At 62.6% G+C, this 57,671-nt stretch carries 42 protein-coding genes (1 of these 42 running past the window's edge); 15 read left to right on the forward strand and 27 right to left on the reverse strand.

The genetic code is table 11. The features are described from left to right. Positions 1 to 347 precede the first annotated feature (347 nt). On the reverse strand, positions 348 to 797 hold the full coding sequence (locus BM017_RS09195; RefSeq protein WP_170856054.1) for a hypothetical protein: 450 nt from the start codon (positions 795 to 797) through the stop codon (positions 348 to 350). Positions 798 to 1,338: 541 nt separating this feature from the next. Here BM017_RS09195 and BM017_RS09200 point away from each other — a divergent pair. Both BM017_RS09200 and BM017_RS09205 read left to right on the forward strand, forming a co-directional pair. Next, entirely contained in the window at positions 1,339 to 2,274 is a 936-nt protein-coding gene (locus tag BM017_RS09200; RefSeq protein WP_092243082.1) for a chemotaxis protein CheV, read from the forward strand. A gap of 39 nt (positions 2,275 to 2,313) precedes the next feature. Beyond that, positions 2,314 to 3,120 carry an MOSC domain-containing protein gene (locus tag BM017_RS09205; protein ID WP_092243085.1) on the forward strand — a complete coding sequence of 269 codons (807 nt, stop codon included), beginning with the start codon at positions 2,314 to 2,316 and terminating at the stop codon, positions 3,118 to 3,120. A gap of 64 nt (positions 3,121 to 3,184) precedes the next feature. Here BM017_RS09205 and BM017_RS09210 read toward each other — a convergent pair whose 3' ends face one another. The 8 genes from BM017_RS09210 to BM017_RS09245 form a co-directional block, all read right to left on the reverse strand. After that, complete coding sequence (locus BM017_RS09210) at positions 3,185 to 3,469, reverse strand: pyrimidine/purine nucleoside phosphorylase (RefSeq protein ID WP_058424671.1); 285 nt, start codon at positions 3,467 to 3,469, stop codon at positions 3,185 to 3,187. A 63-nt stretch (positions 3,470 to 3,532) separates the two neighbouring features. Continuing rightward, complete coding sequence (locus tag BM017_RS09215; RefSeq protein WP_071492722.1) at positions 3,533 to 4,075, reverse strand: 3'-5' exonuclease; 543 nt, start codon at positions 4,073 to 4,075, stop codon at positions 3,533 to 3,535. 73 nt (positions 4,076 to 4,148) lie between these two features. After that, a complete protein-coding gene (locus tag BM017_RS09220; RefSeq protein WP_092243088.1) occupies positions 4,149 to 6,032 on the reverse strand; it encodes an acetyl-CoA carboxylase biotin carboxylase subunit in 1,884 nt (627 codons plus the stop codon). Positions 6,033 to 6,125: 93 nt separating this feature from the next. Beyond that, positions 6,126 to 6,887 carry an enoyl-CoA hydratase/isomerase family protein gene (locus BM017_RS09225; RefSeq protein WP_092243091.1) on the reverse strand — a complete coding sequence of 254 codons (762 nt, stop codon included), beginning with the start codon at positions 6,885 to 6,887 and terminating at the stop codon, positions 6,126 to 6,128. Next, positions 6,884 to 8,041: a citronellyl-CoA dehydrogenase gene (atuD, locus tag BM017_RS09230; protein WP_092243094.1), complete on the reverse strand. Its 1,158-nt coding sequence runs from the start codon at positions 8,039 to 8,041 to the stop codon at positions 6,884 to 6,886. Before atuD ends, BM017_RS09225 begins: the two co-directional genes overlap by 4 nt. A 17-nt stretch (positions 8,042 to 8,058) precedes the next feature. Beyond that, a complete protein-coding gene (gene atuC / locus BM017_RS09235; protein WP_092243097.1) occupies positions 8,059 to 9,675 on the reverse strand; it encodes a geranyl-CoA carboxylase subunit beta in 1,617 nt (538 codons plus the stop codon). Positions 9,676 to 9,678: 3 nt separating this feature from the next. Beyond that, positions 9,679 to 10,551, reverse strand: a complete 873-nt coding sequence (locus tag BM017_RS09240; protein ID WP_071489792.1) for an SDR family oxidoreductase — start codon at positions 10,549 to 10,551, stop codon at positions 9,679 to 9,681. 13 nt (positions 10,552 to 10,564) lie between these two features. Then, complete coding sequence (locus BM017_RS09245; RefSeq protein ID WP_092243100.1) at positions 10,565 to 12,343, reverse strand: acyclic terpene utilization AtuA family protein; 1,779 nt, start codon at positions 12,341 to 12,343, stop codon at positions 10,565 to 10,567. A 153-nt stretch (positions 12,344 to 12,496) separates the two neighbouring features. On the opposite strand from BM017_RS09245, the gene BM017_RS09250 reads away from it, so the two are divergent. Together BM017_RS09250 and BM017_RS09255 are read left to right on the forward strand one after the other, a co-directional pair. Next, a complete protein-coding gene (locus tag BM017_RS09250) occupies positions 12,497 to 13,120 on the forward strand; it encodes a TetR/AcrR family transcriptional regulator (RefSeq protein WP_071489790.1) in 624 nt (207 codons plus the stop codon). Between the two features lie 94 nt (positions 13,121 to 13,214). Next, complete coding sequence (locus BM017_RS09255; RefSeq protein WP_092243103.1) at positions 13,215 to 14,003, forward strand: substrate-binding periplasmic protein; 789 nt, start codon at positions 13,215 to 13,217, stop codon at positions 14,001 to 14,003. An 18-nt stretch (positions 14,004 to 14,021) separates the two neighbouring features. On the opposite strand, the gene BM017_RS09260 is transcribed toward BM017_RS09255, so the two are convergent. Then, the gene (locus BM017_RS09260; protein ID WP_005789991.1) at positions 14,022 to 14,573 is read right to left on the reverse strand and encodes an RNA polymerase factor sigma-70; all 552 of its coding nucleotides are present in this window, start codon (positions 14,571 to 14,573) and stop codon (positions 14,022 to 14,024) included. A 289-nt stretch (positions 14,574 to 14,862) separates the two neighbouring features. On the opposite strand from BM017_RS09260, the gene BM017_RS09265 reads away from it, so the two are divergent. Together BM017_RS09265 and BM017_RS09270 are read left to right on the forward strand one after the other, a co-directional pair. Further along, positions 14,863 to 15,615, forward strand: a complete 753-nt coding sequence (locus tag BM017_RS09265) for a thioesterase II family protein (protein ID WP_092243108.1) — start codon at positions 14,863 to 14,865, stop codon at positions 15,613 to 15,615. A 53-nt stretch (positions 15,616 to 15,668) separates the two neighbouring features. Further along, entirely contained in the window at positions 15,669 to 28,547 is a 12,879-nt protein-coding gene (locus BM017_RS09270) for a non-ribosomal peptide synthetase (protein WP_092243114.1), read from the forward strand. Between the two features lie 109 nt (positions 28,548 to 28,656). Here BM017_RS09270 and dsbG read toward each other — a convergent pair whose 3' ends face one another. The 3 genes from dsbG to dsbD are packed head-to-tail and all read right to left on the reverse strand — an operon-like array spanning position 28,657 to position 31,966. Further along, positions 28,657 to 29,418, reverse strand: coding sequence for a thiol:disulfide interchange protein DsbG (dsbG, locus tag BM017_RS09275; protein ID WP_092243122.1), 762 nt, complete (start codon positions 29,416 to 29,418; stop codon positions 28,657 to 28,659). After that, positions 29,394 to 30,239: a TlpA disulfide reductase family protein gene (locus tag BM017_RS09280; RefSeq protein ID WP_092243125.1), complete on the reverse strand. Its 846-nt coding sequence runs from the start codon at positions 30,237 to 30,239 to the stop codon at positions 29,394 to 29,396. The genes dsbG and BM017_RS09280 overlap by 25 nt, the downstream gene beginning before the upstream one ends. Continuing rightward, positions 30,239 to 31,966 carry a protein-disulfide reductase DsbD gene (dsbD, locus tag BM017_RS09285; RefSeq protein ID WP_092243127.1) on the reverse strand — a complete coding sequence of 576 codons (1,728 nt, stop codon included), beginning with the start codon at positions 31,964 to 31,966 and terminating at the stop codon, positions 30,239 to 30,241. The genes BM017_RS09280 and dsbD overlap by 1 nt, the downstream gene beginning before the upstream one ends. A gap of 161 nt (positions 31,967 to 32,127) precedes the next feature. Between dsbD and BM017_RS09290 the strand changes: the two genes are divergently transcribed. The 5 genes from BM017_RS09290 to BM017_RS09310 all read left to right on the forward strand — a co-directional run bounded on the left by BM017_RS09290 (position 32,128) and on the right by BM017_RS09310 (position 36,982). Next, a complete protein-coding gene (locus tag BM017_RS09290) occupies positions 32,128 to 32,808 on the forward strand; it encodes a response regulator (protein WP_028617287.1) in 681 nt (226 codons plus the stop codon). Next, positions 32,805 to 34,127: an ATP-binding protein gene (locus tag BM017_RS09295; RefSeq protein ID WP_092243130.1), complete on the forward strand. Its 1,323-nt coding sequence runs from the start codon at positions 32,805 to 32,807 to the stop codon at positions 34,125 to 34,127. Before BM017_RS09290 ends, BM017_RS09295 begins: the two co-directional genes overlap by 4 nt. A 124-nt stretch (positions 34,128 to 34,251) precedes the next feature. After that, positions 34,252 to 35,019: an N-acetylmuramoyl-L-alanine amidase gene (locus tag BM017_RS09300; RefSeq protein WP_092243135.1), complete on the forward strand. Its 768-nt coding sequence runs from the start codon at positions 34,252 to 34,254 to the stop codon at positions 35,017 to 35,019. Positions 35,020 to 35,283: 264 nt separating this feature from the next. Then, on the forward strand, positions 35,284 to 36,678 hold the full coding sequence (locus BM017_RS09305; RefSeq protein ID WP_092243138.1) for an aspartate aminotransferase family protein: 1,395 nt from the start codon (positions 35,284 to 35,286) through the stop codon (positions 36,676 to 36,678). Positions 36,679 to 36,760: 82 nt separating this feature from the next. After that, a complete protein-coding gene (locus BM017_RS09310; protein WP_058424653.1) occupies positions 36,761 to 36,982 on the forward strand; it encodes an MbtH family protein in 222 nt (73 codons plus the stop codon). A gap of 124 nt (positions 36,983 to 37,106) precedes the next feature. Here BM017_RS09310 and BM017_RS09315 read toward each other — a convergent pair whose 3' ends face one another. The 7 genes from BM017_RS09315 to minC all read right to left on the reverse strand — a co-directional run bounded on the left by BM017_RS09315 (position 37,107) and on the right by minC (position 43,789). Continuing rightward, positions 37,107 to 39,275 (reverse strand): mechanosensitive ion channel family protein, encoded by a 2,169-nt coding sequence (locus BM017_RS09315; RefSeq protein ID WP_092243141.1) that lies wholly within the window; start codon positions 39,273 to 39,275, stop codon positions 37,107 to 37,109. 52 nt (positions 39,276 to 39,327) lie between these two features. Beyond that, entirely contained in the window at positions 39,328 to 39,504 is a 177-nt protein-coding gene (locus BM017_RS29075) for a hypothetical protein (RefSeq protein WP_163034621.1), read from the reverse strand. 127 nt (positions 39,505 to 39,631) lie between these two features. After that, a complete protein-coding gene (locus BM017_RS09320; RefSeq protein WP_092243143.1) occupies positions 39,632 to 40,921 on the reverse strand; it encodes a M18 family aminopeptidase in 1,290 nt (429 codons plus the stop codon). A 161-nt stretch (positions 40,922 to 41,082) separates the two neighbouring features. Further along, entirely contained in the window at positions 41,083 to 41,718 is a 636-nt protein-coding gene (locus BM017_RS09325; RefSeq protein ID WP_092243145.1) for an RluA family pseudouridine synthase, read from the reverse strand. A gap of 96 nt (positions 41,719 to 41,814) precedes the next feature. Then, complete coding sequence (gene minE / locus BM017_RS09330) at positions 41,815 to 42,069, reverse strand: cell division topological specificity factor MinE (RefSeq protein ID WP_010208824.1); 255 nt, start codon at positions 42,067 to 42,069, stop codon at positions 41,815 to 41,817. 3 nt (positions 42,070 to 42,072) lie between these two features. After that, positions 42,073 to 42,885 (reverse strand): septum site-determining protein MinD, encoded by an 813-nt coding sequence (gene minD / locus BM017_RS09335; protein ID WP_071490790.1) that lies wholly within the window; start codon positions 42,883 to 42,885, stop codon positions 42,073 to 42,075. A 166-nt stretch (positions 42,886 to 43,051) separates the two neighbouring features. Next, positions 43,052 to 43,789 (reverse strand): septum site-determining protein MinC, encoded by a 738-nt coding sequence (minC, locus tag BM017_RS09340; protein WP_071490789.1) that lies wholly within the window; start codon positions 43,787 to 43,789, stop codon positions 43,052 to 43,054. Positions 43,790 to 43,908: 119 nt separating this feature from the next. On the opposite strand from minC, the gene BM017_RS09345 reads away from it, so the two are divergent. After that, the gene (locus BM017_RS09345) at positions 43,909 to 44,844 is read left to right on the forward strand and encodes a lipid A biosynthesis lauroyl acyltransferase (protein WP_071490788.1); all 936 of its coding nucleotides are present in this window, start codon (positions 43,909 to 43,911) and stop codon (positions 44,842 to 44,844) included. Positions 44,845 to 44,874: 30 nt separating this feature from the next. Beyond that, positions 44,875 to 45,999, forward strand: a complete 1,125-nt coding sequence (locus BM017_RS09350; RefSeq protein WP_092243148.1) for a patatin-like phospholipase family protein — start codon at positions 44,875 to 44,877, stop codon at positions 45,997 to 45,999. A gap of 3 nt (positions 46,000 to 46,002) precedes the next feature. On the opposite strand, the gene BM017_RS09355 is transcribed toward BM017_RS09350, so the two are convergent. The 7 genes from BM017_RS09355 to puuE all read right to left on the reverse strand — a co-directional run bounded on the left by BM017_RS09355 (position 46,003) and on the right by puuE (position 53,143). After that, on the reverse strand, positions 46,003 to 46,788 hold the full coding sequence (locus tag BM017_RS09355; RefSeq protein WP_028617274.1) for an outer membrane protein OmpK: 786 nt from the start codon (positions 46,786 to 46,788) through the stop codon (positions 46,003 to 46,005). Between the two features lie 437 nt (positions 46,789 to 47,225). Beyond that, entirely contained in the window at positions 47,226 to 48,572 is a 1,347-nt protein-coding gene (locus BM017_RS09360) for a nucleobase:cation symporter-2 family protein (protein ID WP_071490786.1), read from the reverse strand. A 132-nt stretch (positions 48,573 to 48,704) separates the two neighbouring features. Beyond that, on the reverse strand, positions 48,705 to 49,988 hold the full coding sequence (locus tag BM017_RS09365; RefSeq protein WP_092243151.1) for a urate hydroxylase PuuD: 1,284 nt from the start codon (positions 49,986 to 49,988) through the stop codon (positions 48,705 to 48,707). Between the two features lie 51 nt (positions 49,989 to 50,039). Then, on the reverse strand, positions 50,040 to 50,543 hold the full coding sequence (locus BM017_RS09370) for an ureidoglycolate lyase (protein ID WP_028617272.1): 504 nt from the start codon (positions 50,541 to 50,543) through the stop codon (positions 50,040 to 50,042). A 124-nt stretch (positions 50,544 to 50,667) separates the two neighbouring features. Next, positions 50,668 to 51,663 carry an allantoicase gene (gene alc / locus BM017_RS09375; protein WP_071490783.1) on the reverse strand — a complete coding sequence of 332 codons (996 nt, stop codon included), beginning with the start codon at positions 51,661 to 51,663 and terminating at the stop codon, positions 50,668 to 50,670. Positions 51,664 to 51,704: 41 nt separating this feature from the next. Next, entirely contained in the window at positions 51,705 to 52,220 is a 516-nt protein-coding gene (gene uraD / locus BM017_RS09380; RefSeq protein ID WP_092243154.1) for a 2-oxo-4-hydroxy-4-carboxy-5-ureidoimidazoline decarboxylase, read from the reverse strand. Beyond that, positions 52,217 to 53,143 carry an allantoinase PuuE gene (puuE, locus tag BM017_RS09385; protein ID WP_092243157.1) on the reverse strand — a complete coding sequence of 309 codons (927 nt, stop codon included), beginning with the start codon at positions 53,141 to 53,143 and terminating at the stop codon, positions 52,217 to 52,219. Before puuE ends, uraD begins: the two co-directional genes overlap by 4 nt. Positions 53,144 to 53,488: 345 nt before the next feature. Here puuE and uraH point away from each other — a divergent pair, with 345 nt between their 5' ends. Together uraH and BM017_RS09395 are read left to right on the forward strand one after the other, a co-directional pair. Continuing rightward, complete coding sequence (gene uraH, locus BM017_RS09390; protein ID WP_071490780.1) at positions 53,489 to 53,842, forward strand: hydroxyisourate hydrolase; 354 nt, start codon at positions 53,489 to 53,491, stop codon at positions 53,840 to 53,842. A gap of 165 nt (positions 53,843 to 54,007) precedes the next feature. Continuing rightward, positions 54,008 to 57,671: the 5' portion of a dermonecrotic toxin domain-containing protein gene (locus BM017_RS09395; RefSeq protein WP_139216847.1), read on the forward strand. It continues 1,544 nt past the right edge of the window; 3,664 of the gene's 5,208 nt are visible here — the first part of the coding sequence; the start codon lies at positions 54,008 to 54,010; its stop codon lies off the right edge, out of view.

The following is a 57,671-nucleotide window of genomic DNA, read 5'->3' on the forward strand; positions in this document are numbered from 1 at the left end:
TGCGCTGCGGGGAGCCCGGTCACTGGGACTGACGGGGCTCTGTTTGGGATGCGTTATCGAATCGTTTTTATGCATGATGAAGTTGAGTCACTTCGAGCGGGGCATAGTACCACCACTATTACCGTTGGTCGCCTGGTGCCGTGCCTTACCGGATTATTGACCGCGCAAATACTCCGGGCGGTATTCCCAGAGTTCATGAAGTGAGGAGTTATATTATTTCTGCTTGGTTGTATCGTTATTACCGTCAATGGCTAATTGATATCTTTGTGTGCGCGGTTCAGTTCCAGCCAATTAATAGCCGTGTCGTTTTTGGATAACTTCAGGTTCGAATACGACTTGGTATCCATTCAAGAGGCGTGGTGTACACGCTGCTGCGGTTTATAAGTGAAATCCTTCTGCGGAATCTGAAGCGTGACGGTTGCAATCAATGTCGCCTGCTCACTCTCGTCCATACTCAGTTCGCCGGTGCGCACATCGATCAGTTCCAGTTGCCAAGCGAGTAGCGTCAAGCACGCGTGCAGTGCATCCAACGCCTGGTCATGCAGTTGCATCGGGCTTGCCGCATTGGCGATCACGTACTGGATATGCCGGGAGAATTCGCTGATCACCTGCAGGGCCAGGCTGTCGGCCTTTTCGGCGAGTTTGGCCAGGCTGGCCTTCATGCAGTCGATGGCATCGCTGTCGTCACGAATCAGATGCAGATGGTTTAGGCACTCCTCCGACTTGGCCAGCAGCGTTTCTGCTTCAAGCAGGAACTCGGGAAGTGTGGTCTGCCATTCATTTGCGCTGTTCATCATACAAGTCTCCACAACATGAGGTCGGGTGATGAGATGTCGCACCGGGTGAATGGCTTAAAAATAGCGCCGAAATATGACTGGGACCTGTAGGTGGATTCTGAGTTTTTAGTAGGACGTTTATTAGAGTGACGGCAACGGCTGTGCGCTGCCCTCATGAGCGGGGTCAATTGCGTACCTTCGATTGCCGACATCTGTATGTCTGGAAGGCCCGTGGGCCGAGGGCTTGGGATGGCAAACAAAAGCCTGACTCCATTCATGCATTGAGAATGGCGTCACATTAATGGCTATTAGATATTGCGAATATCAGGTTGGGCCTGATTGCGTGTAGGGGAATCCCTTACATAGCGGAACCTTGCGTCGAATTGAATGTCGCGCAACGTCGCTTTATTGCCATACGGAGAGGCCAGCGCAGTAAAGCATGATGTCAGTGTGACATCAATGAATTTACGTGGCATTTTACAGGGGTCAAGGTCTGGCACTCGCCGCCGATAACCCACGTTATGTGAACCGCACAAATTCCTTAGCGCATCAGGAGCTTTTAATGGCCGGCATTCTCGACACGGTAGATCAACGCACGCAACTGGTGGGTGAGAATCGCCTGGAGATCCTCATGTTTCGCCTGGCGGGGCGCCAACTGTTCGCGATCAACGTGTTCAAGGTGCAGGAAGTGCTGCAACTGCCCAAGTTGACCCTGATGCCCCAGCGCCACCCGTTTGTATGCGGCGTGGTCAACCTGCGTGGCCAGACCCTGCCGGTGATCGACCTGTCCCAGGCCATCGGCATGCGCCCGCTGGTGCCGGGCCCCAACAGCACCATCATCGTCACTGAGTACAACCGCTCGGTGCAGGCCTTTCTGGTGGGCGGTGTGGACCGCATCGTCAATATGAACTGGGAAGCCATCCTGCCGCCACCGACCAGTGCCGGGCGCCAGCATTACCTCACCGCCATCAGCAAGGTCGACGACCAGTTGGTGGAAATCATCGATGTGGAAAAAGTCCTGGCCGAGATCGTGCCGTACAACGCCAAGGTTTCCCGCGAGAAACTCGAAGACCCGGTGCTGGAGCGTGCCCGTGGCCGCGAAGTGCTGCTGGTGGATGACTCCAACGTAGCCCTGTCTCAACTGCGCGACACCCTCGGCCAGCTGGGCGTGAAGATGCACATCGCCAGTGACGGCCTCAAGGCCTTGAACATGCTCAAGGCCTGGGCCGACGCCGGCCATGTGATGACCGACAAGTTGCTGATGATCTTTACCGACGCCGAAATGCCCGAGATGGACGGTTATCGTCTCACCACCGAGATCCGCAATGACCCGCGTCTGCGCAGTCTTTACGTGGTATTGCACACCTCGCTGTCGGGCAGCTTCAACGAGTCGATGGTGAAGAAGGTCGGCTGCGACAATTTCCTGTCCAAGTTCCAGCCCGACAAGCTGGTGGACGTGGTCCGTCAGCGTCTGATGCTGGACGAAGTGCCTGCTTGACCTTAGGGTTATGGCTTTGCCCCTCAGGAATGCAGGCCCATGCTTCGTCTCAGCGCGTTGTACCGTTACCCTTTGAAGTCCGGCAAGGCCGAGATATTGCAGCAGGTCGGCCTGGATAAGCTTGGGGTGGACGGGGATCGACGCTGGATGCTGGTGGATGAAGCCAGTGGGCGCTTCCTCACGCAACGCGCCGTGGCCAGGATGAGCCAATTGTCGGCATTGTGGAACAGCAAAGGCGGGCTCACCTTGAGTTCGCCCGGTTACCCGCCGCTGGATGTCGCACTGCCGGGCGGTAATGCCGAGTTGCGCGGTGTGACCATCTGGCGCGACACCCTGCGGGTGCCGGACGCGGGCGACGCGGCAGCGGCCTGGGTCAGTGACTTTATCGGCAAGCCGACGCGGCTGGTGCAGATCCCCCTCGAACGCGCCCGCACCACCGAAGCCGGTTATGGCAGGGACGATGACCAGGTCGCATTTGCCGATGGCTACCCGCTGCTGGTGATCGGCCAGGCTTCGCTGGACGACCTTTCGCAACGCATCGGCCGGCCTATGGAGATGCTGCGGTTTCGCCCCAATCTGGTGATCGAAGGCAGTGCCGCCTTCGCCGAGGATGGCTGGAAGCGCCTGCGCATCGGCGATGTGGAGTTCCGCGCGGTCAAGCCCTGCTCGCGCTGCATCCTCACCACTATCGACCCGCAGACCGGCGAGCGCAGTGCCGACCGTGAACCCTTCGCGACGCTGGAGACCTATCGCAAGACTGAAAATGGCGCGATTTTCGGCCAGAACCTGGTCAACGATGGCATTGGCCGCCTGGAAGTCGGGATGCCGGTGACCATTCTCGAATAGTATTCGACGCGAATGAAAATGCCCGTCTCTCAGGAAACGGGCATTTTTTGTTTCCGGGAAACCCTTAGCCGCGGTATTCGCACAGGTAAGCGGTGTCCACGGCGACCTTGAGTTGGAACTTGCTGTTGGCCGGCACGTTGAACTGGCTGCCAGCGGCGAAGGTTTCCCAGTCGCTGGCGTCAGGCAGCTTGACGGTCAGGGCGCCGGACACCACGTGCATGATTTCACGCTGGGCGGTGCCGAATTCGTATTCGCCCGGGGCCATGACGCCGATGGTCGCCGGACCTTCTGCGGTGCCGAAGGCGATCGACTTGACGGTGCCGTCGAAGTACTCGTTGACTTTGAACATGGGCGATTCCTCGGAAAAGGGTCTGGAAAGGTCGGCCAGTATGCCCAAGGGCAGGGAAGCTGCCTAGACCGGCAGAATCAGTGGCAGCAGGCGCGCGGTGTTGCGTGCATCTTCCAGCGCCCGATGCTGCTGGCCATGGAACTGCATCCCCGCCAATTGCAGGGCACCGTTGAGCCCCAGGGGCTTGTCCAGGCGCCGTGCCTTGGCGAAGCGCTGCTTGAGGTTCACATGGGGCGTGGTGGCGAGTGCGCTGGCCAGGCCATGGCGCTGCCATTCCAGCTCCAGCTGCCTGCGATCGTAATCGCCCCAACTGGCCCAGCCTTCCAGGCGCGCCTGGTGTTGGCCCAGCCAGCGCTCGAACAGCGGCCACACCTCGGTGATCGGCACCGCGCCGTCGATGTTGGCCTGGGTGATGTGGGTCAACTGACGGCAAAAAGGCGTCAGCAAGGGACGGCGCAGCGGCCGCACAAAACGCTGGAAGTGATCCAGCTCGCGGCCCTGGCGGTTGACCAGGCTTGCGCCGATCTCGATGACTTCCATCTCCGTCACGGGCCAGCCGCCTTCATCCGTTGTGGCTTCAAGGTCAATAATCAGCCAATGGGGCATCGCGCAGGTTCCCGTACTCTTCCCTTTCTGTTGGGGATAGAGCGTAGCCCGGCCCTGTAGTTCCGCCTAGGGGCTAGACGATCTCGAGTAACACCTGACGATTGTGCACCTGGTCACCGGCGCTCACCTGCACGCCTTTGATCACACCGTCGATGCCGGCGGTCAGCGGATGCTCCATTTTCATGGCTTCGAGCACCAGCAGCAGTTGGCCCTTGGTGACGCTGTCACCGGTGCTGACCCGCACATCGACGATGGCACCGTCCATCGGCGCCTTCACCGTGCCGCTGCTGGCATCGGCCTGGCGGCTGGCCACTTGCTGCGTGCGGTTGGTCACGCACAGGCCGGGCATCCATAGTTGGTCGCCGTCGAGGTGATAGGCCATGCGCCGGCGGATGCCGTTGAGCACCAGGGTGGCGTGGCGGCCGTCGGCGCTGAGCAGCAGGGGGGCGGTGCTGACGGTGTGGATTTCGCCATTGACCTCAAGCCGATAGGTGCAAGGGCTACTCGCGGTGTTGCGCCAGCCCGACAAACCGTGGGGATGTTGCTCGGCACCGTGGGTGTAGAACAGCGCAGCGGCCAGGGCTAGCTGTTCGCTCGATACAGGCTGGCGTGGGATCTTGCTGAAGTGCTCGGCGATAAACCCTGTGCTGAAATCGCCGTTGATAAACGCCGGATGCTTGAGCAAATCAGCCAACAGTTGCTGATTGGTGGCGACGCCCAGCAACAGCGTGTCTTCCACCGCCCGCAACAGTTTGCGCCGCGCCTCTTCGCGGGTGGCGCCGTGGGCGATGAGCTTGCCCAGCATTGGGTCGTAGAACGGGCTGATACGTTGACCTTGTATCACGCCATGGTCGATGCGCACGCCGGTCGCCGGTTCCCAGCGCAGCACCTCGCCGGTTTGCGGCAGGAAACCCTGGGCCGGGTCTTCGGCGTACAGGCGCACTTCCATGGCATGGCCGCTCAGGGTCACGTCCGCCTGGGTCAGCGGCAGCGCTTGCCCGGCGGCGATCTGCAGCTGCCAATCCACCAGGTCGAGGCCGGTGATCAGCTCGGTGACCGGGTGTTCCACCTGCAGGCGGGTGTTCATTTCCAGGAAGTAGAACCGGCCATTGCGGTCGAGCAGGAACTCCACGGTACCGGCGCCCACGTAATTCACCGCACGCCCGGCCTTCAATGCGGCTTCGCCCATGGCCTGGCGCAACTCGGGCGTCATGATGGGGCAGGGGGCTTCCTCGATGACTTTCTGGTGGCGGCGCTGGACCGAGCAGTCGCGTTCGCCGAGGTAGATCAAGTGGCCGTGGCTGTCGCCGAACAACTGGATCTCGACGTGGCGCGGCTCGATCAGCGCTTGCTCAAGAATCAGTTCATCGCTGCCAAAGGCATTTTTGGCTTCCGAGCGGGCGGTGTGCAGGTTGTCCAGCAGGGCTTCGGGTTGGTGCACCAGGCGCATGCCGCGACCGCCGCCGCCGGCGCTGGCCTTGATCATCAATGGGTAGCCGATGCGTTCAGCTTCCTGTTGCAGCGTGTTGTCGTCCTGGGCACTGCCCTGATAGCCGGCAATGCACGGCACGCCGGCGTCGAGCATGGCGAGTTTGGACAGGCGTTTGCTGCCCATCAGTTCGATGGCCTCGACGCTGGGCCCGATGAAGGTCAGGCCGGCGTGTTGGCAGGCGCGGGCGAAGTCGGGGTTTTCCGAGAGGAAGCCGTAGCCGGGGTGAATCGCATCGGTGCCGGTGAGTCTGGCGGCGGCGAGGATCGCCTCGATATTGAGGTACGACTGTTGTACCGGGGCGGGGCCGATATTGACGGCTTCGTCGGCCATCTGCACATGCAGGGCCTGGGCGTCGGCATCGCTGTAGACGGCGACGGTGCGGTAGCCCAGGGCTTGGGCGGTGCGCTGGATGCGGCAGGCGATTTCGCCGCGGTTGGCGATCAGGATTTTGTTGAAGGCGGGCATGGGTTTATCCCTTGGCTGATGGGGTGTTTGATCGGGCCTCATCGGGGGCAAGCCCCCTCCCACACTGTGGGAGAGGGCACGCCCCCGATGGCGTTATTTGCACCACCGAGGCTTTCTTTTCTGCACAAACGCCTGCGTTCCTTCAATCCCTTCCTCACTGCGCACCGCTTCGGCAAACCACTGCGCGCCCCGATCCAGCACCGCCTCCAGCGGCTCATCCACACTGGCCAGCAACAGCGCTTTAGTCCGTCCATTCGCCATCGGCGCGCACGTGAGCACCTGCCCCAGCACCTCATCCAACCGCTGCGCCAACGCCTGCGGGTCGCGCTCGGTAAAGTGCACCACCCCCAGCCGCTCAGCCTCAAGCCCGTCAAACCGTGCCGCTGTCAGCGCCAGCCGCCGCGCCTGGGTCAGCCCGATGCGCTTGACCACGAACGGCGCAATCTGCGCGGGCAGCAAGCCCAGGCTGGTCTCCGGCAAGCCGAATTGCGCCCGGTGATCGGCGATGGCGATATCGCTCACGCACGCCAACCCAAATCCACCGCCCAGCACCGCGCCTTGCAGCACCACGATCACCACTTGCGACAGCGCTTGCACTTCCTGCAGCAAGGTGCCAAACGCGCGGTTCAGCGCCTGCAGTTGATGGCCTGCGGTGACCAGGTCCTTCACATCCGCCCCGGCGCAGAAATGTCCGCCCGCGCCGCTGATCACTACCGCGCGCGTCTGGATGTCCAACTGCGATAGCACCGTGCGCAATTCATTGACCATCTCCAGGCTCATCGCATTGCGGCAGTCGGGCCGGTTGAGGGTGATGTGCAGCACACCGTTGTGGGGTTCGAGCAACAAGGTGTTCATGGTTTTTTCCCCGGTAAGGTGCCCATCAACTTGCAGATGATGCCCAGCATGATTTCGTCGGCGCCGCCGCCGATCGACACCAGCCGCACATCGCGATAGGCGCGGGCCACGGGGTTGTCCCACATGAAGCCCATGCCGCCCCAGTATTGCAGGCAACTGTCGCTGACTTCGCGGCCCAGGCGCCCGGCCTTGAGCTTGGCCATGGACGCCAGGCGGGTCACGTCCTGGCCTTTGATGTATTGCTCGGTGGCCTGGTAGACCAGCGCGCGCAGGCATTCGATTTCGGTGGAGAGCTCAGCGAGACGAAAGTGGATGACCTGGTTGTCGATCAGCGCCTTACCGAAGGTCTGGCGCTGCTTGCAGTACTCGATGGTGCTGTCGATGCAATGCTCCAGGCCCTTGATCATATTGGCCGCGCCAAACAGGCGTTCTTCCTGGAATTGCAGCATCTGCATCATGAACCCCGCACCTTCGTGGCCGATGCGGTTGCGTTGCGGCACGCGCACGCCGTCGAAGAACACCTGGGCGGTCTCGGAGCTGTGCATGCCGAGCTTTTCCAGGGGCGGGCTGACGCTGATGCCGGGAGTATTCATCGGCACCATGATCAGCGACTTGTTGATGTGCGGCTTGTCGTCGGAGGTGTTGGCCAGCAGGCAGATGAAGTCGGCGCTGGGTGAGTTGGTGATCCACATCTTGCTGCCGTTGATCACATAGTCGTCGCCGTCCTTGCGCGCATGGGTCTTCAACCCGGCCACATCGGAGCCGGCGCCGGTTTCCGAGACGCCGATGCAGCCGACCTGCTCGCCGCTGATGGCCGGGCGCAGGAATTCGTCGCGCAGTTCATCGCTGCCGAAGCGGGCAAGGGCGGGGGTGCACATATCGGTCTGCACGCCGATAGACATGGGGATACCGCCGCAACGGATGGTGCCGAACTCCTCGGCGGCGACAATGGAATAGCTATAGTCCAGGCCCATGCCGCCGAATTTCTCCGGCTTGGAAATGCCCAGCAGGCCGAGGTCGCCGGCCTTGCGGAAAATGTCGTGGATGGGAAAGCGCCCGGCCTTTTCCCATTCGTCCACATGGGGGTTGATCTCGCGGTCGACGAAGGCGCGGACGGTGCGGCGCAGTTCCTGGTGTTCCTGGGTGAAGATCATTTTTATTGTTCTCCTGATTAGAAACGCGCCACACCAAAGGTGTTGGGCTGCAATGGCCGCACCTCAGCCTCATGACAGATATCCAGCAGAAAACCGAGCAAGGTCCGTGTATCCCGAGGGTCAATCAGCCCGTCATCCCACAGGTTCGCGCTGCCGTAGAGCGCGGTGGACTGGCTGTCGAGCTTCTGTGCGGTGACCTGTTCCAGCATGTCCAGCACCTTGGGATCCGGCACCAGGCCATCCTTCAATTGCTTGGCCTCAGTGACAATCCGCAGGACTTTGCCCGCCTGGGCACCGCCCATCACTGCCGTGCGGCTGTTGGGCCAGGCGAAGATAAAGCGCGGGTCCAGGCCACGGCCGCACATCGCGTAGTTGCCCGCGCCGTAGGAGCCGCCGACCACAATGGTCAGTTTAGGCACCCGCGCGTTGGCCACGGCCTGGATCATCTTCGCGCCGTGCTTGATCACGCCTTGTTGTTCCGACTCGGTGCCCACCATGAAACCGGTGGTGTTGTGCAGGAACAGCAGCGGTGTGCGGCTCTGGTCGCACAGTTGGATAAATTGCGCGGCCTTGCTCGCGCCCTTCGGTGTAATAGGACCGTTGTTGCCGATCACGCCCACGGCGCGGCCCTGGATGTGCACGTGGCCGCAGACGGTGTGGGCGTCGAATTCGCCCTTGAAGTCGAGAAAGCGCGAGCCGTCGGCCAGTCGCGCGAGGATTTCACGGACGTCGTAGGGCTTTTTCGGGTCGTCCGGGATCAGGCCCAGCAGCTCTTCGATGGGGTACAGCGGTTCTGCGTAGGCACGTTTCGGCGCCTGTGGAAGGCGATCATTCCACGGCAACAGGCTGACGATTTCGCGGGCGATGCGCACGCCGTCCGCATCGTTTTCCGCCAGGTATTCGGCGGTGCCGGCGGTTTGTGCGTGCATCTGGGCACCGCCCAGTTCTTCATCGGTCGCCACTTCGCCGGTCGCGGCTTTAAGCAGCGGCGGGCCGGCGAGGAACAGTTTGGCCCGACCGCGCACCACCACCACGTAATCCGACAGCCCCGGCTGATAGGCGCCGCCGGCCGTGGCCGAGCCATGCACCACGGTGATCTGCGGCAGGCCCATGGCCGACATGCGCGCCTGGTTGGCGAAGCTGCGCGCACCTTCGACGAAAATCTCGGCGGCATAGTTGAGGTTGGCGCCGCCACTTTCGGCGAGGGTCACCACCGGCAGTTTGTTCTCCAGGGCGATCTGTTGCAGGCGCAGGGATTTCTTCAGGCCGGTGGGGGAAATGGTGCCGCCCTTGATCGCGCTGTTATTGGCCACCACCAGCACGCGCACGCCGCTGACGTAGCCGATGCCGGCGATCAACCCGCCTCCGGCGGCGCTGCCGTCCTTGTCGTCGTGCAGCTTGTAGCCGGCCAGGCTGGCCAGTTCCAGGAACGGCGCGCCGGGGTCCAGCAACAGGTTGAGGCGCTCGCGGGGCAGCAGTTGGCCGCGCTTGTCGAACTTGGGCTTGGCGTCCTGTGCCTTGCTCAACAGGGTGTCTTCCAACTGCCGCAGCTGGGCGATGGCGGCCAACATGGCCTCGCGGTTTTGCGCGAATGGGGCGCTGTGGGCGTCGATCAGGGATTCAATCACCGGCATGGTCTATTGCCCCGCCTTGAGCACATCGGGCAGGTAGGCGCGGTGGAAGCCATTGAAGGGTTCGCTCGGCGCCTGCGCCTTGTGCAACGGCCACGCGCGACTGCCCAGGCTGGCGGCACCGTCGATACGCAGTGTGCTGCCGCTGATAAAGGCAGCGGCCGGGCTGAGCAGGAACACGATGGCCGCGCTGACTTCCGATTCGGTGCCGATACGCTTGAGCGGCACATGTTCGCGCAGCGTGGGAATCACCGCCTTGAACGCGCCTTCGTAGGTGTCCATGCCGCTGGAGGCGATCCAGCCCGGCGCCACGGCGTTGACCCGTACGCCGGCATAGCCCCACTCGAAGGCGGCAGTCTTGGTGAAGTTGTCCATGCCCGAACGTGCTGCCCCCGAGTGACCCATGCCGGGCATGCCGCCCCACATGTCGGCGAGCATGTTGACGATGGCGCCGCCGTGCTTGCTCATGGATTGGTTGAACACTTCCCGCGCCATCAGGAAACCGCCGACCAGGTTGGTGCGCAGTACGGTTTCGAAACCTTTCTGGTTGATTGCGGCCAGTGGCGAGGGGTACTGGCCGCCTGCATTGTTGACCAGGCCATGGATAGCACCGTGGTCATTCAGGACCTGGCCGACCAGTGCCTTCACCGCCTCTTCATCGCGAATATCGCAGGCCTGCCAATGGGCGAGGCCACCGTCTTCAGCGATTTCCGCCGCGACGTTCTGCAGCTTGTCCGGCTTGCGTCCCACCAGGATCACCTGGGCACCCAGCGCCGCCAATTCATGGGCGGTGCAGCGGCCAATGCCACTGCCGCCGCCGGTGACCATCACGGTTTGCCCCTGGAACAGGTCGGCTTTGAAGATCGAGTCGAAGGCCACGGCAATGCTCCTGTTAGGCGAGTTGATCAGCAATGTGTTGCGGCACGGCAATCGGGATCTCCAGCAGTTGCTGGGCGAAGGCTTTGCCCTGCGGGTCGATGCGCAGGCTGGCGATGCCACCGCCGCCCAGGGCGTTTTCCAGCAGGAAGTTGAGGCTGTGGCTGCCGGGCAGATACCAGCGCTCGACACGGCCGTGCACGGGGTCGAGCAGATGGCCCATCCAGTCGACGATCACCTGCGGGGTGAGTGCTTCGGCAATCCATGGCAGGTAATCGGGGTGGCGGGCGATCACGCCAATATTGCTGTGGTTGCCCTTGTCGCCGGAGCGCGCCACGGCCAGTTTCACCAACGGCACGCTGGCGTCGGCGCGGCCTTGGGGCTTGGGCGGATCGATGGACGCATCGGGCAGGCGCGGGGCGTCGGCAGGTGGCAGTGCGCAGGGGTGGCGTGCGCCCTGGAAGTTGATCACCCCGTCACAGGCCGTTTTATCGATCAGGAACGAAAACAGTCGGATCAACGGGTACACCATCGGCCGTCCGCCGACGATGCCGGTCAGGCCCGGTGCCATGCCGGTCGCGGCCTGGGCAATCTCGCGGGCGAACAGCACCAGTGCTTGTTTGTTGGGGTGGCGCACCGCCAGTTTCACCACCACTTCGCGACAGTCCTGGCGCCTGGCGTGGGCGCCGTAGGTGGCTTCGCTGCCGAGCAGTTCGATATTCACTTCGGTGTAAGGCGCCCAGCCGCGCTGGCTGAACAGCTCCGAGGTCTTGTTGATGATCGCCTGGCTGACCCGCTCGGCCTTGGCGACCGCATCGATGCCGGCGATCAGGCAACTGGCGGTGCAGCGAAAACCGTCCGGGTAAGTGGCGCTGACCTTGTATTGATCGGTGGGCGGCAAGCCCTTGGCGCCGTGCAGGCGTACCTGGTGTTTGTCTTGCTGCTGCAATTTGACCTGGCTGAAGTCGCAGATCACATCGGGCAACAGGTAGGCATGCGGGTCGCCGATTTCATACAGCAGTTGCTCGGCGACGCTGAGTTCGCTGATCAGCCCGCCTGTACCGTCGACCTTGTTGACGGTGAATTGGCCGTCGGCGCTGACGTCGACGATGGGAAAGCCGATGTGCTCGTAGTCCGGCACGTCGCGCCAATCGGTGAAGTTACCGCCGGTGCACTGCGCGCCGCATTCGATGATATGCCCGGCCAGTGCGGCCTGGGCGAGGCGGTCGTAATCCTGCCAGGACCAGTCGAATTCATGCACCAGCGCCGCGCTGACTACTGCGCTGTCCACCACGCGGCCGGTGATGACGATATCCGCGCCCAGCTTCAGCGCCTGGGTGATGCCCGGCGCGCCCAGGTAGGCGTTGGCGGACACGCACAGCGGCGGCAACGGCGCACCGTTGAACATGTCGGTGATGCCGTGCAGGTGTTTGAGCTGGGGTTGCAGGTCGTCGCCCAGCAGCACGGCGATTTTAAGGGAGATACCGGCCTTGTCGCAGGCGGCTTGCAGGGCGGCGGCGCAGGCCTGGGGGTTGATGCCACCGGCGTTGCTGATCACGCGAATGCCCTGGTGCTGGATATCCGCCAGCAGCGGCGTGAGCACGTCGACGAAATCCGTGGCGTAGCCGGCCTGGGGATCTTTCATCCGCGCACCGGCCAGGATCGACATCGTGACTTCCGCCAGGTAGTCGAACACCAGGTAATCCAGCTTGCCGCCTTGCACCAGTTGGGCGGCGGCGGTGCAGGTGTCGCCCCAGAAGGCGCTGGCACAGCCGATACGAACCGTCTTGCTCATGAGAAATCCTTCCTCGAATGGCTGGGGTCGAGACTACCAAGCAAGCGCTTGGTTTGTAAACTGCGGATACAAGATTCAGCCAAGCGCTTGCTTGGGTGGCCGCCACGGCCTAAATTGCGGGCCAAGACGTCCGTGGAAGTAGAGGAGAGAGGCATGGATGAGCACAAAGCCCTGCGGGTCATGCGCACCATGGTCGATGGCGGCCAATTGACCGACCCCGACAGCGCCCGGGGCAAGCTGCTGCAAACCGCGGCCCATCTGTTTCGCAACAAGGGCTTCGAACGTACCACCGTGCGCGACCTGGCCAGCGCCGTGGGCATCCAGTCCGGCAGCATCTTTCATCACTTCAAGAGCAAGGACGAGATCCTGCGGGCAGTGATGGAAGAAACCATCCACTACAACACGGCGATGATGCGCGCTTCGCTGGAAGAGGCGAGCAACGTGCGCGAACGCGTGCTGGCGCTGATCCGCTGCGAATTGCAGTCGATCATGGGCGGCAGCGGCGAGGCCATGGCGGTGCTGGTGTACGAGTGGCGGTCGTTGTCAGCCGAAGGCCAGGCCCAGGTGCTGGCCCTGCGCGACGTGTACGAGGCGCTCTGGCTGCAAGTGCTGGGGGAGGCCAAGGACGCGGGCTACATTCGTGGTGATGTATTCATCACCCGGCGTTTCCTCACCGGCGCGCTGTCCTGGACCACCACCTGGTTTCGCGCCGAGGGCAGCCTGACACTTGAGCAGTTGGCCGAAGAGGCCCTACTGATGGTTTTGAAGGCCGATTGAGGCGCAAGCTATTAATTTACCGCTGGAAAGTTGTCTCTCCAGACAAAAACGCCTAGCTTATCGCCATGAGCGTTTTTGAACGGTGTGTGCCTTGATGTTTTCGCCATGGCGGCTGGCTGCAGGACTTACCTTTTGGGCACTGGGCACCGCGTGGTGGATGCCAGCTTCGGCTGCGCAGTTGGTACGCATCGGCGCGGCGCATTTCCCACCCTACACCGTACGGCCGGAGCAGGGCGCCGACACCGGTTTGCTGCCGCAACTGGTCGAAGCCCTGAACGCCGCGCAAACCGATTACCAGTTTGTGTTGGTGCCCACCTCCATCCCCCGACGCTTTCGTGATTTCGAGCAGGGCCGTGTGGATATGGCGATCTTCGAAAATCCCGATTGGGGCTGGCAGAACATTCCCCACACCAGCGTCGACATGGGCCTGGAAGATGCGGAAATCTTCGTCGCCCAGCGTGAGCCCGGTCGTGACCAAAGTTATTTCTCCGACCTCAACGGCAAACGCCTGGCCGTGTTCAGCGGTTATCACTACGCCTTCGCCAACTTCAACCCCGACCCCAAGTACATGGCCGAGCACTTCAACGCCACGTTGACTTACTCCCATGACAGCAACCTGCTGATGGTCGCGCGCGGGCGTGCCGATATTGCCTTGGTGACGCGCTCGTACCTGAGTGATTTCATGGTGCGCAATGCGCAAATGGCGGGGCAGTTCCTGGTCTCGGAGCGCATTGACCAGGTCTATCACCACTTCGCATTGCTGCGCCCGAAGGCGCCGATCACGGGGGACGCGTTTGCCGCGTTGCTCAAGCGCTTGCGCGACGATGGCGAGATGCTGAAGATTTTCGAGCCGTATCGCATTGATGTGATGGCGGTGCCCTGAGGCACCACCGGTGCGGCATCACACCCTGCGCGCAAACGTATCGCTATGGCTGCCCGACACCTTGCGGCAGTGCACCAGCGCATCACGGATCATGAAGTTCACCAGGGTCGGCGACACGCCCAGCTCCTTGGCGATGTCCTTTTGCGGCACGCCGTGCAGGCGGTACATCTCGAACGCATAGCGGGTGCGCTGGGGCAACTCGGTCAGGGCGTCGGCGATGTTTTCCAGGGTGTTGAAGTTGATGTGCGAGGTTTCCGGTGAAGCGCCGTGAATAACCACATTCAAGCCTTCCTCTTCCGTCCCGGAGTATTTGAGCTCCAGGGCCTGCTTGCGGTAGTGATCGATCGCCAGGTTGCGCACGATCTGGAACAGATAACTCAATTGCGCCTTGAACGAAGACGTGATTGTCGGCGCCGATTGCAGCCGGAAGTAGGCGTCCTGCACCACGTCCTCGGCGCGGGAGCGGCAGCCGGTAATGCGTGCCGCGATCTTCACCAGAATCAGCCGATTATCGACGAATGCCTGGAGAAGCGGTGAGTCGCACCTGCCTGTGGATACTTGTTCCGTCATGGAAATCACCTTACTGCCAATAGGTTAGGGGAGGGCGTCCGTGCCGGGGCCTCCTACACATCGGGCAACAAATTATGCTGAATGATAATGATTGTCAAATGAGAAGGCGAACTAATCTTATGCTTTCTCGTTTGGTGTGAACCACGTCTCGCGCGTCCCTGGCGACTAATTATTTGCCGGTGCCGTCCGTTCTTCTGGGTGACAGGTCCGTTAGTAAAACGACCAAGGAGGAGGACGACATGGGTTTCTATCGTGCAAGCGGCGTGTATCGGTCTGGAGTCGTCGCCTGATGAGTACGCCGACTCGACTGCGCCTGTTCTGCCTGCCCTATTCGGGCGCCAGTGCCATGGTTTATGCGCGTTGGCGCCGGGCCCTGCCAGAGTGGTTGCAGGTCTGCCCGCTGGAATTGCCCGGCCGTGGCATGCGCATGGACGAGCCGTTGCAACGCGATATCAAGGCCTTGGCTGCGCAGCTCGCCGATGAAATCAGCCGCGACTTGAATGGCCCCTATGCCCTGTTCGGCCACAGCCTTGGCGGTCTGCTCGCCTTTGAGCTGGCGCACGCCTTGAACGCTCGCGGTGTGCCCGCGCCGCTCGCCTTGTTCGCCTCCGGCACGGCCGGGCCAGCCCGTCGTGATGTCAGCGAGTACGCCATCGAAAAGACCGACGAACAACTGATCGCCCGCCTGCGCGAACTGCAAGGCACCACCGAAGAAGCTCTGGCCAACCCCGAATTGATGCAGTTGATGCTGCCGATCCTGCGCGCCGATTTCCTGCTGTGCGGCAGTTTCACCTACGGCGAACGTGCACCGCTGGGCATGCCGATCCATGTGTTCGGCGGCAAGCAGGACAGTGTGCGCGCCGACCAGTTGCTCGACTGGCAACTCGACGCCGCCAGCGGCTTTTCCCTGGACATGTTCGACGGTCACCACTTCTTCCTCGTGCAACACGAAAGCGCGGTGCTGCGTTGCGTGCGGCGCTACGCCGACGAACACCTGGCCCGCTGGCGCAATGGCGCGGCGCGGCCACTCGCCGTCGGCTGAACAAACCCCCGAATTCTTGAATTTCCCGTAAGCCGATTTCAGGCAGGAACCCCATGATGGACGCCTTCGAACTTCCCCGCACCCTGGTCCAGTCCCTTCAACGTCGCGCCGCGCAGACCCCGGACCAGGTCGCCTTGCGCTTCCTCGCCGAATCCGCCGAGCACAGCGTTGTGCTCAGTTATCGCGACCTCGACCAGCGCGCCCGCACCATCGCCGCTGCCTTGCAGGCCAATGCCGAGCTGGGCGATCGTGCGGTGCTGTTGTTCCCCAGCGGCCCGGATTACGTCGCGGCGTTCTTTGGTTGCCTGTACGCGGGGGTGATCGCGGTGCCGGCTTATCCGCCGGAGTCCACCCGGCGCCATCATCAAGAGCGCCTGCTGTCGATCATCAGCGATGCCGAGCCGCGCCTGTTGCTGACCATCGCCAGTCTCGCCGATGGCCTGGCGCAGATCGAAAATGCACCGCCGGTATTAAGCGTCGATAGCCTGGAAGGTGTCGGCAATTGGGTCGGCCCTGACCTGCACCCGGACGATATCGCCTTCCTGCAATACACCTCCGGCTCCACTGCGCTGCCCAAGGGCGTGCAAGTCAGCCACGGCAACCTGGTGGCCAACGAAGTGCTGATCCGGCGCGGTTTCGGCATCGACCTCAACCCCGACGACGTGATCGTCAGCTGGCTGCCGCTGTACCACGACATGGGCCTGATCGGCGGCCTGTTGCAACCGATCTTCAGTGGCGTACCGTGCGTGCTGATGTCGCCGGCCTACTTTCTCGGCCGGCCGTTACGCTGGCTGGAAGCGATCAGCGAATACGGCGGAACCATCAGTGGCGGGCCGGATTTCGCCTATCGCCTGTGCAGTGAGCGGGTCAGTGAATCGGCCCTGGACCGCCTGGACCTGAGCAAATGGCGCGTGGCCTATTCCGGGTCCGAACCGATCCGCCTCGACACGCTGGAACGCTTCGCCGAAAAGTTCGCCACCTGTGGTTTCACCCCGAACAATTTCTTCGCCTCCTACGGCCTTGCCGAGGCGACCCTGTTCGTCGCCGGCGGTAGCCGTGGCCATGGCATTCCCGCGCTGCGCGTCGACGAACAGGCCCTGGCCGCCAACCGTGCCGAGCCAGGGCAGGGCAGTGCGATCATGAGTTGCGGCACCAGCCAACCCGAACACGCGGTGCTGATCGCCGATCCGCACAGCCTCACCGAACTGCCCGATAACCACGTCGGCGAACTCTGGGCCAGCGGGCCGAGTATCGCCCACGGCTACTGGCGCAACCCCGAGGCCACCGCCAAGACCTTCGTGCAACATGCCGGCCGTACCTGGCTGCGCACCGGCGACCTGGGTTTTATCCGTGACGGCGAGGTGTACATCACCGGCCGCCTCAAGGACCTGCTGATCGTGCGCGGCCACAACCTGTACCCGCAGGACATCGAGCAGACCGTCGAGCGCGAAGTGGAAGTGGTACGCAAAGGCCGGGTCGCCGCGTTCGCGGTGAATGATCAGGGCCTGGAAGGCATCGGCATTGCCGCCGAAATCAGCCGCAGCGTGCAGAAGATCCTGCCGCCCGATGCGCTGATCAAGGCGATCCGCCAGGCCGTCGCCGAGGCCTATCAAGAGGCGCCGAGCGTGGTGGTGTTGCTCAATCCCGGTGCCTTGCCGAAGACTTCCAGCGGCAAGGTGCAACGTGCGGCGTGTGCGCTTCGTCACAGGGACGGCAGCCTCGACAGCTATGCGCAGTTCCCCGATCTGCAAGCGCAGGTGAGCACCGGAGCGCTGGAGTCCGACCTGCAAAACCAGATCGCCGCGATCTGGTGCGAACAGTTGCAGGTCGCGACCGTTGCGGCCGATGACCACTTCTTCCTGCTCGGCGGCAACTCCATCACTGCCACCCAAGTGGTCGCGCGCCTGCGTGAAACCCTCGGCCTGGAGTTGAGCCTGCGCCTGCTGTTCGAAGCGCCGACCCTGCAAGGCTTTGCCGCGACTGTCGCGCAATTGCAGCAGGATGGCGGCGTCGCCCAAGGTGTAATCCACAAGCTGTCCCGTCAGGAGGAACTGCCCCAATCCCTGGCACAGAACCGCCTGTGGATCACTTGGCAACTGGACCCGCACAGCAGCGCCTACACCATCCCCGGAGCCCTGCGCCTGCGCGGCGAGTTGGACGAAGACGCGGTGCGCGCCAGCTTCCAGCAATTGATCCAGCGCCACGAAGCCCTGCGTACGCGCTTCTATGAGCGCGACGGCCAGGCTTTCCAGCGTGTCGACGCCAAAGCGGATTTCGAACTGCAAGTCATCGACCTCAGCGACCTGCCCGTTGCCGAGCGCGAAGCCCGTGCGCAACAGATCCGCGAAGACGAAGCGCGCACCCAGTTCGACCTGGAAAAAGGCCCGCTGCTGTGGGTGACCCTGGTGCGCCTCGACGATGAAGATCACCAACTGCTGGTGACGCTGCACCACATCATCGCCGACGGCTGGTCGCTCAACATTTTGATCGACGAATTCTCGCGCCTCTACGCCGCCGCAGCCCAAGGCCAGACCCTGGAACTGCCGCCCCTGGTCCTGCAATACGCCGACTACGGCAGTTGGCAGCGCCAATGGCTGGCCGAAGGTGAAGGCCAGCGCCAACTGGCGTACTGGAAAGCGCAGTTGGGTGAAGAGCATCCCACCCTCAGCCTGGCGACCGACCACCCGCGCTCGGTACACCACTGTCACAGTGCCTCACGCCACACCGTGCGGCTTGGCGCCAGCCTCAGCAAAGCGATTCGCCACGCCGCCCAGGCCAACGAGTCCACCCCATTCATGCTGCTGTTGGCGGCATTCCAAAGCCTGCTGCATCGCTACAGCGGCCAGCGCGATATCCGCATCGGCGTGCCCAACGCCAACCGCCCGCGCCAGGAAACCCAAGGCCTGGTCGGCTTCTTCATCAACACCCTCGTGTTGCGTGCCGAGCTAGATGGGCGCCTGCCGTTCAACGAGCTATTGGCCGCGACACGCCAAACGGCATTGGGCGCCCAAGCCCATCAGGACCTGCCCTTCGAGCAACTGTTGGAAGCTTTCCCGCAAGCCCGCGAACAGGGCCTGTTCCAGGTCATGTTCAACCACCAGCAACGCGACCTCAGCGCCTTGCGTCGCCTGCCGGGCATGCTCGCCGACGAGCTGCCGTGGCATAGCCGCGAAGTCAAGTTCGACCTGCAATTGCACACCGAAGAAGACCGCAACGGGCGCCTGAGCCTGTCGTTCGACTACGCCGATGAACTGTTCGAAAACGCGACCATCCAGCGCCTGGCCGAGCACTACATCAACCTGCTGCATGCCGTCTGCGAACAGCCTCGACAAGCCATCGGCGACCTCATGCTGATGCAGCACGACGAACAGGCGCCATACAGCGAAGCCCCTTGCGCGCCCGCCCAACAGTGGCTGCCCGATCTGCTCAACCAGCAGACCTCGGACAGCACCGCGCTGGTCTGGGACGGCGGCAGCCTGACCTTCGCCCAATTGCACACCCAGGCCAACCGCCTGGCCCACTACCTGCGCGATAAAGGCGTGGGTCCGGACGTGTGCGTGGCCATCGCCGCCGAGCGTTCGCCGCAACTGCTGATCGGCCTGCTGGCGATCATCAAGGCCGGTGGCGCCTACGTCCCCCTGGACCCGGATTACCCCGCCGAACGCCTGGCCTACATGCTCAAGGACAGCGGCGTCCACCTGCTGCTGACCCAGACTGCATTGCTGGAGCGGGTGCCGAGCGCTGACGGCGTGTGCGTGATTGCGATGGACAGCCTGCACCTCGACAGCTGGCCCACCCAGCCGCCCGGCCTGCACCTGCACGGCGATAACCTCGCCTACGTGATCTACACCTCCGGTTCCACCGGTCAGCCCAAGGGTGTGGGCAATACCCATGCGGCGCTCGCCGAGCGCTTGCAGTGGATGCAGGCCACTTATCAACTCGACGCCACCGATGTACTGATGCAAAAGGCGCCGATCAGTTTCGACGTGTCAGTGTGGGAATGTTTCTGGCCGCTGATCAGCGGTTGCCGCCTGGTGCTGGCCGGCCCCGGTGAGCATCGCGATCCGCATCGCATCGCGCAGTTGGTGCAGGAGCATGGCGTGACCACGCTGCACTTTGTGCCGCCGCTGTTGCAGCTGTTTATCGATGAGCCGCAGGTGGCCGAATGCACCAGCCTGCGCCGCCTGTTCTCGGGTGGTGAAGCCTTGCCCGCCGAGCTGCGCAACCGCGTGCTGGCACAGTTGCCAGCGGTGCAATTGCACAACCGTTATGGCCCCACCGAAACCGCGATCAACGTGACCCACTGGCACTGCCACGCCGAAGACGGCGAGCGCTCGCCGATTGGCCGTCCGCTGGGCAATGTGATCTGCCGCGTGCTGGACGAGCAGCTCAACCCGGTGCCACTGGGCGTGCCGGGTGAGCTGTGCATCGGCGGGATTGGCCTGGCGCGGGGTTACCTCGGTCGCCCTGGGTTGACCGCTGAACGCTTTGTTGCCGACCACCAAGGCACACGCCTGTATCGCACCGGCGACCGTGCCCGGTGGAACGCCGACGGTGTGCTCGAGTACTTTGGCCGTCTCGATCAGCAGGTCAAGCTGCGCGGCTTCCGCGTGGAACCGGAGGAAATCGAAGCGCGCCTGCTCGCCCTGGACGGCATCGCCCAGGCCGTGGTGCTGGTGCGTGACGCCCAGTTGCTCGGTTACTACACCGCCCATGCCGAACTGGACGAACAGCAGGTCAGGACCGCCCTGGCCGCCGAACTGCCGGAGTACATGGTGCCCGCGCTGTTGATGCGCCTGGACGCCATGCCGTTGAGCCCCAGTGGCAAGTTGGACCGCCGCGCATTGCCGGAGCCGGTGTGGCAAACCCGTGAGCACGTCGAACCCGAAACGCCGTTGCAACAGCAGATCGCTGCAATCTGGCGCGAGGTCCTCGGGCTGCCGACAATCGGCCTGCATGATGACTTCTTCGCCCTGGGCGGTCACTCCCTGCTGGCTACGCAAATCATCTCCCGCACCCGCCAGGCCTGTGATGTCGAGCTGCCGTTGCGCACCTTGTTCGAAGCCAGCGAGTTGGGCGCTTTCGCCGAACAGATCGGGCTGATCCAGGCCTCGGGCCAACGCAACCAACAAACCGCCATCGCCAAGGTCGACCGTAGCCGGCCGGTGCCGTTGTCCTATTCCCAGCAGCGCATGTGGTTCCTCTGGCAGATGGAACCGGACAGCCCGGCCTACAACGTCGGTGGCATGGCGCGCCTGCGTGGCGTGCTGGATGTGGGGCGTTTCGAGGCGGCGTTGCAAGCGCTGATCATGCGTCATGAAACCCTGCGCACCACCTTCCCGAGCGTCGACGGTGTGGCCTGTCAGAAGGTCTCGGCACAGACCGGCTTGCGCATGGACTGGCAGGACTTCTCCGCGCTGGCCGAACCCGAACGCCAGCAACGCTTGCAGCAACTGGCCGATCACGAGGCGCATACGCCGTTCAACCTGGAAACCGGGCCGTTGCTGCGCGCCTGCCTGGTCAAGGCCGCCGAGCGTGAGCATTACCTGGTGCTGACCTTGCACCATATCGTCACCGAAGGCTGGGCCATGGACATCTTTGCCCGTGAACTCAGCGCGTTGTACGAAGCCTTTATCGACGAACGCCTGTCGCCGCTGGCGCCGTTGCCGGTGCAATACCTGGACTACAGCGTGTGGCAGCGCCAGTGGATGGAAGCGGGTGAACGTCAGCGCCAGTTGGATTACTGGACTCGGCAACTGGGCACCGAACATCCGCTGCTCGAACTGCCTGGCGACCGCCCACGCCCACCGGTGCAAAGCCATCGGGGCGAGTTGTACCGCTTCGATTTGAGCGATGACCTCGCCGCCCGCGTGCGTGCCTTCAACGCCGAACACGGCCTGACCCTGTTCATGACCATGACCGCCACCCTGGCCGTGTTGCTCTACCGCTACAGCGGCCAGACCGACCTGCGCATCGGTGCGCCCGTGGCCAACCGTATTCGCCCGGAAAGCGAAGGGCTGATCGGCGCGTTCCTCAATACCCAGGTGCTGCGTTGCCAGCTCAACGGGCAGATGAACGTGGCTGAGCTGTTCGACCAGGTGCGCCACACCGTGATCGAAGGCCAGTCCCATCAGGACTTGCCCTTCGACCACTTGGTGGAAGCCCTGCAACCGCCGCGCAGCGCGGCCTACAACCCGCTGTTCCAGGTGATGTGCAACGTGCAGCGCTGGGAATTCCAGCAGAGCCGCCAACTGGCTGGCATGACCGTCGAGTACCTGGCCAACGATGCCCGCGCGACCAAGTTCGACCTCAACCTGGAAGTCACCGACCTCGACCATCGCCTGGGTTGCTGCCTGACCTACAGCACCGATTTGTTTGATGAGCCACGCATCGCCCGCATGGCCGAGCATTGGCGCAACCTGTTGGAAGCGTTGATCGCCAATCCCGAGCAGCGTCTGAGCGAATTGCCGTTGCTCAGTGCTACGGAACAGCGCGCGCTACAGGACAGCCTGGGCGTCGAAGCCGGTGAACATCGCCTTGATCAGTGCATTCACACGCTGTTCAGCCAGCAGGCGAAAGCCCGTGGCGATGCGCCCGCGCTGACCTTCGCCGGCGTTACCCTCAGCTACCGCGAACTGGACGCCCGCGCCAATCGCCTGGCCTGGATGCTGCGCGAGCGTGGCGTCGGCCCGCAGGTGCGGGTCGGCCTGGCGTTGCCGCGTTCGCTGGAAATGGTCATCGGCCTGCTGGCGATCCTCAAGGCCGGCGGCGCCTACGTGCCGCTGGACCCGGAATACCCGCTGGACCGCCTGCACTACATGATCGAAGACAGCGGCATCGGCCTGCTGCTCAGCGATGCGGCGATGTTCGAAGCCCTTGGCGAATTGCCGGCGAGCGTGGCGTGCTGGTGCCTGGAAGATGATTTGCCGGTACTCGCCAACTACCCAGCCGATGAGCTGCCGTTTATCAGCCTGCCGCAACACCAGGCGTACTTGATCTACACCTCCGGCTCCACCGGCAAGCCCAAGGGCGTGGTGGTGGCCCACGGTGAAATTGCCATGCATTGCGCGGCGGTGATCGAGCGGTTTGGCATGCGCCCGGACGATTGCGAGCTGCACTTCTATTCGATCAACTTTGACGCCGCCACTGAGCGCCTGCTGGTGCCGTTGCTCAGCGGTGCGCAGGTGGTGTTGCGTGCCCAGGGCCAGTGGGATGCCGAGGCAATCTGCGGATTGATCCGCACCCATGGCATCAATATCCTGGGCTTCACCCCGAGCTACGGCAGCCAGTTGGCGCAGTGGTTGGCGACTCAGCAGCAGACCTTGCCGGTGCGCATGTGCATCACCGGCGGCGAAGCCCTGACCGGCGAACACTTGCAGCGCATTCGCGCGGCGTTCCAGCCGCAGGTGTTCTTCAACGCCTATGGCCCGACTGAAACCGTGGTGATGCCGCTGGCCAGCCTTGCACCGAAGCAGTTGGAGGAGGGCGCCGCCAGCGTGCCGATCGGCAGCATCATCGGCGACCGTGTGGCGTACATTCTCGATGCCGACCTGGCCCTGGTGCCGCAAGGGGCGACCGGCGAGTTGTATGTCGGTGGTGCGGGCCTGGCGCAGGGTTATCACGAGCGTCCGGGCATGACCGCCGAACGGTTCGTGGCCGATCCCTTTGCGCGTAACGGCGGGCGCCTTTACCGCACCGGCGACCTGGTGCGCCAACGCGCCGATGGCCTGGTGGAGTACCTGGGACGGATCGACCATCAGGTGAAGGTTCGCGGTTTCCGTATTGAATTGGGCGAAATCGAAACCCGCCTGCTGGAGCACGAGTCCGTGCGTGAAGCAGTGGTGCTGGCGCTGGATTCGCCGAGTGGCAAACAGCTGGTGGCTTACCTGGTCAGCGATGTCGAGCACCACGCATTGCGCGATGCGCTCAAGGCGCACCTCAAGGCGCAACTGCCGGACTACATGGTGCCCGCGCACCTGATCGTGCTTGACAGCATGCCGTTGACCGCCAACGGCAAACTCGACCGTCGTGCGTTACCGCAGCCGGATCCCGAGGCGAATCGCCAGACCTATGTTGCGCCACGCAACGAGCTTGAACAGACGTTGGCAGCGATCTGGTGCGCCGTGCTGAATGTGCAGCAAGTCGGCCTGGACGATAACTTCTTTGAACTGGGCGGTGATTCGATCCTGTCGATCCAGGTGGTCAGCCGTGCGCGGCAGGCCGGGATTCATTTCAGCCCTCGCGACCTGTTCCAGCACCAGACCGTGCAAACCCTGGCCGCCGTGGCCACGCGCTCCGAGCTCATCTGCGCCGAGCAAGGCGTGCTCACCGGCCGCTCGGGCCTTACCCCGATCCAGCACTGGTTCTTCGACACCGAGATCCCGAACCGTCAACACTGGAACCAGGCGCTGGTCCTCAAACCCTTGCAACTGCTGGACCCTCATCGCCTGGAGCAAGCGCTGCTGGCGGTGCTGGAACACCACGATGCGCTGCGCCTGAGCTTTTCCCAGCGCGATGCACAGTGGCACGCCGAGCATCTGGCCGTGCCGGAAGGTGGCGTGCTGATGCAGGCGCAAGTGCGTGATATGGCGCAGTGCACCGCGCTGTTCACCGACACCCAGCGCAGCCTCGACCTGCAACACGGCCCGCTGCTGCGCGCCTTGCTGGTGGACGGCCCCCAAGGGCAACAACGCCTGCTGATCGCGATCCATCACCTGGTGGTGGATGGCGTGTCCTGGCGCATCCTGCTCGAAGACCTGCAAACGGTCTACCGCCAACTGAGCGACGGCCGCTCCGTCAGCCTGCCGGCCAAGACCAGCGCGCTGCGTGACTGGTCTGCGCGTTTGCAGGCGTATGCCGGCAACGAATCCCTGCGCGAAGAATTGAGCCTCTGGCAGGCCCGATTGGCCGGACCGGAAGTGGGGTTGCCGGTGTCTCGCCCGCACGGTTCACGGCGCAATCGCGATGCCGACACCGTCAGCGTGCGCCTGGATGCCGAACACACCCGTCAGTTGCTGCAACAGGCGCCAAGTGCCTACCGCACCCAGGTCAACGACCTGTTGCTGACCGCCCTGGCCCGTGTGCTGTGTCGTTGGACTGGTCATGCTTCGGCACTGATCCAACTGGAAGGCCACGGCCGTGAAACCCTGTTCGATGATATCGACCTGACCCGCAGCGTCGGCTGGTTCACCAGTGCCTACCCGCTGCGCCTGACCCCGCACGCCGGGCAGGGCGATTCGATCAAGGCGATCAAGGAACAACTGCGCGGCGTGCCGCATAAGGGCCTGGGTTATGGCGTGTTGCGCTACCTGGCCGATGATCTGTGCAAACACAGCGTGGCTGCCTTGCACGGCGCGCAGATCACCTTCAACTACCTGGGGCAGTTCGACCAGAGCTTCGGCGCCGATGCGCTGTTCCACCCGCTGGACGAGTCCGCCGGCCTGGCCCATGACCCGGACGCGCCGCTGCCCAACGAGTTGAGCGTCGACAGCCAGGTGTACGGCGGTGAACTGGTGCTGCGCTGGACCTTCAGCCGCCAACGCCATGATCGACAGAGCATCCGTGAACTGGCAGATGCCTATCTCGCTGAGCTGCAAAGCCTGGTCGCGCATTGCCTGCAGGACGACGCCGGTGGCCTCACGCCGTCCGACTTCCCGCTGGCGCACCTGACCCAGGCGCAACTCGACAGCTTGCCGGTGCCGGCCAGCGTCATCGAAGACGTCTACCCGCTGACGCCGATGCAGGAAGGCCTGTTGCTGCATACCCTGCTGGAGCCGGGCACCGGCCTCTACTACATGCAGGACCGCTACCGCATCAACAGCGCCCTCGACCCCGAGCGTTTCGCCCAGGCCTGGCAGGCGGTGATCGCTCGCCACGAAGCCCTGCGTGCGTCGTTCTGCTGGAACATCGGCGAAGACATGCTGCAAGTGATCCACACACCGGGCAGCACGCCGATTGAGTACCTGGACTGGAGCAACGACCCGGAAAGCGAACAGGAACCGCGCCTGCAAGCACTGCTCAAGCAGGAGCGCGAGGCCGGTTTCGATCTGCTCAACCAGGCGCCCTTCCACCTGCGGCTGATCCGCGTCGGCGCCGAGCGCTACTGGTTCATGATGAGCAACCACCACATCCTCATCGATGCGTGGTGCCGTTCGTTGCTGATGAATGATTTCTTCGAAATCTACATGGCCCTGGGCGAAGGCCGCGCCCCGCAACTGGCCACGCCGCCGCGTTATCGCGATTACATCGCCTGGCTGCAACGCCAGAACCTGAGCGAAGCACGCCAGTGGTGGCAGCGGAACCTGCAAGGCTTCGAGCGCACCACACCAATCCCGAGTGACCGGCCGTTCCTGCGTGACCACGCCGGCCACGGTGGCATGGTGGTGGGCGACTGTTACACCCGCCTCGACGCTCGCGACGGTGCGCAGTTGCGCGAACTGGCCCAGGCTCATCAACTGACCGTCAACACCTTCGCCCAGGCGGCATGGGCGCTGGTGCTGCGCCGGCTGAGCGGTGATCGTGATGTGTTGTTCGGCGTCACCGTGGCTGGACGCCCGGTGGAAATGCCCGAGATGCAACGCACCGTTGGCCTGTTCATCAACAGCATCGCGCTGCGGGTGAAGCTGCCCGAGGACGACCAGCGTTGCAGCGTGCGCCAGTGGCTGAGCGGTTTGCTCGACAGCAATATGCAACTGCGCGAGTACGAATACCTGCCGCTGGTGACGATCCAGGAACTCAGCGAACTGCCCAAGGGCCAGCCGCTGTTCGACAGCCTGTTCGTGTTCGAAAACGCCCCGGTGGAAGTCTCGGTGCTGGACCGTGCGCAAAGCCTGAATGCCACCTCGGACTCCGGCCGCACCCACACCAACTTCCCGCTGACGGCCGTGTGCTATCCGGGCGATGACCTGGGGCTGCACCTGTCCTATGACCAGCGCTATTTCGACGAAACCACCGTGCAAGGCATGCTCGGTGAGTTCAAGCGCCTGCTGCTGGCGCTGGTGCAGGGCTTCCATGGCGACATGGCCGACCTGCCGCTGATTGGCGAGCAGGAGCGTGAGTTCCTGGTGGAGGGTTGTAACCAGAGCGAGCATGCCTACCCGCTTGAGCGCAGCTATATCGAGTTATTCGAAGAACAGGTGGCCGCGCATCCGCAGCGCATCGCCGCCAGTTGCCTCGACCTGCAATGGACTTATGAAGAGCTGAACCGGCGCAGTAACGGACTGGGTCATGCGCTGATTGAAGCCGGCGTGGGCCTCGATCAACCGGTGGCGTTGCTGGCCGAACGCAACCTCAACCTGCTGGGCATGATCATCGGCAGCTTCAAGGCCGGTGCCGGTTACCTGCCGCTGGACCCCGGCCTGCCGAGCCAGCGTCTGCGCAGCATCATCGACCTGAGCCGCACGCCGCTGCTGGTGTGCACCGAGGTGTGCCGCGAGCAGGCCATCGAGTTGCTGGACGGCTTCGACTGCCAACTGTTGGTGTGGGAAGAGATACCGGCACGTGGCGAAAACCCCGGGATCTACAGTGGCCCGGACAACCTCGCCTATGTCATCTACACCTCGGGCTCCACCGGCCTGCCCAAGGGCGTGATGGTGGAGCAGCGCGGCATGCTCAATAACCAGTTGAGCAAGGTGCCGTACCTGGCCTTGAGTGACGCGGATGTGATCGCGCAGACCGCGTCGCAGAGCTTCGATATTTCCGTGTGGCAGTTCCTTGCCGCGCCGCTGTTTGGCGCACGGGTGGATATCGTGCCGAACACTATCGCGCATGATCCCCAAGGTCTGCTGGAACACGTTCAGACCCTAGGAATCACCGTGCTGGAAAGCGTGCCATCACTGATCCAGGGCATGCTGGCTCAGGACCGTATAGGGTTGGACGGCCTACGCTGGATGCTGCCAACCGGCGAAGCGATGCCACCGGAGCTGGCGCACCAGTGGTTGCTGCGTTATCCAGAGATTGGTTTGGTGAACGCCTATGGCCCGGCGGAATGTTCGGACGATGTGGCCTTCTACCGTGTCGACCTGGCGTCGACCCGTGGCACTTACCTGCCGATTGGTACACCGACCGACAACAACCGTTTGTACCTGTTGGATGGTGCGCTGGAGCTGGTGCCCCAGGGTGCTGTGGGTGAGTTGTGCGTCGCCGGCACCGGCGTAGGTCGCGGTTACGTCAGTGACTCGCTGCGCACCGCCCCGGTGTTTGTGCCGAACCCGTTCGGTGCGCCGGGCGAGCGCCTGTACCGCACGGGCGACCTGGCGCGCCGTCGCAGTGACGGCGTGCTGGAGTATGTCGGGCGTGTCGATCATCAAGTGAAGATTCGCGGCTACCGCATCGAACTGGGTGAAATCGAAGCGCGCCTGCACGAACAGCCGGAAGTGCGCGACGCGGCGGTGGGCGTGCAGGAGGGCGTCAACGGCAAGCACCTGGTTGGCTACCTGGTGGCGGCGGATGCAGTGCTTAACCCAGGCGAACGCCTGGACCGCATCAAGCAACGCCTGCGCGCCGAACTGCCGGAATACATGGTGCCGCTGCACTGGCTGTGGCTTGACCGCCTGCCGCTCAACGCCAACGGCAAACTCGACCGCAAGGCCCTGCCGGCCCTGGAGATCGGCCAGTTGCACAGCCAGGACTACTTGGCGCCGCGCAACGAACTGGAAACCACCTTGGCTGATATCTGGGCCGAAGTACTGAACGTTGAGCGGGTAGGGGTAGAGGACAACTTCTTCGAACTGGGCGGGCATTCGTTGCTGGCCACGCAGATTGCCTCGCGGGTGCAGAAGACCTTGCAGCGGGATGTGCCGCTGCGGGCGATGTTCGAGTGCAGCACGGTGGCGGAGTTGGCTGAGTATATCGAGGGGCTGGCGGCCAATCAGATCAGTGCCGAGAAGGTGGATCGGTTGAGTGATTTGATGGCGGAGTTGGAAGGGCTTTAATCTTCTTTGTCTGTCAGGGCCTCACCGGGGGCAAGCCTCTCTCCACACTTGGAATGCATTTCAAATGTGGGAGGGGGCTTGCCCCCGATGGCGTCAGTCAAGGCGCCGCCTATTTCGGCCCAAGAATCTTCACCAGCTTCTCCGGCGACGGCGCCCCTTGCTGCTGCTGCAACCCGCCCTTGTCATCCAGATAGAAAATCGCCGGCGTCGCCGACAGCTCCAGCTCATCCATCAACTTCATATTCCCATCAAGCTTGGCCTCGATATCCGCCGGAATCTTGGCCAGCGCCTGCAACTTGCTGCCTTTACCGGCGGCCTCATGTTCTTCCAACGCTTTCTGCGGGTCTTTGGCGGCAAACAGCGCGGCGGATTTGCCTGGGCTGTCTTCGCGGATAATACCGACCATGATATGGCGCAGCTGCACTTTGCCGGCCTTCACCCATGGCCGCGCCTGTTCCCAGAACATGTTGCAGTAGGGGCAGTTGGGGTCGCTGAACAGGTAGACGATGCGTGGCGCCTTGACGTCGCCATCCTGGATCCAGCTGCTTTTTTCCATCTTGGCCCAGACTTCCTTGGCCATTGGTGCGTACACCAATTTCTCCAGCGGTGCGCTGCTCAGGTCGTTGCCTTGGGCATCGTACAGGTTGCCGGCGATCACGCTTTTGCCGTCGGCGGTCAGGTACAGGGCCATGCCACGGTTCTGGTAGCGGGCGGCGTAGCCGGTGAGGCCGCTGGGGGCGTCGAATTTGCCGAGGATTTTGGCGCCCTTGGCTTCAATCTGTTTGATCGGTGCCGGCCAGTCTTCGGCCTGGGCCAGGGTGGCCGCGAGCGTCAGCGGCAGCAGGGTCAGCAGGTGGCGGAGGCTTGGCATGTCGGTTTCCTTTGAGGGACGGTGTCGAAGGGTTCCATGGCGCGGGCCAGGCTGGCCTGGGACAACTCGCCGAGGTGGCTGTTGAGCAGGCGGCCTTCGGCGCTATAGAACAATGTGGTGGGCAGGGCCATGGAACCCACGGCCTGGCCGAGGCGGCCACTGGCGTCGAACAGCACGTTGTCGAGGGTCAGGCCTTGAGTCGCAAGAAAGGTACTGACGCTCTGCATGCTTTCGGCCTGGTTGACGAACAGGAAGGTCACATCAGGACGTTGGTGCTGGGCGCGCTCCAATACCGGCATTTCGCGCCGGCACGGTGGGCACCAGGTGGCCCACAGGTTGATCACCAGCGGGCCGCCCTTGTAGTCGGCCAGTTGCACCACTTCGCCATTGGCATTGCGCAGGGTGATCTGCGGCAGTTGCGAGCCCTTGTCGTACAGGCTCAGGGACAGGCTGGTCATGCCCCAGAACACCAGGCCGGTGATCACCCCGGCACTCAGCGGCTTGCGCAGGGCCGGGCGCCGCCAGCCATAGGCCAGTGCACCAAGGACCAGGGCGATCACGCCGGGCCAGGCGAGGAAGCCGCCGTCGCGCAGGTCGACCATCTGCACCCAGTCGTTGCGGTAGTCGCTCCAGTACATCAGCACAAAGCTGACGCGGGCAGCGAGCATGCCCAGCAGGAACAGGCTGAACAGCACTGATTCCGGGTTTTCACCACCACGCTTGGCCACACGCCAGCCCACCAGGGTGGCGAGAATCAGCGCACTGATCAGCAGGATGTGATTCAGGGCGATGGCGAAGGTGCCGATGGTCAGGGTCAGCATCAGAGTGCATCTCGGGTTTGCGTCCAGCGTTGCAGGAAAGCGGCGGCATCCACTTCGCCGGTGATGCGTTGGGCGCGGCGCTCTTCACCGTCCGGGCCGATCCACACGAAGCTCGGTGGGCCAGGGACTTTGTAGCGACCGAGCAGCGCGCGGCTGGCGGCGTTGTCGGCGGTGACGTCCAGGCGCAGCAGGCGTACGTCTTTGAGCGCCTGCATGACGTCGGGTTTGCCGAACACCTGTTTTTCCATGATCTTGCACGACACGCACCAGTCGGCGTAATAGTCGACCAACACCCATTGGCCTTGGGCCTTGGCGCTGTCGAGCTGGCTTTGCAGCACGGCCGGGTCGCTGATGGTCATGAAGGCGTCGTGGGCGGATGCCGCGCCGGCGCCTCGTGAGCCGCTGTAGACCTTCAACGGTTGCCACAGGTCGTCGCTGCCGCCGGCTGCGCCCACCACCAGCACCGCGCCCCACAGGCCCAGTACCAGGGAGCCCGCGCCAAATACCTTGGCGGCCAGGCCGTATTCGCGGGCCAGGGTCCAGCCACAGTAGGCCATGACCAGCGCGAGTACGCCCCACAGGCCGATCCACAGGTTTTCGCCGACCACCGGGCGGATCATCAGCACGGCGGTGCCGAGGAACAGGAAGCCGAAGACGCCCTTGAGCACGTTCATCCAGGTGCCCGGCTTGGGCAGGAAGCGGTTGCCCACGGTCACCAGCAGCAACAGCGGAATGCCGATGCCGATGCCCATGGCGAACAGGATCAGGCCGCCGTGCAGCGCATTGCCGCTCTGGGCGATGTACAGCAGGGCACCGGCCAGGGGCGCGGTCATGCACGGACCCACCAGCAGGCCGGACAGCGCACCGAGAATCCCTGCGCCCACCAGGCTGCCGCCGCTTTGCTGGCGGCTGACGTTGTCCAGGCGGTCGCGCAGGAACGCCGGCAATTGCAGTTCAAAGAAGCCGAACATCGGCAAGGCGAGGATCACGAACAGCGCAGCGAAGCTGCCGAGGATCCATGGGGTTTGCAGGAGCGCGGCGAGGTTGGCGCCAAGCAAGGCAGCCAATACGCCGAGCGCGGCATACACCAGCGCCATGCACACCACATAGCTGCTGGCCAGGGCAAACCCGCGACGCGGGCTGGCACCACTGCCCACCACCAGGCCGGCGAGAATCGGCAGCATCGGCAATGAACACGGTGCAAAGGCCAACAGCAGTCCCAAGCCAAAGAATATCAACAGGCTCCAACCCAGGCTTCGTTGTTGCAAACCGCTGGCCAGGCTCTGGTCCTGGGCTTGTGCGGTGGCGGCGACGGCCGGTTTGCCACCCAGATCCACGGTGATCGACTGCGGCGGATAACACAGACCCGCATCGGCACAGCCCTGCCAGCCCAGCTTGACCTGGCCGGTGGCGCCGGCGGGAATCTTCACTTCCAGGCCTTGGCGATAGACCTCCTGGTCGCCGAAGAACTCATCGCTGTGATCCTCGCCTTTGGGCAGCACGGGTTTTTCGGCCAGGCCGTCGAACTTCATGCGCTGCTTGTACAGGTAGTAACCGTCGGCAATCTGCCAATACAGCTGCATCTCGCCACTTTCAAGACGTTCGGAGGTAAAGGTGAAGGCCTTGCCCACCGGGAGGAAATCGGGTTTGGTCTCAAACGGGTTGCCCGGCGCGGCCTGGGCCAGCCCCGCGAACAACACCAGCAGAAAGGTAAACAGATGCCGCATGGTCAAGCCTTAGTTCGATGCAAGTAGGCACACAATGTGTGGCGTTGATTAACCGATGATTAACCACGGCTATTCTAGATTGAGTGTGGGGTGATTAGCGGCATAATCTGCGCTTAATCCGCTGCCCCTTTAATCTCCCCATCTTTCATGAAGGGTTCACCATGCACGTACTGGTCTGTGAAGACGACAAACTGATCGCCAGCGGCATTGTGGCCGGCCTCACCGCCCAGGGTTTCACCGTTGAACACGTGGCCACGGCGGGCGCCGCACGCGCGATGCTCAAGGCGGCGACGTTCGACATCATGGTGCTCGACCTGGGCCTGCCGGACGAAGACGGGCTCAAGTTGTTGCAGCAACAGCGCAGCCAGGGCCTGGAGATTCCGGTGCTGATCCTCACCGCGCGGGACTCGGTGACCAATCGCGTCGACGGCCTGCAAGCCGGCGCCGATGACTACCTGCTCAAACCCTTCGACCTGCGCGAACTCGCCGCGCGCCTGCAAACCCTGCTGCGACGGGTGGCAGGGCGCAGTGTCAACCTGATCGAGCATGGCCGCCTGGCCTACGACCCCAGCAGCCGCGAAACCTTTCTGGGCGGCGAGCCGGTTGACCTGTCGCGTCGCGAGCAGGCGCTGTTGCAAGCCCTGCTGCACAACAAAGGCCGGGTGCTGTCCAGCGAACAGCTCAAGGACAGCGTCTACGGCTTCAACGACGAACTGGAAAGCAACGCGCTCAACGTGCATATCCACCACCTGCGGCGCAAATTGGGCAACGGCATTGTCGAGACCGTGCGCGGTCTCGGCTACCGCCTGGGCCCAGCCGATGGGGGCGAGGACGCATCGTGAAAAGCCTGCGCCTGCGCCTGACGTTCAAGCTCGGCGCCGCCTTTGTGCTGATCTGGGCCCTGGCGGCGGCCTGGATGCTCAACGACCTGCGCAACCAGATGATGTTTTCCCTCGACCAGCGCCTGGTCGCGTCGGCACGCATGGTGGCAGGGCTGACCGAGCAGATGCCGGGTCTGGCCAGCGTCAGCGGCGGCGCGCATTTCAGCGCTGAACAATTGAATGTGCCCGGCGGCATGGCCTGCCAGGTCAGTTCCCTGCGCGGGGAAATCCTGGCGCGCAGCCACACCACGCCGGATGAGGGGCTGGAGTCGCGCAAGAGCGGGTTTCGCGACCAGGTCGTCGATGGCGTGGGCTGGCGCAGTTTCACCCTGTCCCGTGGCGACCTGCTGATCACCACGGCCGACCGGCAAGTGGAACGTGAGGCGCTGAACCTGTCGATCCTGCTGGCGGCGTCGGTGCCGGTGGGCGTGGCGATGCTCGGCTGCCTGTGCCTGTTGTGGCTGGGCATCGGCCAGAGCCTGCTGCCGCTCAACCGCATGCGTGACGCCTTGATGCGCCGCAGTGCCGATTCCCTTGAACCGTTGCAGATCCACCCGTTGCCCAGCGAACTCGAGCCACTGCTGGACACCCAGAACCAGCTGTTGCAACGCATTGCCAAGACCATCGAGCGCGAGCGCCGCCTCACCGGTGACGCGGCCCACGAACTGCGCAGCCCGCTCACCGCGATCAAGACCCACCTGCAAGTGGCGCGCATGACCGAAGGTGCGGCCCGCGACCAGTCCCTGGCCCATGCCGAGGAGGGCGCCGACCGCCTGCATCGGACCCTGGAGCAATTGCTGTTGCTGGCACGGGTGGAGGGTAACCTGTCGTTTGACGATGGCATGCACTCCAGCGCCGAAGAAGTAGCGCGCCTGGCGATCCAGGATGCCAATGCCGGTGACAATTCGCGCATCGACCTGATCCTGCCGGACGACCTTTCGGCCACCCCGGTGGAGATGCCGGTGGGCCTGGCGGTCGCCGCCTTGCGTAACCTGCTGGACAACGCGTTGCGCCACACGCCGACCGATACCCGGGTGGAGCTCAGCGTATTCACCGCCGCCGATAATGTGGTGTTCCGCGTGCGTGACCACGGCAAGCAGATTGCCCCCGAGGACCTGCAATACCTGACCCAACGCTTCTGGCGCAACGGTAACAGCGAAGGCTGTGGCCTGGGCCTGGCGATCGTGCAAGCGATCGTGCAGCGCTGTTCCTGCTCGTTGAAGTTCGACAGCGGGCCGGACGGCCTGCGCGTTGACCTGGGTATGCCACTGCGCTGCTGATCACTTTTCTTTCAAGTGCCAAATAGCTACCGCCCTCATGAAGTTGAAGCCTTCAGGATGGCGGTAATTTTTTGCGCTTGAACGGGCTGAATGACTCGGCCTGTATTGAAAAAGGACGGTTCTCATGTTGGTCATCGATACCAGTTTCCCTGCCAGAGGCTTCAACGAACGCAACGGCGAGCCCGTGCGGCAGGTGATCCTGCATTACACCGCAGCGCCTTTTGGTGCCTCCCTGCGCACCCTGACTCAGGATGGGGTGAGTGCACACTACTTGCTGCCCGACCCTGATGAGCCCGACTATCGCGCGGCGGGCTATGAAGAGCTGCGTGTCTTCCGGTTGGTGGAGGAAGACCAGCGCGCCTGGCACGCCGGGGTGAGCCATTGGGCGGGGCGCGACAACCTCAACAGCCGCTCGATTGGCATCGAGATCGTCAACCAGGCGCGGGATGACGGCGGTGTGTTCAGCTTTCCGGCCTATGCGCCGGAACAGACCGACGTGTTGATTGCACTGGTTCGCGACATTCTTGAGCGATACCCGCAGATCGGGCCCACCGACATCCTCGGGCATGCGGACGTGGCGTTCGGTCGCAAGAGTGATCCGGGGCCGCGCCTGCCGTGGCGGTGTCTGCATGAAGCAGGGGTGGGGGCCTGGTTTGATGAGGCGACACGGGCGATGTATCAGCGCCGGTTTTGCCTGGGCCTGCCGCCGGAGGTCGAGGTAGAGCGGGCGTTTCAACGCTATGGCTATGCGCCGGCGAAGAACCGGCAAGGGTTTGAACAGAGGACGCGGGCGTTTCAGATGCACTTTCGGGCGCGGGATTACTGCGGGTTCCTGGATGCGGAGACCTGCGCGATTTTGTATGCGTTGAATGAAAAGTACCGTGGTCTTTGACGCCGAACGCAATTCCAATGTGGGAGGGGGCTTGCCCCCGATTGCGCTCTGTCAGTCCCGACACCAGTGACTGATCCACTGCTATCGGGAGCAAGCCCCCTCCCACATTTGGTTTTGTATTCACTGGCGAGTGATCAAAGGCCCTAAATCCCCTCGACGCTGGTGCGTTTCCAGAACAGGAAATCCGTGCGCATGCCCCTTGGGGCCAGACGCCAGCGGATCGGCAGTTTGGTCACCATCATCAGCGTATTGAGGGATCGAGAAATGTCAGTCGCTACCAGCCGTATCGAAGACGCCCAGGTGCATGAAACGCTTTACCAGTTCGACGAAACCCCGCTGCTGGCCCGTCAACGCCAACAGGAATCCAATGCCCGCAGCTACCCGCGGCGCATTCCCCTGGCACTCAAGCGTGCCAAGGGGATTTACGTGGAAGACGTCGAAGGGCGCAGCTTCATCGACTGCCTGGCCGGCGCCGGCACCCTCGCGCTGGGGCATAACCACCCGGTCGTGATCGAGGCTATTCAACAGGTGCTGGCTGATGAATTGCCCCTGCACACGCTGGACCTGACCACCCCGGTCAAGGACCAGTTCGTGCAGGACCTGTTCGGTTTGTTGCCGCCGGCGCTGGCGCGGGAAGCGAAAATCCAGTTCTGCGGCCCCACCGGCACCGATGCGGTGGAAGCCGCATTGAAATTGGTACGCACCGCCACCGGGCGCAGCACCGTATTGTCATTCCAGGGCGGTTATCACGGCATGAGCCAGGGCGCCTTGAGCCTGATGGGGAGCCTGGGACCGAAGAAACCCCTGGGTGCCTTGCTCGGCAGTGGCGTGCAATTTCTGCCATACCCCTACGACTATCGTTGCCCGTTCGGCTTGGGCGGCGCGGAAGGCGTGCGGGTCAACCTGCACTACCTGGAAAACCTGCTGAATGATCCGGAGGCCGGTGTATTACTGCCGGCGGCGGTGATTGTCGAAGTGGTGCAGGGCGAGGGCGGTGTGATTCCGGCTGACCTGGACTGGCTGCGCGGCCTGCGCCGTATCACCGAGCAGGCGGGCGTGGCGTTGATCGTCGATGAGATCCAGAGTGGTTTCGGCCGTACCGGCAAGATGTTTGCCTTCGAGCACGCCGGGATCATCCCGGATGTGGTGGTGATGTCCAAGGCCATCGGCGGCAGCCTGCCGCTGGCGGTGGTGGTGTACCGCGACTGGCTCGACACCTGGCTGCCGGGCGCCCATGCCGGGACCTTCCGTGGCAACCAGATGGCCATGGCGGCGGGGTCGGCGGTGATGCGCTACCTCAAGGACCATGATCTGGCCGGCCATGCGGCGGCCATGGGCGAGCGCCTCGGTGAACACCTGCGCATCCTGCAGCGCGACTTCCCGCACCTGGGTGATATTCGTGGTCGCGGGCTGATGCTCGGCGTGGAGCTGGTCGACCCGACTGGCACGCCGGACATTCAAGGCCATCCGCCCGTGCATCGCCAATTGGCGCCGCTGGTGCAGCGTGAATGCCTCAAGCGCGGGCTGATCCTCGAACTGGGCGGTCGGCATGGCAGCGTGGTGCGTTTCCTGCCGCCGCTGGTGATTACCGCCAGCGAAGTGGACCGGGTGGCGGACATCTTCGGACGCGCGTTGGCGGCGGCGGTCGCCAGCCTCTAATTTTTTGCCAGCCTGGTACGTTTCTACAGATATCGGTACTGCGCACGGTGCGCAGCCAGCCTTATAGCGATGGAGAACAGCAATGACCTCAGTATTTGACCGCGACGACATCCTGTTTCAGGTAGTGGTCAACCATGAAGAACAGTATTCCATCTGGCCCGACTACAAGGCCGTACCGGAAGGCTGGCGCACCGTGGGCAAGAGCGGCCTGAAGAAAGAGTGCCTGGCCTATATCGAGGAGGTCTGGACCGACATGCGCCCGTTGAGCCTGCGTCAGAAGATGGACAGCGCTGCGATCGCGTAAACGCCACAGATCAAAAATGTGGGAGGGGGCTTGCCCCCGATGAGGGAGTGTCAGTCGACTAATGAGTGACTGATACACCGCCATCGGGGGCAAGCCCCCTGCCACATTTTGAGCTGTGTTGCTTTCAGGTGTTTTTTTCTTTGTCTAATCCGCCCGAAGCCGCCGTCACCACCTGCACGCTCAAGCGCGGTGTCGCCAGATCCAGCCCCGCCTCATCCAGATGCCGTTTCAGCGACAGGTTGAACGCCCGCGACACTTCCCACTGTTTGATCGGCGCCGTCTTGAACCGCGCCCGCAGGATCGCGCTGCCCGACTCGAAACTCTCCACCCCCTGAATCTCCAGGGGCGACCAGATATTGCGGCGTTGCAGCGGGTCGTTGCGCATTTTATGGCCGACGTCGCGCATCAGCTTGATGGCGTCGTCGATTTCCATGTTGTACGGGATCGCCACCCGGAAGATCGCGTAGCCGAACTCCCGCGAGTAGTTTTTGATGCTCTTGATCTCGCTGAACGGGATGGTGTGCACAATGCCATCGATGTCCCGCAGGCGCACGGTCCGGATGGTCAGGCCCTCCACCGTGCCCAGGTGGCCGCCCACATCCACGTAGTCGTCGATGGCCAGGGAGTCTTCGATGATGATGAACAGGCCGGTGATCAAGTCCGCCACCAGCGACTGCGCGCCAAAACCGATGGCCAGGCCGATCACACCGGCACCGGCCAGCAGCGGCGTGACGTTCATGCCCATGTTCGCCAGGGCGACAATGGCAGCAATGATAAAGATGGTCACGAACAGCACGTTGCGGATCAACGGCATCATGGTCTGCGCACGGGCATTGGCCAGGCCCTTGCGCGAGCGGGTGAGGGCATGATGGATCGCCGTGTCGCTGAGGATCCAGATCAGCCAGGCGAACAACAAGGTCCCGGCCAGGCCGAACAGCTTGACGCTGACTTCATGGCCATCGCCTTCGGTAAAGCGGATCAGCGACAGGCCCCACACCCGCAGGCCCAACTCGATAAACACCAGCCACACGATCAGGTGGGCCAGGGTGTAGACGAAGCTTTTCAGGCGTTCGGAATACAGCGCGTGGCGCTTGTGACCGCGTTGCGGCTTGAGCGCGTGGCGTCTGACCAATCCGTTGATCACCATGCACAGCACCAGCAGCACCGTACACAGCAGGGACTGGCGCAAGGCGGTGCTGGTATCGCCGGCCGAGACGAAGGTGGCGAACAGCGAGATACCCACCAGCAGCAAGGCCGGGATGTACCAGAAGGACCCGATGATTTCGATGGTGTCGCTGAGGGCGCGGCGCGTCAGGCGGCGCGACAGCGGCTGGTTGCGGATCAGGTGGGCGATGGGCCGGCGGAAACGCAGGATGAATACACCGGTCGACAGCGCCGCCATCACATTGGCGACTGTCGCGGCGGTGTGGGACAGGTGCTGGCCCAGGGCCTGGACCAGTCGCGGGTCGCTCAAGGCCTCGCCAAAGGCGGCAAAACTGCCGATCCACCACAGCGGGCGGAACGCCTGGTGGCGCAGGATATACAGCGCGCGATGACGGTGCGGGCCGTCGAGTACCGAAAAAGCGATCACGCAGATCGCCGAGAAACAGGTGCCCACCACCAGTGCGTAGGCCAGCACCATCGCCAGTGACTTGCCCAGGGACGAGGGCAGGGCGTAGCTCAGGTACACCGTGATCACCAGGGCGATCATCCACGGGCCGAGCTTGCGCAGGGCGAAGCGCACCATGTCCCAGGTGCGTGGATGTTGCGGCAATTCTTCAGGCAGGCCGAAACGTTCGCGCACCCGATGGCTGAGCCAGATCAGCGCGTAGGCCAGCAGGCTCCACACCGCGAGGATCAGGGCAAAACCGAAAATGATCGGTAGCCATTCGTTGGCCGGCAGCATCAGCGCGCCGAGTTCTTCCTTGGCCAGGTCGACCTCGTTGGACCAGCGCCCCAGCGGGCTGTCGGCGCCCGAAAACTGTGCCTCGAGATTGGCCAGGGTGCCGCCGATCAAGCCCAGCACGCCTTCCTCGGTGGCCGGCTGGGCCTTTTGCGTGGCGGCACGCAGCTTTTTCAGGTCGCTCAGCAACTGAGTGCGCTGCTGGTCGTTTTCCAGGGTCTTGATCACCTCGTCCAGCGACTGCCCCAGCGGCACTTCGGCCTGGGGTTGGGTCTTGTTGGTGGTGCCGAGCAGGCCGGGCAAACCCACGGCATGGGCAGGCGTGAGCGGCAGCAAGGTGAGCAGGGCGATCAAGCAATAGCAGGGCAGGGCAAACAGACGGGAAAGCACGAGGCGGTCAACCTTGGAAACGACGGGTTGAGCGAGTGTACGAGTGCAAGCGTCATTCGGCCAGTTTGGCGAGGATCTTGTACACCACGGTGCCCAGGATCAGCAGCATGCCGAGCCACATGCCGAACACGCCAAGGGGCTTGTCGCGAAAGTTGAAACCCACGGCCAACATGATCATGCCGATCAGGATAGGGATAAGCATGGCGTGGAAGGAAGACATGGAGATCATGGTGCGACGGCCTTGTCGGAGTGGGAATACTGACAAGTCTAGGTCGGATTATGAGAAGTGCAGGTGATATAGATCAGGGGTACACAACACCAATGTGGGAGAGGGCAAGCCCCCTCCCACATTCAGATCAGGGCAGATCGTGGCTCGCGTAGAACGCCCCCAACACCTTGACCAGGTGCGCCAGGTCATGGCTGCCGCACAGTTCGCGGATCGAGTGCATGGCGAACGTCGGCAGGCCGATGTCCACGGTGCGCACGCCCAGGTGGCTGGCGGTGATCGGGCCGATGGTTGAGCCGCAGCCCATGTCGCTGCGCACCACGAAGCTCTGCACCGGTACTTCCTGGGCCATGCACAGGTGGCGGAAGAACCCGGCAGTTTCGCTGTTGGTGGCGTAGCGCTGGTTGCTGTTGACCTTGATCACCGGGCCGGCGTTGAGCTTGGGGCCGTGGTTGGCGTCGTGCTTGTCGGCATAGTTCGGGTGCACGCCATGGGCGTTATCGGCTGAGACCAACAGGGATTTCTGAATGGTGCGTACGAATTCATCACCTTCCGGCAGCAGGCGACGCAGGGTCTGCTCCAGCATCGGGCCATCGGCGCCGCACGCCGAGCAGGAGCCGACTTCTTCGTGGTCGTTGCACACCAGCACGCAGGTTTCTTCGCTGTCGCTGGTGAGCAGGGCTTGCAGGCCGGCGTAGCACGACAGCAGGTTGTCCAGGCGTGCGCCGGCGATGAAGTCACCATTCAGGCCGATGACCGCAGCGCCTTGGGTGTCGTAGAAGCTCAACTCGTAGTCGAGTACCACGTCGGCGTTGAGTCCATGTTCGCGTGCCAGTTGATCGGTGAGCACGGCGCGGAAGTCCACGCGCTCGTCACCGGCAAATTGCGCGAGGATGGGCGGCAGCTCGGTCTGGGCATTGATCGCCCAACCCTGGTTGGCTTCACGGTTCAGGTGAATGGCCAGGTTGGGGATGATGGCAATCGGCAGCTTGAAGTCGATCAACTGGCTTTCGACCTTGCCGTCGCGGCGGAAGGTCACACGGCCGGCCAGGGACAGGTCGCGGTCGAACCACGGCGCCAGCAGCGCGCCGCCATAGACTTCCACGCCCAGTTGCCAGAAACCCTGGCGTTGCAGCTCGGGCTGGGGCTTGACCCGCAGGCACGGGCTGTCGGTGTGGGCGCCGACCAGGCGGATACCGCCCTGCAGCGGCGAATGACGGCCGAGCTTGAAGGCGATGATCGAGGAATCGTTACGGGTGACGTAGTAGCGCCCGTTGGGCTCAGTGGCCCAGGTTTCGCGTTCGTCGAGACGCTGGTAGCCGGCCGCTTCCAGGCGCTGGGCCAGGGCGGCAGTGGCATGAAAAGGAGTAGGGGAGGCCTTGAGGAAGTCGATCAGGCCTTGATTCAACGCTTCGCGCATAAATAGCTCCAGACAGCAATGCGCGGAGTTTACCGTTCGATGGCAAGAAGTGCACAGCACAAATGTGGGAGGGGGCTTGCCCCCGATGGCAGTGGGTCAGCCAACCCATACAGTGATTGACACTCCGCCATCGCAGGCCAGTGGAATCTGCGTTGACAGCTTTAAAACGGTGCGGGGCACTCGAAGCGCAACCGCTCGCCACTTTGCGGGTGAGTGAAGCTCAACATGCTCGCATGCAGGCACAGGCGTGGCCAGGCGGCCAGGGCTTGCTCATGGGCATACAGGCCGTCACCCAGCAGCGGGTGGCCGATGGCGAGCATGTGCACACGCAGCTGGTGCGAGCGCCCGGTGATCGGTGTCAGCTCGACACGGCACCAGTCCCCGCAGCGCTCCAGCACCTTCCAGAACGTCAGCGCGTGCTTGCCGAACTCGTGGTCGACCACATGCCGCGGCTTGGTCGGTGGGTCGTAGCGCAGCGGCAAATCGATGCTGCCACTGTCCAGTTCCGGCTGGCCCCAGGCCAGGGCGGTGTAGGCCTTTTCGGTTTCTCGGTCATGAAACTGGCGGGACAGCTCACGGTGCGTGTCGGCATCCCGCGCCAGCAGGATGATGCCCGAGGTTTCCCAGTCCAGGCGATGGACGATACGGGCTTCGGGGTAGCCGTTTTCCTGCAGGCGGGTGATCAGGCAGTCCTTGTTGTCGTCGGCGCGGCCAGGCACCGAGAGCAGCAGGGTGGGCTTGTTCACCACCAGGACGGCGGCGTCCTGATACAGGATGTGGATATTGGACAGCGGCATCAAACAGCCTCGTAACAAACGCCAACGGCGGCTCGCCCACCCGGTTCCCGAAAAGGGATCAAGGTGATCGAGCCGCCGTGGCGGCCGCCTGTTCGATCAACGATCAGGCAGGGTGATATTGAGTTCCAGAATCGAGCAGCTGCCGTCATTTTCCAGGGCGACATGCACGTCATCGTTGCCGATATTGACGTACTTGCGGATCACCTCGACCAGTTCCTTCTGCAAGGCTGGCAGGTAGTCCGGGGTGCTGCGTTGGCCGCGTTCGTGCGCCACGATGATCTGTAGACGCTCTTTCGCGACCGACGCGGTCGTAGGCTTTTTGTTGGCGCGAAAGAAGTCGAGAAATTTCATTGTTTAGTTGCCTCCAAAGATACGCTCGAAGAATCCCTTCTTCTTGACATCGAGGAAGCGGTGTTCCACGGTCTTGCCCAGCAAGCGATCGACGGCATCGCTGTACGCCTGGCCGGCGTCGCTCTGGTCATCAAGAATCACCGGCACACCCTGGTTGGAGGCTTTCAGCACCGCCTGGGATTCTGGAATCACGCCCAGCAGGGTCACTGCGAGGATTTCCTTCACGTCTTCAACACCGAGCATCTCGCCGTTGCTGACACGCTCAGGGTTGTAGCGGGTGAGCAGCAGGTGCTCCTTGATCGGATCGCGGCCTTCTTCGGCGCGCTTGGACTTGCTGGCCAGCAGGCCGAGCATGCGGTCCGAGTCACGTACCGAGGAGACTTCCGGGTTGGTCACCACGATGGCTTCATCGGCGAAGTACATCGCCAGGTGAGCACCGGTCTCGATGCCGGCGGGGGAGTCGCACACCACGTATTCAAAGGTTTCTGCCAGTTCGGCGATGACTTTGCCGACGCCTTCTTTGGTCAGCGCATCTTTGTCACGGGTCTGGCTGGCGGCCAGCACATACAGGTTTTCAAGGCGCTTGTCCTTGATCAGGGCCTGTTGCAGGTTGGCTTCACCGTTGACCACGTTGACGAAGTCATACACCACGCGGCGTTCGCAGCCCATGATCAGGTCGAGGTTACGCAAACCGACGTCGAAGTCGACGATAACTGTCTTGTGGCCGCGCAGAGCGAGGCCGGTACCGATAGCGGCGCTGGTGGTGGTCTTACCCACACCACCCTTGCCGGATGTAACCACGAGAATCTTGGCCAAGGTGTTTCACCCCTAAGGAAAAAGGACTTTTCAGTCCCTGAAAAACATCTCTTGGAACTCGCTGCAGGCGGACAGCCTTGTAGGAATAAAAAATTCCTACATAAGTAATGCCGGTTTCGCTGTGCTATCAGAGTCTAGAGATGCTTGGAAAATGCGGCAGTATCCGTTAAAGACGGATGATGTTCAACACATCGCCCGACAGGTTGACCTGCACCGAAGCCCCCCACAGCGGATCACGGCGCAAATCTTCTGAAACCTTGTACTGGCCTGCGATGGACACTAGCTCAGCGGTCAACTGCTGGCAAAAAATACGGGCCTTGGTATCACCCTTGATGCCGGCGAGGGCACGTCCGCGCATCGGGCCGTATACATGGATATTGCCATCGGCGAGAAGTTCCGCACCCGGGCTGACCGAGGAGACCACCACCAGGTCGCCCCCCTGGGCATAAATCTGCTGCCCGCCGCGTACGGGCGAGGTGATGATCTTTGTAGGCTTGATCGCAGGCTCGGGTGGTTTTTCCGGTTTTTTCTTCTCTTCGCCGACCAATGGTTCCAGTGGACGCTCGCGCGCGCCGGACGGTGGCAGTACTGGCAGTTCAATGGCGATGGCCGCCGCGATGTCTTCGATACGGCTGGCGCGAATCGCCAGGGTGCGCAGGCCATGGGAGCGGCACACGCGCATCAGACCGGGCAGATCGATGCTGCCCTGGTCGGCGGGCAACTTGTCCAGGGCCAGCACCAGCGGGGCGTTGTTGAAGAAGTTCGGCGCCAGGGCGACCTTGGCCGCAAGTTGGCGGTCCAGGGCGTCGAGGTCGTTACGGGCGAGTTCCAGCACGGTGATGGCGAGCATGCTGCCTTTCAGCTGGAACACGGGATCTTGGTCTAGCGGTTCGGTTTGGCTCATGGTCGGCAAAAGCGGCTTGTCACGAAAAGTGTCGAGACTTATAACGAGAACACTCACTGGCCGCAAGCCGGGTCGAACCGTTGTAGAATGCGCGGCCCTTGTCTTTACCGGAATCTGTAATGGATCGCCCGCGTTTTCGAGCTGTATTTTTTCACCCGCGTTTCTGGCTGTTATGGCTGGGACTCGGCCTGTTGTGGCTGGTCACCCAACTGCCGTACCGCGCGCTGCTGACCATCGGTCGCCTGCTGGGTGCCGGCATGTACCGCGTGGCCGGCGAACGCCGCCGCATCGCCGCACGCAACCTGGAACTGTGCTTCCCGGAAAAATCCGCCAAAGAGCGTAAACAGTTGCTCAAGGAAAACTTTGCCTCCACCGGCATCGCGTTCTTTGAAATGGCCATGAGCTGGTGGTGGTCGCGCCAGCGCCTGGCGCGCCTGGCCCACGTCGAAGGCCTGGAACACCTCAAGCAGGCGCAGTTGGATGGCAAGGGCGTGATCCTCATGGCCCTGCACTTCACCACCCTGGAAATTGGCGCAGCGTTGCTGGGGCAGAAGCACACCATCGATGGTATGTACCGCGAGCACGGCAACCCGCTGTTCGACTATATCCAGCGCCGTGGCCGCGAACGTCACAACCTCGATTCCCTGGCCGTGGAGCGTGAAGACGTGCGCGGCATGCTCAAGCTGCTGCGCGCCGGCCGTGCCATCTGGTACGCACCGGACCAGGACTATGGCGCCAAGCAAAGTATCTTCGTGCCGTTGTTCGGCATCCAGGCCGCCACCGTGCCGGCCACCAGCAAGTTCGCCAAGCTGGGCAAGGCACTGGTGGTGCCGTTCACTCAACAGCGCCTGGCCGATGGCAGCGGTTACCGCCTGGTGATCCACCCGCCGCTCACCGACTTCCCCGGCGAAAGCGATGAAGTCGACTGCCTGCGCATCAACCAATGGGTTGAAGCCTCCGTGCGTGAATGCCCCGAGCAATACCTGTGGACCCACCGCCGCTTCAAGAGCCGGCCACCGGGTGAACCCAAGCTGTACGAAAAACGCCGTCGATAAGACAGACATTTCCCCACATGGAGTGACGCAATGCGCCCAGCTGAACCGGTTACAGGCTTGATTCTTTCCGGCGGCGGGGCGCGAGCGGCGTATCAGGTGGGGGTATTGGCGGCGATTGCCGAGTTGCTGCCCTCGGGTGCACCCAATCCTTTTCCGGTGATCGTCGGCACCTCGGCCGGTGCGATCAATGCGGTGAGCCTGGCCAGTGGCGCCATGGACTTCACCGCCGCGATCCAACGCCTTACCGCTTTCTGGCAGGGCTTCAGCAGCCATCTGGTGCTGCGCAGTGACTGGCCGGGGGTGATCCGCCAGGCAAGCCGTTTCCTGATCCACAGCCTGCTGGGCTTGGGCGCACAAGTACCGGTGGCACTGCTCGACAGCACGCCGCTGAAGGCGCTGCTCAAAGACAAGCTGCATCTGGACGGCATCGACGAAGCCATCCGCAACAAACACTTGCATGCGGTGGCGGTTACGGCTTTTGGTTATGAGTCCGGGCAGGCAGTGACCTTCTATCAGGGCGGCGGCACCATCGACGCCTGGTTGCGCCACCGTCGTATCGGCCTGCCGACTCAACTGACGGTCGAACACCTGCTGGCCAGTTCGGCGATCCCCTTGTTGTTCGCCCCGGTCAAACTCGACCAGGAATACTTCGGCGACGGCGCCGTGCGGCAGTCGGCGCCGATCAGTCCGGCCTTGCACCTGGGCGCCAGCCGCGTGCTGGTGGTCGGTGTCAGCGGCAACCCGCGGGGCAATGAGCCGGCGGTACAGCGCAGCTACACCGGTCAGGAGCCGACCCTGGCGCAGATCGGTGGGCACATGCTCAACAGCACGTTCATTGACAGCCTGGAAAGCGATATCGAATTGCTCGAACGCTTGAACCAGTTCAGCCATGTCGCACCCGGGGTGGCGGCGGTGGAGGTGCTGGTGATCGCACCCAGCCAGCCGATCGATGAGATCGCGGCGCGGCATCGCCAGGAACTGCCGGCGGCGTTGCGCTTGTTTCTGCGCGGGCCGGGGGCGACCAAGACGAGCGGGGCGGGGGTGTTGAGTTACCTGCTGTTCGAGGCGGGGTATTGCAGTGAATTGATCGAGCTGGGGCGACGGGATGCGTTGGCCAAGCGCGAGGAGTTGTCGAAATTCCTCGGCCTGGCCTGACGGTCAGAAGTGATACTTGACCAGGAAGCTCGCCGTGTCCTGGTTGGTCTTGAACGCGCCGGAATCTTCGATCCCGTACTTGTTCTTCCAGTAGTCGTATTCAAAGCCCACGTACAACTGCTTGTCGCCCCAATGCAGCGCTTTGCCCAGGTCATATTTGACCTGCGGGTTGAAGTGCAGGTTGGCGTGGTAGGTGCCACGGGCGTTCTTGTCGTTGTCTGTCACCCAGTCCATGAAGCCGTCGATCAGCACGTCGGAATTACCCACTGGGATGGTGTAGGACCAGACCGGCGTGATCTGCCAGACGCCGTCACCTGGGCGATTGCCTTCGGTCTGGCGTTGGTAGAAGTTCAGCTGGAAGTAATCGAAACCGGGGATGTTCAAGTCAAAGCCAGGCCCGAGCAGGTACGACTCGTTGTCGCCTTCGCCGAACTCGTAAGTGAACGCCAGCAATACATCCTTGATGGGGCCGAAGGACAGGTCTTTATCGAAGATCTTGCCGAATGACAGCCGTGGGCTTATTTCGCCGTAATACGTACTGGGGCCGACGTTGCCGTCTTCCTTGCCGTTGTAAAAGATGCGGTCGACGAAGATAAAGTTATCACCGTACTTCCACGCATCGGCATGTTCGAACGTGACGGTTTGCTGAATCTGCGGGTTGACGGTAAAGCTCTTGCCCCACAAGTAAGTCAGGCTGTTGTTCTGCCACTGCAACAGGTCACCGGCCACGGCTTGGCCACCGGCCAGCAGGGATCCCGCCAGCATCAGGCCTTTGAACATAGGTTTCATTCGGTTGCTCCCGAGTTAAAGTTTTATGGTTTTTCTTCTACGCAGGCGCTCTGGTGTGGCGCCTTTTGGTTCGCTGCAAAAATCGTCTGTTCGGTCAGCTTTAGTGCTTTTAGCAAGAGCTGCGCCAAGGTGTTTAAAAAGCCAAAAAATCCCCGTCGGCTGCATGAGATGCAGTCGAATTCAGAGGACATTTGCGCACTTTGGCCGCAGACATTAGGCCGGGATAAGTTGGCCTTGCAGTCAGCTTTTACATTCGCTGTTTTTTTTTGAGTCGATTCGAGCGGGCGCGGAGAATACTGGCTCCCAGGCCTGGGCTCAAGTGCGCCGTTACAGCGCGCGCGGGGCGAGAATGGGGCACGGCTTGTGACCGGCCCCGGGTGAACGGTGTGCATGTTGATGTTCCCAGTTTCGTTATTGTTTTTGTGCGAACGAAGGAATCAATGCGTAGGAGCAACGGCTGGTCGTTCAGAACCGCCGAGAATGTTGAACAGGATATTCAGCGACAACGCGCTGAGGGTGGCCATGGCGATACCGCTGTGGGTAATCGGGCTCATCCATAGCGGCAGCTGCGCGAAGAACTCCGGGCGCACCACCGGGATCAGGCCCATGCCGATGCTCACCGCCACCAGCAATTGGTTGCGCCGGTCGGCGATATCGGCTTCCTGCAGGATCTTGATCCCGGTCGCCGCCACCATGCCGAACATGGCAATCGCCGCGCCCCCCAGCACCGCCGGCGGGATCGACGCGACCAGGTACGCCGCCTTTGGCAGCAGGCTGAGCACGATCAGAAATGCGCCGGCCATCATCGTCACCGAACGGCAGCGCACGCCGGTCATCTGCACCAGGCCGATGTTCTGCGCGAACGAAGAGTGGGTGAAGGTGTTGAAGAACCCGGCAAAGAACGACGCACCGGCATCACACAGCAGGCCGCGCCGCAGCATTTTCGGCGTGACGTCCTGGCCGGTGATCTTGCCCAGCGCGAGGAACATCCCGGTGGACTCGACAAAGATGATCACCACCACCAGGCACATCGACAGGATCGGCGCCAACTCGAATTTGGGCATGCCGAAGTGCAACGGCGTCACCACCTGCACCCACGGCGCCTGGGCCAGGCCACTGAGGTCGACCATGCCGATGGCGCCGCACAACGCGTAGCCCAAGCCCATGCCGATCAGCACCGAGATGTTCACCCAGAAGCCACGCATGAAGCGGTTGATCAGCAGGATGGTGGCCAATACCAGCGCGGCAACCGCCAGGTAGACCGGTGAGCCGAAAGTCGCGGCGGCACTGCCACCACCGGCCCAGTTCACCGCCACGGGAAACAGCGACAGGCCAATCGCGGTGATCACCGTGCCGGTCACCAACGGCGGGAAAAAACGCACGACCTTGGACATGAACGGTGCGATCAGCATGCCAAAGAACCCGGCAGCGATGGTCGCGCCGAAGATGCCCTGCAAGCCGATACCGGGCATGCCGGCCATGGCGACCATGCTGCCGACGGCGGCAAAACTGGCGCCCATCATCACCGGCATGCGAATGCCCACCGGGCCGATGCCGAACGACTGCACCAGGGTGGCGATGCCGGCGACCAGCAGGTCGGCGTTGATCAGAAAGGCGATTTCTTCACGGCCGAGGCCTGCGGCCTGGCCAATGATCAAGGGCACGGCGACGGCGCCGCCGTACATCAGCAAGACGTGTTGCAGGCCTACCAGAATCAGTTGCAAGAGGGGCAGCCGCACCAGGGCGGGTGCGGCGGGAATCTGCGGTTCGGCTAACTCGGTCATGCAACACCTCGGATCTTTTTATTGTTGTGTTGTTCGGCATTCAATTGCCGGGTGGAACTCGATCTTCAAAACACTGGAGACCCTTGTGGGAGGGGGGCTGCCCCCTCCCACCTTTGGATCTGCGCCAGCCTGTCAGTTGGTACGCGCCCCCTGGTTGATCCAGGTGCCAATCAAATCCCGCTCCTGCTGGGTCATCTGGGTGATGTTGCCCAACGGCATGATCTGGCTCGCCACGGCCTGCGCCTGGATACGTGCGGCCTGCTGCTGGATCTGCGCCGGGGTGTCGAACATCACACCCGCTGGAGCCGTACTGAACAACGGACTGGTGGGCTTGGCCGAGTGACACACGGCGCAGCGCTCCTGGATCACCCCGTGGACCTTGTCGAAATCAATCGTCGCCTGGGCCGGCGCAGGTTCAGCGGCGGGGGCGGCAGGCGCTGCCGGTTTCAAGCCACCGCCCAGTGCGGTTTCCGGCAACGGCTGGTACTCGATGGCCGCCGGGGCCTTGGCCACTTCGGCCAGCGGCTTGGGGCCGGTCACGTAGGCGAGGCAGATCATTGCCAGTGCACCCACCGGCAACGTCCACGCGTACTTCTGGCTGTTATGCCGGGTGTTGAAGTAGTGGCGCACCAACACCGCCGCCACCGCGATGCCCGCCAGGATCAGCCAGTTGTATTGGCTGCCGTAGGTGCTCGGAAAGTGGTTGCTGATCATGATGAACAGCACCGGCAAGGTGAAGTAGTTGTTGTGACGCGAACGCAGCAGACCTTTGGCGGGCAGCGCCGGGTCCGGCGTGCGTTTTTCCGCGATCGCCGCCACCAGCGCGCGTTGTGCCGGCATGATGATGCGGAACACGTTGCCCACCATGATGGTGCCGATCACCGCACCCACGTGCAGGTACGCACCCCGCCCACTGAACACTTTGCTGAAGCCGTACGCGGCGGCAATCAACAGCACGAACAGGATGAAACCGAGCAGGGCAGGGCGCTTGCCCAGGGCCGAGTCGCAGAGGAAGGAGTAGATGAACCAGCCGGCGAACAGTGAGCCAATGCCCAGCAACACGCCTTCCGGGCCACTGAGGCTGCTGCCCGGGGCCAGAAGGTACAGCGTCGGGTTCCAGTAGAACACCACGCACAGCAGCGCAATGCCCGACATCCAGGTGAAGTAGGCCTCCCATTTGAACCAGTGCAGGTTGTCCGGCATGGTCGGTGGGGCCAGTTTGTATTTTTCCAGGTGGTAGATACCGCCACCGTGGATCGCCCACAAGTCACCGGCCAGGCCGCTCTTGGGGTTGACGCGATTGAGGTTGTTTTCCAGCCAGACGAAGTAGAAAGAAGCGCCGATCCACGCGACGCCCGTGATCATGTGAACCCAGCGCACGCTCAGGTTCAGCCATTCCATCAAATGTGCTTCCACAGTCTTTACCTCTCGCCTGTCACCCTTGTTGTCGGGTGATCAGACCTTCTCTTATTGGTGGGGGGCGAGGATCAACCGCTCATCCTCTTTGAAAAAATGCTCATCGCAGTTATTGCCTGTGCCACTGCGATCAACCACCAGGAAGTCATCCCGCTTTTCGATCGTCAGCACCGGGTGGTGCCAGACGCCGCGATGGTAATTAATGCCCTGCCTGCCGTTGGTGACGAAGGCGCGGACCAAGCCCGATACAGGTTCATCGCCAAGTGGCGCGACCACGATCAGAAAGGGGTTGCCGAGCAGCGGAATGAAAGCCTGGCTGCCCAGCGGGTGTCGTTCCAGCATGCACACGGTCAGCGGCATGTCCTGCGCATCGGCGCGGAAGATGCTGATGATGGCGTTGTCCTCTGGCTTGGCGGTTTCCACCGTGGCCAGTTTGTGGAAGCGCATGGTCGACCCATTGTTGATCATGAAGTGATCGCTGCCATCGGTTTCGATAACGTCTCCGAAAGGGGCGAAGGCTTCTTTGGTCAGGGGTTCGATCATCAGTGTGCGCATGGCTGTCTTCTTAAATTTTCGAGTGTGATGGTGTCTGGTCTACCGTTATCGCGGGCAAGCCCGGCTCCCACATTTGACCGCATACTCCTGTGGGAGCCGGGCTTGCCCGCGATGGGGTCCACCCTTATTTCGCTACCTTACCGAGGACCCGCAGGCGGCTCACGCCACCATCCGGGAACACGTTCAGCCGGATGTGGGTAATCGGCCCCAGCGCCTTGATCTGCTCGGCAAAGGTGTGTTCGGCGTGCATTTCCAGCTTCTGCGCCGGCAGCAGTTCGCGCCAGAACAGCGACTGGGTTTCGATCTGGCTGTCGGTGCCGCCCTTCACGAACGCGCCCTGGATCGAGCAGGTGTCCGGGTAGTTGCCCTTGAAGTGCAGGGTGTCGACGATGATCTTCTCGATCTCGCCCGGGTGACCCAGCGCCACGATCACCCAGTCATTGCCCGGTGTGCGACGGCGCGCGGTTTCCCAGCCGTCGCCCATGTTGATGCCACGGCCTGGATTGAGGATGTTGCTCATGCGGCCGAAGTGTTCATCGGAGCAGGCCAGGGCACGGCCACCGTTGAGTGCTGCCGCCAGGTCGACCTGTTCGTTGTCGCCCACCGAGGACCAGTCGCGAAACGGCACGCCGTATACGCGCAGGCGCGCCACGCCGCCGTCCGGGTAGATGTTGAAACGCAGGTGGCTGAAGGCCTGGTCGTTGTGGATCTCGTGATAGTGGTGGCTGTTGCCTTGCAACTCGACGGCGGACAGCACTTCGACCCACTGGGTGTTGTCATCCGGCTCGCCCGAAGTCAGGAAGCAGGCTTCCAGGGAGGCCGATGGCGGGAAGTTGCCGGTGAAGAATGAAGTGTCGATGTCCACGCCTTTGATCGAGCCCGGCACACCCAGGCGGATCACCGCGCTGTCGTAGCCTTCGAAGCGCTTGCGGCGCGACTCCCAGCCGTCCATCCACTTGCCGTTGTCATCGAAAACGCCCTCCTTCCATACGGCCGGGGTCGGCTGGAACAGGCGATTGGCGTCGGCGAACCAGTCATCGGTGACGGAGATGATCTTGGTGCCCAGGCGGGCGTCGGCCAGGTTGACGAATTTCTCGAAAGGTACGGCGTAAGCTTTCATTCTTCTTGTCTGCCTTAGATAAAGTGGCTGGGGATGGTCGTTTAGAGGGTCAGTAAACGGAACAACGCGATCTTGTTGATCTCGTCCAGCGCGCATTTGAACTCGGTGTCCACCGAATTGTGGATGCGCGTTTCGAACGCGGCGAGGATCTGATGCCGGTTGCTGCCTTTTACCGCCATGATGAAGGGAAACTTGAACTTGGCCTTGTAGGCGTCGTTCAGCTCGGTGAAGCGCGAGAACTCTTCGGCCGTGCATTGGTGAATCCCCGCGCCAGCTTGCTCATCGGTGCTGGCTTGGGTCAGTTGGCCCTGGACGGCGGCTTTGCCGGCCAGGTCCGGGTGAGCGTTGATCAGCGCCAGCTGGCTGGCATGATCAGCGCTCAACAGGATGTCGCTCATGCGCTGGTGCAGGGTTTCGATCTGGTCGATCGAAGCATCCTGGCCCAGGTCGAAGGCCTTTTCGGCCACCCATGGCGAGTGTTCGTAGATATCGGCGAAGGCAGCGACAAACTCATCGCGGCTCAAGATCGAGGGTTTCAGGCCGTGGAACGCAGTCATTTCGCCGCTCCCGTGTAGGGGTGGGTTTGCTGCCAGTGGCGGGCAATGTCGACGCGGCGGGTGAACCACACCTGCTCGTGACCTTTGACGTACTCGATAAAGCGCTTCAACGACGCCAGGCGCGCCGGGCGGCCGATCAGGCGGCAGTGCAGGCCGATGGAAAGCATCTTCGGTGCCTCGGCCCCTTCGGCGTAGAGCACGTCGAACGCGTCCTTGAGGTACTCGAAAAAATCATCGCCCTTGTTGAAACCCTGCACCTGGGTGAAGCGCATGTCGTTGGTGTCCAGGGTGTAGGGAATCACCAGGTGCGGCTTGCCGGTCGGGGTGTTGGGTTCCCAGTAGGGCAGGTCGTCGTCGTAGGTGTCGCAATCGTAGAGAAAGCCGCCTTCCTCCATGACTAGCCGCCGGGTATTGGGGCCGGTGCGCCCGGTGTACCAGCCCAGTGGGCGTTCGCCGGTGAGTTCGGTGAGGATGCGGATGGCTTCGAGCATGTGCTCGCGCTCCTGGGCCTCGTCCATGTATTGGTAGTCGATCCAGCGGTAGCCGTGGCTGCAGATCTCATGGCCGGCGTCGACCATGGCGCGGATCACATCCGGATGGCGCTGCGCGGCCATGGCCACGGCGAAGATGGTCAGCGGGATATCGAATTCTTTAAACAGCTTGAGGATGCGCCATACGCCGGCACGGCTGCCGTATTCGTACAGCGACTCCATGCTCATGTTGCGCTCGCCTTGCAGGGGCTGGGCCGAGACCATTTCGGAGAGAAAGGCTTCGGATTCTTTGTCGCCGTGCAAGATATTGCGCTCGCCGCCTTCTTCGTAATTGAGTACGAAAGACAGCGCAATGCGCGCCTTGCCCGGCCAGTGGGGGTGAGGAGGGTTACTGCCGTAACCGATCAGGTCGCGTGGGTAGTCAGCGCTCACTGCAGTCTTCCTTCTTGTTCGTCGTAGTAGCGATGAGTGATTGTATACAACTTATCGCGCACTTTGTAAGCCTACATTTCTGCATTTTTTCGGCGGAGCCCTGAACTATTGGTGTAGCAAGAAACTTGCCTGGTTGGTCAGCTAATGGACAAAAGGTCGTTTAAAAGCAAGGATAACGCGCAGATTGCGCTGTTGAGCAATGGCAGCAGGCGGATCTAAGAGTTTGTGAATTTTATTGTGTACAATTTTTTTAAAAAGTGTCTTAATCGATCATCGCCGGCTTTTTCGATGCCCTGAAAAAGTGCGGATCACTCTTCTATTGACCACAGGAGGCGCGTAGATGCCATGGGACGCTTGACCACACACGTATTGGACGCCGCGCACGGCTGCCCCGGCAGCGCAATCAAGGTTGAGCTGTACCGCGTCGAAGGCGCGCAGCTGGCACTGGTCGCCACCGCGCAGACCAACAGCGACGGCCGCTGCGACGCACCGTTGCTGCAAGGCGATGACTACCGCAGCGGCGTGTACCAATTGCAATTCAGCGCCGGCGACTACTACCGCGCCCGTGGCGTGCAACTGCCGGAGCCGGCCTTCCTCGATGTGGTAGTGCTGCGTTTCGGCATCAGCGCCGAGCAGGATCACTACCATGTCCCGCTACTGATTTCGCCCTACAGCTACTCCACCTATCGCGGTAGCTGAGCGTCACCTCGCTTCACACCCCCAAAGCTCTTCGTTGGTTTCGCCCGCGCACACTGCGGGCTTTTTTTCGCCGGGCGTTGGTCCATGCGCCCGTTCAATTATGTGACGCACACCTTAGAGGGATGAGGCCTAGGCTCGGCTTCTTTCGTACAAGAAGACGCCGTCATGAGCTCTGATCCCCTTAACCCCGCAGTTTCGGCACCTGACACAATCCCCGCCGAATCCCATGATCTCGACAGTCCCGTTCAAGCCCGCGAGGACCGTGATCAAGCCGTCCGCCGCTTGCTGACGCGCCGTCTCAACGCATCCGCCCAACCCAGTCGAGTGATCAACCAATGGCACGGCGTGAACGCGCGCTGCATCGAATCCTCAAAGGCGCTCAAGCGTCTGATCGGCAGGGCGCCACGGGTGTTGCGGGTGATTCGGTTCGCGTTGCAGGAAGCCTTCGGTCTCGACCCGGACAACCTGCTGTTCACCGAGCCGCTGCCGCCACGTCCCGCGCAGAAAGTCGACAGCCTGACCGAGCGCGCGTTGGCGTTGTTCAGTGATCCTTCCTTGCCGATCAACCTCAACCAATACACCGCGCTGAGCCTCAAGGACGACCCTGCGCGCAAACTGCCTTTTACCGCCCTGCAGGCGCTGGAGCAGGTCAAGGGCCTGGCGTTGATGGCTCGGCTCGACAACCAGATGCGTGATTACTGGCGGCATCTGGCGTACGGCTCGTGGTTGACGCGCCAGGCGCGTTGGGTGCAATTGCGCAAGCGCTTGTTCATCGACGCCGGTTTCCTGGCTCACCAACTGGATGAACTGTCGGACGCGGGTTGGGCGATGGTGCAGCAGGTGGCGGACGCGCCTTCCGACGAGGCACGCCAGCGCGCGGGTGGCGATTGGGCTGGCGTGCGCGTCAGCACAGTGCTGTGGCCCGGTACGTTTCAGACAGCGCTGACCATTCCCGGCGCCCTGCACCTGTACCGTGAGGGCGCGGCGCAGCAGGCGCCCCACGTGATCTATCTGCCAGGGATGGCCCGCGCATTCTATGAGTTCAACACCTGGGAACAGGTGCAATGCGGCTTGACGAGCCTGTTGAACGGCGAGTTGTTCAGCTTCCTGTGGCAGTGCCTGCCGCTACGCCGTCGCCACGAAGCCTGCCACGGCGAGACGCGGTTGGCGTGTGGTGCTGCCCTGGCCGGCGATGCCTTGCAGCACAGTGCAATCGCCGTGCTTGAGGCGCAATGGGATAACGAACTGGCGTGTGCGTTGTCGATCAATCACGCGGCAGTAGCCGCACCGGCTTCGCTGGGGCGTGACACGGCGCGCTTGCTGCGGTTTATCGAAAAAGGCCGGGACCGACTGGCGATCGTGGAGCGCCTGGGCGCTTCCCTGGGGACCTTGTTGGGCTGGGACGCAACGCGGCGTGCGGATGAAATCATCCTTGGCCAACTGCCTTTCGGGATGGCCCTGCGCTGCCGCGAGCAGCAGGTGGAGCGCTATGAAAAGCACCTCATGAGGTTGCTCGACCTACAGGACCCGAGTCGGGAGAGTACGGCTTATGAAGCGCTGGTCACGCTCAATGGGCAATGGCAAACACAGGCTGATGCGGTGCAGGCCTTGTTGAAAGGGCCGGATGAGCGCCTGCTGAGCCCGGCATTCTGGTTGGAGCACCCTGGCGGCACGCGCAATCGCACCACCTTGCTGTTGATCGCCCAGCGTGAGGCGCTGTTGCATGAGGCGCAACGGCTACAACGTTTGAAACTGGTAGGCGAGGCGCCCTTGCAGCGCCTGGTTGAAGTGTTGAACAAACCCCAGGCCAGCGACCGCAAGGGCAGCGATACTTGCGTACTGCGGGTGCTGTTGGGTGGCCAGGGGGCGTTGGGGGCGTTCGTGGTAACGACAAAACAGGCTCACGCCACCCCGGGTCGGACGCAGCCCGTGCTGCTGTGTGTGGCCGGGCGTTTTGGCGGGCTGGCTGAGTTCGACAGCCTGGAGACGCTATCCGCACGCCTGCGGGCGAGCCTCGGCAGCCGTGACGGATCGCCCCTGTGGCACTGCGTGGGGCGCGATCGGCGTCAGGCGTTGAAAGCCACATCGACCGTTACGGTGACGTATGAAGTGCTTGAGGAACATGTGCTGCATCATGGGTTCACTGAACTGATCCACCACTATGCCCGGCTCGACCAGGAGGCGGATCAGGGCTCGCGGCCGTTCAGTGAAGTCCACGACCCGGCGCTGATTCGGATGCTGTTGGCTGCCGAGTTGCGTGAGCACCTACAGGTGTCGGCCCATGATGCATTGACCCACGCCATGGCCAACCTTGATCTGCTGCGCTTCGCCGCCACCCAGGCGAAAAAACTGCCGGCGTGGCTGGGCCAGGCGCAGGCTGATCAGCGCAATGCATACCGACGTTTGCAACTGCACTATCTGAGCAGTGCCCAGGCATTCGAAGCCAAGCTCTGGCGTGAATTGCCGGAGCTGGAAGTGTTTGCGCGCACGCGGTTGATCGCTCAGTTGACGCTGGATGGGTTGTACCCGGAGGTGGACATCGATCAGCCTTTGCTGGATATGCCCGATGATGTCAGTGCCTACTTTTGCGGGTGGACCAGCCAGTGCGGGGTGGGCGAGCGGGACGTGAAGAAAGTCGTCAGCCCGCAACGCACCACGTTCAGTCTGTTGCAATTGGCCCTGCACAACCTGGATGCCCAGGCGCCCTGGACCGAGTGGCGCTTGAACCGCGCGCGCTACCTGGCGCCACAGTGGCGGCAACGCTTGAACCCGGGCTACTTGATCAAGACCCTGTCAGCCCTGGATATTGGCGGGCGCTATGACACGCTGATCCAAAAGGTGTTCTATCCGTCTGCTTCCGCGTCCCCACCGTTGCCCGATGCCCTGATTCACCGAATGCTGCGCCAAGAGGCGCGAATGCATGTGTTTTCGGCGGCGCGGCAAGGCTTGAGCAGTGCCGCCCAGGGCGTGCTGAACGCCGCGATGGCGGCTGACCTGAACCTCGGCGGGCAACGCTTGCGACTGCACTTCGTGCGTCTTCGCGGCCATACCCTGGAACACGACCGTCACATCGCCGGGATACTGGTGATCCACGACGAGTCCTCAGGGTTGTGGCTGGTCTACTGGCCTGCCGCAGTGGACGGACCGGCCATGACCGAGTACGCCAGCCGAGCGCAGGCTGTCGCCGGATTGAACAAGGCCTGGGCGACGCCGGCCAATGTGAAGGCGCTGGCCCGTCAAGTCGCGCCGGGGTGGGAGGCAGAGGCCATTGCCAGCTATTCCGCCGTCGGCGGCGCAGGCGCCATGCTTGCTCTCGGCAGTCCCAAGCTGGTGTATGCGCCGGTACGTGGGTTTTATGTGCTGGAAACGATCGAGGCAATCGCCCGATTCATTCGCACGTTCAAGGTCAAGCACCGCGTGCCGGCGGTGGCCGTGGAGGATATCCACGCGCAGATCAACGAGCAGATCGGCGCCGCCCCGAACGACTGGCTCGACTTCAGCGCGACCACCGCCAGCCATGCGCTGTCCCTGCTGGCCCATGCCAGACTCCTCGAAATCCAGCACCGTGCACAAGGGCGAGCGGTGTCGGCCAAGGCGTTGGCGGCCTACCGGCAAGAGCGCTTGGGTGAGCAGCACGCCGCCACATTGCGTGGGTTACTGTCGTTCGTGCCGGTGATTGGCCTGGGTGTCAGTCTTTACGAAATTCTGTTGGCGGCCCGGCGCTTTCATCACAGCCGCCAGGCCGGGGACGCCGTGGACCTGGCGTTTGTCACTCTACTGGGTTTTGTGGATCTGCTGAGCGCGTTCATGCCCGGGCCCAAGGGCGCGC

The sequence above is a fragment of the Pseudomonas sp. NFPP04 genome, from assembly GCF_900113815.1.
Taxonomy (GTDB): Bacteria; Pseudomonadota; Gammaproteobacteria; order Pseudomonadales; family Pseudomonadaceae; genus Aquipseudomonas; species Aquipseudomonas extremorientalis.

What these genes read in the sequence shown, in the direction of transcription:
- BM017_RS09195 (WP_170856054.1), bottom strand. Translation starts at nt 797, where the DNA reads ATGATGAACAGCGCAAATGAATGGCAGACCACACTTCCCGAGTTCCTG.
- BM017_RS09200 (WP_092243082.1), top strand. Translation starts at nt 1,339, where the DNA reads ATGGCCGGCATTCTCGACACGGTAGATCAACGCACGCAACTGGTGGGT.
- BM017_RS09205 (WP_092243085.1), top strand. Translation starts at nt 2,314, where the DNA reads ATGCTTCGTCTCAGCGCGTTGTACCGTTACCCTTTGAAGTCCGGCAAG.
- BM017_RS09210 (WP_058424671.1), bottom strand. Translation starts at nt 3,469, where the DNA reads ATGTTCAAAGTCAACGAGTACTTCGACGGCACCGTCAAGTCGATCGCC.
- BM017_RS09215 (WP_071492722.1), bottom strand. Translation starts at nt 4,075, where the DNA reads ATGCCCCATTGGCTGATTATTGACCTTGAAGCCACAACGGATGAAGGC.
- BM017_RS09220 (WP_092243088.1), bottom strand. Translation starts at nt 6,032, where the DNA reads ATGCCCGCCTTCAACAAAATCCTGATCGCCAACCGCGGCGAAATCGCC.
- BM017_RS09225 (WP_092243091.1), bottom strand. Translation starts at nt 6,887, where the DNA reads ATGAACACCTTGTTGCTCGAACCCCACAACGGTGTGCTGCACATCACC.
- atuD (WP_092243094.1), bottom strand. Translation starts at nt 8,041, where the DNA reads ATGATCTTCACCCAGGAACACCAGGAACTGCGCCGCACCGTCCGCGCC.
- atuC (WP_092243097.1), bottom strand. Translation starts at nt 9,675, where the DNA reads ATGCCGGTGATTGAATCCCTGATCGACGCCCACAGCGCCCCATTCGCG.
- BM017_RS09245 (WP_092243100.1), bottom strand. Translation starts at nt 12,343, where the DNA reads ATGAGCAAGACGGTTCGTATCGGCTGTGCCAGCGCCTTCTGGGGCGAC.
- BM017_RS09250 (WP_071489790.1), top strand. Translation starts at nt 12,497, where the DNA reads ATGGATGAGCACAAAGCCCTGCGGGTCATGCGCACCATGGTCGATGGC.
- BM017_RS09255 (WP_092243103.1), top strand. Translation starts at nt 13,215, where the DNA reads ATGTTTTCGCCATGGCGGCTGGCTGCAGGACTTACCTTTTGGGCACTG.
- BM017_RS09260 (WP_005789991.1), bottom strand. Translation starts at nt 14,573, where the DNA reads ATGACGGAACAAGTATCCACAGGCAGGTGCGACTCACCGCTTCTCCAG.
- BM017_RS09265 (WP_092243108.1), top strand. Translation starts at nt 14,863, where the DNA reads ATGAGTACGCCGACTCGACTGCGCCTGTTCTGCCTGCCCTATTCGGGC.
- BM017_RS09270 (WP_092243114.1), top strand. Translation starts at nt 15,669, where the DNA reads ATGATGGACGCCTTCGAACTTCCCCGCACCCTGGTCCAGTCCCTTCAA.
- dsbG (WP_092243122.1), bottom strand. Translation starts at nt 29,418, where the DNA reads ATGCCAAGCCTCCGCCACCTGCTGACCCTGCTGCCGCTGACGCTCGCG.
- BM017_RS09280 (WP_092243125.1), bottom strand. Translation starts at nt 30,239, where the DNA reads ATGCTGACCCTGACCATCGGCACCTTCGCCATCGCCCTGAATCACATC.
- dsbD (WP_092243127.1), bottom strand. Translation starts at nt 31,966, where the DNA reads ATGCGGCATCTGTTTACCTTTCTGCTGGTGTTGTTCGCGGGGCTGGCC.
- BM017_RS09290 (WP_028617287.1), top strand. Translation starts at nt 32,128, where the DNA reads ATGCACGTACTGGTCTGTGAAGACGACAAACTGATCGCCAGCGGCATT.
- BM017_RS09300 (WP_092243135.1), top strand. Translation starts at nt 34,252, where the DNA reads ATGTTGGTCATCGATACCAGTTTCCCTGCCAGAGGCTTCAACGAACGC.
- BM017_RS09305 (WP_092243138.1), top strand. Translation starts at nt 35,284, where the DNA reads ATGTCAGTCGCTACCAGCCGTATCGAAGACGCCCAGGTGCATGAAACG.
- BM017_RS09310 (WP_058424653.1), top strand. Translation starts at nt 36,761, where the DNA reads ATGACCTCAGTATTTGACCGCGACGACATCCTGTTTCAGGTAGTGGTC.
- BM017_RS29075 (WP_163034621.1), bottom strand. Translation starts at nt 39,504, where the DNA reads ATGATCTCCATGTCTTCCTTCCACGCCATGCTTATCCCTATCCTGATC.
- BM017_RS09320 (WP_092243143.1), bottom strand. Translation starts at nt 40,921, where the DNA reads ATGCGCGAAGCGTTGAATCAAGGCCTGATCGACTTCCTCAAGGCCTCC.
- BM017_RS09325 (WP_092243145.1), bottom strand. Translation starts at nt 41,718, where the DNA reads ATGCCGCTGTCCAATATCCACATCCTGTATCAGGACGCCGCCGTCCTG.
- minE (WP_010208824.1), bottom strand. Translation starts at nt 42,069, where the DNA reads ATGAAATTTCTCGACTTCTTTCGCGCCAACAAAAAGCCTACGACCGCG.
- minC (WP_071490789.1), bottom strand. Translation starts at nt 43,789, where the DNA reads ATGAGCCAAACCGAACCGCTAGACCAAGATCCCGTGTTCCAGCTGAAA.
- BM017_RS09345 (WP_071490788.1), top strand. Translation starts at nt 43,909, where the DNA reads ATGGATCGCCCGCGTTTTCGAGCTGTATTTTTTCACCCGCGTTTCTGG.
- BM017_RS09350 (WP_092243148.1), top strand. Translation starts at nt 44,875, where the DNA reads ATGCGCCCAGCTGAACCGGTTACAGGCTTGATTCTTTCCGGCGGCGGG.
- BM017_RS09355 (WP_028617274.1), bottom strand. Translation starts at nt 46,788, where the DNA reads ATGAAACCTATGTTCAAAGGCCTGATGCTGGCGGGATCCCTGCTGGCC.
- BM017_RS09360 (WP_071490786.1), bottom strand. Translation starts at nt 48,572, where the DNA reads ATGACCGAGTTAGCCGAACCGCAGATTCCCGCCGCACCCGCCCTGGTG.
- BM017_RS09370 (WP_028617272.1), bottom strand. Translation starts at nt 50,543, where the DNA reads ATGCGCACACTGATGATCGAACCCCTGACCAAAGAAGCCTTCGCCCCT.
- alc (WP_071490783.1), bottom strand. Translation starts at nt 51,663, where the DNA reads ATGAAAGCTTACGCCGTACCTTTCGAGAAATTCGTCAACCTGGCCGAC.
- uraD (WP_092243154.1), bottom strand. Translation starts at nt 52,220, where the DNA reads ATGACTGCGTTCCACGGCCTGAAACCCTCGATCTTGAGCCGCGATGAG.
- uraH (WP_071490780.1), top strand. Translation starts at nt 53,489, where the DNA reads ATGGGACGCTTGACCACACACGTATTGGACGCCGCGCACGGCTGCCCC.